This is a genomic window from Okeanomitos corallinicola TIOX110, from assembly GCF_038050375.1.
Taxonomy (GTDB): Bacteria; Cyanobacteriota; Cyanobacteriia; order Cyanobacteriales; family Nostocaceae; genus Okeanomitos; species Okeanomitos corallinicola.
This window is the reverse complement of sequence record NZ_CP150886.1, coordinates 1,845,315-1,902,985: the sequence shown is the minus strand read 5'-3', so window position 1 is coordinate 1,902,985 and position 57,671 is coordinate 1,845,315. Positions and strand designations below refer to the sequence as shown.

Sequence of the window (57,671 nt, the reverse complement as noted above, 5' to 3'; positions counted from 1 at the left end):
ACCAGGAATTATTAAGTTTCTCAGTAATCCTATTGTGGCAGGAATTATTGGGATTGCGGCGGCTAAATTTTTGGGTAGTCGGAAGTAATAATTTAGGGAAGATAAATTCCTCAAAGTCCCTCTTTTTAAGGGGGATTTAGGGGGATCTAATTATCTTTTAATTTGGTTAGGAAATTCAGGAACTAACACAGATTTTTCTAATTCACCTTGTTCATTAAAAAACTTTATTTGACCTTGTTCATTACATAACCATACTTCAATTGCTTGAGCTTCTAAATATAATTGTTTTTTAAATTCCATTTCCTCAAAAGTGTTACCCGTTGATTTAACTTCTATACAAATTTCTGGTGCAATAGAAGCGAATATTTCATCTTCAATTTGATCAAATCTTGTGTTTGAACACCAAACAACATCAGCTACTTTAACTCCATCTGATGTGTTAATTGCACATTCTGGCATGACTTCACCAGTTTTCAATAAAGATTCTAATAAACGTTGAATTCTGCCTTGATAAAATGAATGTTTAATTTTTACAGGACTCATTACAATTTGTCCCCATTTATTCAATTCAATCTTAAAGGGTAAATCTTGTAATTGTTTATTTTCACAAACTTCTTCCCATTTCATAATCAATTACCTAGAACGAGCATATCAATATCATTTTACCGAGTTTTTTAAAGGCACAAAAAAAGATAAATGATCAGTTAGCTATTCCTACAGAGCGATTCGCAATCACATTTTAAGTTCTAAACTCGAAAAAAGATTATTCCTATTTTCTCTCTGTCCAATAGTTTGGTTTGCGTTGAAGGTGCATTACAGCTAAGATTTGAATTTTATCACCATGAACTCTGTAAACTATGCCATAGGGAAATCCATCAATATGGCAACGTCTAGCATTTTGGATCATTGGTGTCCAAGCATCTGGAAAATTAACTATGCGGTTAAGTGTTTTTTCAACCGCATCAAGAAAAGTATTGCCAAGTTTAGAACTAATGTTATCGTAGTATAAAGTCGCTTCTTCAAGTTCTATTTGTGCATAAGGATCAAATTCAATCAACATCACCGATTCCTTAATCTTTGTAATACTTCATCGGCTGGTATTAACGTAACTTGACCTTCATCTATTGCCTGAATGCGATGTGCAATTTCTGTTTCCCAAGCGGCCTCAACTTCAGGATTAATTTCATCAAGACTTTTGAGAAGATGTTCAGCAAGCATCGCTCTGTATAGAGGAGGTAAGGTTAATACTGCTCCAAAAATTTCGTCGTAAGTAACGTCAGCCATACAGAAAACTCCTGACAGAGTGTGGTAATGGCATTTTAGCATAAATGCGCTTAACCCACATTACTGATTATTTAAGATTCAGATTCTTTTGTAGCTTCTTGTGTTGTTATTTCTGTAGTTAAACTATTCCAATCAAAATATTGATCATGAACTTCTTTAAGTTCGTTAATAGACGCTAAAAAATATTTTCTGATGTTTGATAAATGATTTTCCCCAGATAATAATTTTTGAATTTCAATTGTAGAATCAATAGTTATCCATCTATTATTGTCAAATTCACGTTTTATCCATTTATCTGGTTTATCATTAATTACTTTGTCCATCGAGTCAACACAATGTTTATATGTTGCATATTTAGCAGATACACCAATAGATACACCTAATTTAAGATATTTTATATTTGGATATTCTGTGGAATCTTCTGAAGTATAATCAAAATATCCTAAAAAATATCTAAATTTCCAATCTGTAAATTGTTTTGTGATTGTAAATAAACCATCATTCTTCCATTTTGAAAACATTGGTTTTTCTAGATTACCATAGCCAAAATTTTTCACAAATTCATCTTTAATTTCATCATTGAGAGTCATGTCTATAATATTTTTATTTTTATCAAAAATTCTATCAAATAGCATTGATAGTATATCAATCTCCGAGAATATCTTCCTTTGAAACATTTGATTATCCTCCATAAACTTTAATATCTCTTGTTTTAAACTATCTTCTTCATGATTATTTAAAAAATCATAAAATTCGTGCCATCTCAATTCATAAAAACTTACTTGTGGTGATTTTGATGCAAAAGTCTTAATTTCTTCTTTTGGATCATAGTCACGAGTGATATAAATTAAAATTCGATGTCTGAAATTTGGTAAATCACTCAAAATCTCAGCATATTTTTTTAAATTATTATTTCCATCTTTAGCCCCTATTTTAGACTCAATAAATATTACATCTGTATATATTTCATTTGATAACTTAACTTGTATATCAATTATACTATCTTCATTTTGATTTGGTAGTCTTGCATATTTTTTTTGAGGTGAAATTTCTATTTCAGAATAAGTTTCATCATTAATAATTGAGTGATATTTTAACCAGTTAATCAGAATAGTTTGATTATGTTGAAAAAAACAAACAACTATTTCAGTAAAAAAATTTTCAAGTGGTTTATTAACTGAATTTAGGTTGAGGTATAATAATTTAGTAAATAATGACATTATTCTTAAATCATACTGTTGTGTATAAATTATTATAGCAATGTATGTGATGTTAACTCTACAATAACTAAATCCCCGGCTTCTTTTTTAAACTTGTCAATAAATTATCAATTTATTACAGAAGTCGGGGATCTAATGTTGATCGTTTTGGTTGTGCAATTGGCGATCGCTACTACCTAACTTTCACTCTCACCACCTGATCAAGTGTAAATATATCTATAATATCAGCCAGGAAATACCTTAGACAAATCCAAAACTAAATTAGGGAAATGTGGCAACTTCACAGACTCATGAGGTAATAAAATCAACTTACGACGATAATCAAAATTACCTTGAGAATCTTGATAAGGCTCACTGTAACACTCTAAAATATTATTAATTAAATTAAAAATCCAATAATCAGAAATACCCGATTCTGCATATAAAGGTAATTTCACTTCTTGGTCATATTTCAAAGTAGAATCAGAAATTTCAACTAATAGTAAAATGTCAGACGGTGTGGGATGATCTATGAAATAGTCATCAGCACGATTACGGAGAATTGCTAAATCCGGTTCTGGTTGACTGTTTGGAGGTATAGATATAGGATCTTGATTTTGTAAGGTTGCATGATTACCTATTAATTGTGTTAACTCTCTGATTAGTCGCCTATTGAAAGTTGAATGTGATTTACCTTTTGCAGCCATTTCAATTATCTCACCTTTAATTAATTCAACTCGTTCATCTTCTCTAAAAAAGCCGAGTTCCGTTAGACGATGATATTCAGCGATGGTGAAACGTTTAGCAGTAACTATATTCATAAAAGTTAAAAGTTACAGAATTACAGAGCTATTTATATATTAACTGTTTCTCAAACTCGGAAAATTCATTTTCCATAGTTAATAAAATAAACCCCCGACTTCCCAAAGAAATCGAGGATTTAAGTATTATTTAATTAACACTATGCAATTACACAGCCGCTAATTCTTTATTGGGACGTTTGCTGTTACGAATATTGGTAATTGCTTCCGCATAATCAGGAGCATTAAACACAGCAGAACCAGCTACAATGGCATTAGCACCGGCTTCCAAAACTTGCCAGGTGTTATTAGCTTTCAGGCCGCCATCTACTTCAATCCAAGGATCTAAACCGCGTTCATCACACATTTGACGCAGTTTGCGAATTTTGGGAACTACACCAGGAATAAAGCTTTGACCACCGAAACCGGGGTTAACGCTCATAATCAGCACTAGATCACAAAGTTCTAGGGAATATTCAATTAATTCTAAAGGTGTACCGGGGTTGAGTACAACACCAGCTTTTTTACCGAGTTCTTTGATTTGTCCCAAAGTCCGGTGTAAGTGGGGTGAAGCGTTATGTTCAGCGTGTACAGAAATAATATCCGCACCAGCCTTAGCAAACCCTTCTACATATTTCTCTGGTTCTACGATCATTAAATGGACATCCAGAGGTTTGGTTGTCACTGGACGAATTGCCTCCACAACCAGAGGACCTATTGTAATATTAGGTACAAAACGTCCGTCCATTACATCAACGTGAATCCAATCTGCTCCCGCTTTATCTACAGCGCGAATATCGTCACCTAGACGACTAAAATCTGCTGATAAGATGGATGGAGCAATAACTATAGGCTTTTTAGATGGGTTTTGGGTCATGGCTAGTGGGTTTTTAAGCTTTTTCGTCTGTAAGGATTGTAACAAAATATGGACTTTTTGGAAATTGGAAATTGGTGATTGGTAACTAATTATTTTCTGTCACCTGTCACCTGTTACCTATCACCAGTCACCTGATAACTGACCATGAAAAAAATCTGGATTATCTGCGGTTTGAGTGTTTCCTGTTTAACTGTGCCTGTATTGGCATCTATGCAGTTTAGTAGTCCTTTAGGAAGTAATGGTATTGATGTGCTGAAATTACATCAACCACCTTACAATTTAACTGGTCGCAAAATTGCCATTGGTCAGGTAGAAATTGGTCGTCCTGGGATGTTTGGCTTAGATAAGACCGTCTCTAAAAACCGTGCTATTTCTCCCATGGCAGTGTTTTCAGGTACTATAAAGGCTACATCAAATAGTGGTGTTGATCCTCATGCTTACAATGTAGCAGCGGTGATGATTAGTCAAGATAAAGCTTGGACTGGAGTTGCACCAAATGCAAGACTATATTCTTCTGCTATTGGATCTACGAAAAATATGGGTCAACAAGAAGAATGTTTATCTGCACAACACATAGCATTACAAAATGGTGGTGATGTTCGCGCTATTAATTTTAGTTTTGGTGAACCTTTAAACCGTGATCCCAGGCCAGATGCAGTGTTAGATGGTCAAGCTTTACTAACTTTGTGTATTGACTGGTCAAGTCGGGTGCATAATGTTGTTTATGCGATCGCAGGTAATCAAGGTAAAGGTGGGATTCCCATTCCTACAGATAATTTTAACGGAATTAACGTTGCTTTTTCATCCCCAAGAGAGGGAATTTTTAATAAAGTTCATGTTTCTAATTTAGCAGGAAATAATCAAGGAGTAGGCGATCGCCTAGCAGGTAAAGAATTTAATCTTGGTGGACGCAGATCAGTTAGCATCATTGCTCCTGGTACTAACATTCCTGTACTCAATCCTGATGGTAAACTGAATAAAGTTACAGGTTCAAGTTTTGCCGCACCTCACCTGACAGCAACCATCGCATTATTACAAGAATTTGCAGATAGACAGTTAAAAATTAAACAGCAAAATTGGACTACGGCTGCCAGAAATCATCAAGTTATGAAAGCTGTATTATTAAATTCAGCCGAGAAAATTCAAGATAATGGTAATGGTTTATCGTTAGGAATGACCAAAAATTTAATAGACAAACAAAATCGTAATTGGTTCGCTTCCGACGCTTATAAATCTCCTCAAATTCCCCTAGATCCACAAATGGGAACTGGACATTTAAACGCCTATCGCGCCTATCAACAATTTATGTTTGGTCAATGGCAACCTAAAACAAAGATCCCTCCCATTGGTTGGGATTATAACCAAATAAATGTTAATTCTACTCTAGAATATAGTTTAGAAAAACCATTGCAACAAAACAGTTTTGTAGCCATTACTTTAACTTGGGATAGATTAGTAAAATTAAATGATAAAAACCAAAACCAACAATATGATATAGATGAATCTTTTCAAGATCAAGGATTAAATAATTTAGACCTTTATCTAATTAAAGAAGATGGGTTAAAAACAGAAACAGCTACCTGTGCTTCTGTGAGTAAAATTGATAATATAGAGCATATTTTCTGTCCCGTTCCCATTACTGGTAAATATAAAATTCGCGTCCAGTTTCAACAACAAGTAAATCAACCAACGCAACCATATTCCCTCGCTTGGTGGACTGTACCTGTAAATTAGATATTGTTACCACAGAAACCTGCTTTTTAGCCAAAATAAATACTGAAAATAAAAAATTAATTATCTAGAGATAAAACCCCGTTACCAAAACTGTAACCACCTGCTCTTTATGTACTACTATATGCGATAGTGAACATCTGATACATCATCAGCGTCTAACTTAACAGAAAGCTAGAACAACAAATGAGGTAGTAGATGAACCGATACAAATTTAACGCTCTACAAGAAAATTTTTTACAAAGAAGGTATGGAGTAAGTTTGGGTAGACGCTACGTTTTAGCCGCAGCTAGTATTATGATGTTGAATGTACTAGGATATTCTTCGGCTGAAAGTAATACCAATGCAATCAGTCAATCCCGCTTATCTAGTAGCGATTCTAGTCTCACCATAGATAAGGATAAATGGTGATATTGGGCAAAAGTTAAGAATCAAATGGTAGATTATTTTTGGTATTTTGTGACATTCTCGAATGCTTTATTCGTGCTGCTGAAATTTTGATTTTTTACAGGGATTCATCTACTTTTTAATATTTTTACTATTTTTAATCTTTAAAACAGTTTAATTTTTTTAATTTTTCCCTGTTAACAAGTATTACCAACTATTGCATACATACCATTTCTAGTTCAAGATTGTTTACATCATAAACTAGGAGATAAGGTTTCTCAACTTTATTTAGAACGCTGTCAGCAGTATCAGTAATATCTTTGAACACCTGACTCCTCACAAAAAACTTTTACAGCAAATTCTCAAGTAGTATTTACGCTAAAGTAAAAGCATCTAGCCAAACTTTTTCAAAATTATTATTATCGGGGGAATTATGGTTTTAACAGCTTCCACTATGTTAGCAATAGGCACTAAAGCACCAGATTTTCATCTACCAGAAGTAGTATCTGGAAAAAAAATATCACTCGCTACTTTTGCAACCAAAAAAGCATTACTGATAATGTTTATCTGTCGTCATTGTCCATTTGTTAAACATATCCAACAAGAATTATCAAAGTTAGGAAACGACTACTTTAATAGTGATTTAGCAATTATTGGAATTAGTGCAAATGACGCTCAAAACTACCCCAATGATGCACCAGAATCATTAAAAGAAATGGTGACTGAACTAGATTTTAAATTTCCTTTATGCTACGACGAAACCCAAGAAATAGCAAAAGCTTATACCGCAGCTTGTACACCTGATTTCTTCCTATTTGATAGTGATAGAAACCTAGTTTATCGAGGACAATTAGATGATAGTCGTCCTAGTAATAATGAACCTGTAACTGGGAAAGATTTGCGTGCAGCGATTGAAGCAGTTTTACATAATCAACCAGTTATAACTGAACAACAAGCAAGCGTTGGTTGTAATATTAAATGGCAACCAGGAAATGAGCCTAGTTATTTCGGTTAAGAAAATATCAGGCAAAAAATATAAAAAATATCATACTATCTGAGGTTGTTTCCTTCTGTTAAATCAAACAACCTCTTTCTTTTTCTTAGCACGTTTTTGTTGGTACATCAATTCATCTGCTATAGTAATTAAATGGTCTAAAGATACTGGTTGGTTATAATCATAATTCACAACTCCTATACTCATAGATACTTCAAAACTTTGATTACTTGAGCGATTATATTCATCAATAGAGTATTTGAATCGTTCGATAATAACCTCTAAACTTGGGTTATCGCCTTGTAATAACACTACAAACTCATCACCCCCTAATCTTCCCAAAGTATCAGATTGACGGAAAGTTTGTTTCATTAAATTCGCAGCTGTAACTATGGCTATATCACCCATTTCATGCCCTAATTTATCATTTATTTGTTTGAGTCCATCCAAATCAATAAACATTAAATAGGTAGAAATTTGAGTTCGTTTGGCTAATTTTAATTGTTGTTCGGCAATTACAAAAAAACCACGCCGATTGTATAAACCTGTTAACTCATCAGTTAAAGAAAGACGGCGCACTTCAGCTTCAGCAACTTTTCTTTCTTCAATTTCTCTTTCTAAAGCAATAGTCCTATTTTTGACTCGTTGTTCTAATTCAGCATAAACTTCAACATTTTCCATAGCCACAGATGTCACATCTGCTAATGCTTGCAAAACTTTGACTTCCTCTACAGTTGGTTGATGGTGAGTTGCCCAATAAGTACCAATTGCTCCTATTGGTTCTTGAGTGCGGATAGGAACCATCACCATACTTTTAACAAAAGTCGGTTTATAAGCAACATGAGGAACACGCTCATCAATACTCACATTTGCAATAATTGCAGGTTTTTGGTTAAGCATTGCCCAACCACCAATGCAAATATTCATCGGAAATCTTTGGCCTTTCCAAAGGGGAGCAATAGCATCCTCATCAGCATAGTAACAGTAACCATTATCGCGGAGTACAAAACTCGCACCATCTGATGCGGTTAATTCTCTGGCTGCTACTCGCACAATTTCCATAATTCTTTCTAAACTACGCGCTAGGGAAAGCTCTTGCACCACTATTAATAAGCGTTCCATAGCCTGTAAATATTGTCTATTTACATGATTTTCTGTCTCCACCCATGTTTGACAACACAATGAAACTGATAAGTTCTCGACCATACTACACCCCAATTATTTTTAGACGACAAGTCTAGAGATTATGTAGTAGCCTAATGTGAAATCAACTGTGTTTGTGGAAATAATTCAACAACGACATTTAACAGTTTGTTCAATTACTACTTTCATACCTGAGCATATTGTACAAGCACCACGTAAATTCTTCAACCTTTGTTCAAAAAATGTAACTTTGTGTCTTGTCATAATAATACTGATTTGTGTCACCTATTACCGAAAGGCTACTTTGTTTCCATCCAATTATCACCCGCACGTACATCAACAACTAAAGGTACACTTAAACTCACCGCATTTTCCATCTCTGACTTAATTTCTATTTGTAATTCTTCCCATTCTTGGGGAGGAACTTCAAACACTAATTCATCATGTACTTGTAACAACAACCGTGCTTGATATTTTTTTAAAACTTCATGTAATCGTACCATCGCTATTTTAATAATATCTGCACTTGAACCTTGAATTGGTGCATTAGCAGCAGAACGCAATAACCCCGCATCATAAGCACCCAAATTTTTTAACTTACTCAAATCAATATCTTCTAAACTACTACCTTTTAAATTCTGTAAGCTTCTAGTAGTAAACTCGAAATAACGTCTTCTTCCCAAAATTGTCTCTACATATCCCTGACAAATAGCTTGTTTTTTAACAGTTTCTAAATATGCAAACACTAGCGGATATCTTTGGTTAAACTTTTTAATAAATTCATTTGCAGTATTTTTATCTACACCTGTAGAGCGGGAAAATTTTAACGACCCCATCCCATAAATGACACCAAAATTAATTGTTTTCGCAAAACGTCTTTCTTCTGATGTTACTTCATCTTTTTCAAACACTAACTTTGCTGTGACTGTATGAATATCTTCATTATTTTGATAAGCTGAAATTAATACAGGTTCTTGACTCAAATGTGCTAAAATTCTTAACTCAATTTGTGAATAGTCCGCAGCAACCATTAACCAACCAGACTCAGGTAAAAATGCTTTTCTAATTTGACGACTAAAAGCTGTCCGAATGGGAATATTTTGTAAATTGGGATTAGAAGAAGATAACCGACCGGTTGCAGTTGCAGTTTGGTTAAAATTAGTATGTATTCTCTGAGTTTTGGGATGTACCAATGCAGGTAAAGCATCTACATAGGTAGATTTTAATTTTGATAATGTTCTATTTTCAATAATTAAATCAACAAAACCAGTCTCATCAACTTCTTGGAGTTTTTCTAAAGTTGCAGCATCGGTAGAATAACCTGTTTGAATTTTCCGGGAATGCTTGGTACTTAAACCCAGTTTTTCAAATAAAATATAACTAAGTTGTTTAGGAGAACCTAGATTAAACTTTTCACCAGCAATTTCAGTAGCTTGTATTTCTAATTTCGCTAATTCTGTTTCTAATTGCTGGGATAATTCTTGTAAATAAGCGGAGTTAATTCTTACTCCTGTATATTCAATTTCTGCTAAAACCGCTTCTAGAGGTTGTTCTACTTCTACTAATAATTTAGCTAATTCTGGTATTTGATTTAATTCTTCCTGTAATTTCAGAACTAATTGAAATGTCGCATAAACTTGATTGCCACAATAATAACCTACGGTATTGATATCAATATCAGAAATATTTTTCTGTGGTTCTTTTTTTCCAGCTTTGGGAACTATTTGATTATATTCTGTTAATTGTAAACCCAAATATCTTAAAGATAAATCGCTTAAATTATGGGTATTATCTGGATTTAGCAAATAACTTGCTAACATGGGATCAAATACTACACCAGCTAAGTTAATTCCTTGATTTTTAAAAATCAATCGGTCAAATTTAGCATTTTGAAATGTTTTCGGATAATCTGCACTTTCTAAAATTTGACGTAATGCTGATAACACAACATCTAGTTGTAAATTATTGCCGTTTTTATGGCCAACGGGAATATAAGCAGCTTCATTTTCTCCTGTTCCCCAACAACAACCAATTCCTACTAAATCTGCATCTCTGGGATCTAAATCTGTAGTTTCCGTATCCCAAGCAACGGGTTTTTCTGGGTTAGTATGTTTTTGGAGAATACTAACTAATTCTTGTAATTTATCTGCGGTGTTAATAATAGATATCTGAATTGATGAATCATTTTGTTTCTCAGCATTTGCTGTATCTTCAGCACTAAAAAACCATAACTCATCATCATCTTCTGATTCAATTTTATTGATTTCTGCTGGTTTTGTTTCTGAAACTTCTCCACCAAACTTTTCTTGTAATTTGTTGATTTGTTCTATGAATTTATTAAATTCTAATTTCTCTAAAATCGGAATTAAAAGATTATGATCAAACCCTGTTAATTGACAATCTTCTAAGTTAACTTCTAAGGGTACATCTACAACTATCTGTGCTAAGTATTGAGAATGTAGTGCATCATCTTTACCAGCAACTAACTTTTTCTGATTTGCACCTGTTATTTCATCTATATTTTTATATATTCCTTCTAAAGAATTATAGGTGTTTAATAATTTTACTGCTGTTTTTGCCCCAATTCCTTTAACTCCAGGAATATTATCTGATGTATCACCACATAGGGCTTTATAATCTACAATTTGTGTGGGTAAAACGCCTAATTTTTCTTGAACTTGTTCTGCGTGAAATTCAGTGATACTATTTGCAGAACGTTTTAAAGCTTCTGGACTAAAATTTAAAACTGTAATATTTTTTTCAGCATTAATGAGTTGGAATAAATCTCTATCCCCTGATAAAATCTTCACCCCATAACCAGCAGTAGAGGCTTTTTGGGCTAAAGTTCCTAAAACATCATCCGCTTCATAACCAGGTGATGTAAAAATAGGTAAATTTAAAGCTCTCAGTAAATCTTGTAAATTCTCTATATCAGGAATAAAATCTTCTGGTGTTTCTGCTCGACCCGCTTTATAGGTATCATCCGCTTCGTGACGAAAAGTAGGTAAACCCAAATCAAACGCTACGGCCATTGCTTGGGGTTGTTCTGTTTTCATTACTTCTAAGAGACATTTAAGAAAACCAAAACATACGCTGGTAGGAATACCGTCCTTTGTACGTAGTCCTCCGTTTTTACCCTTAGCAAAGGCAAAATAGGAACGGAAAGCCAGAGAGTGTCCATCTACGAGAATAAACGTAGGAGTTTCGTGGATTTGCGGATGAGAATTCAAATTACTAACGGAATCTAGAGACATAATCATATTATAGCTAGTGTTTTTTCTGGTGTAGATAATACTTAAACTAAGTATTTATTTGTTACATTTAGGTAAGTATCGGAAATTTACTATTATTACTTTATGTTTTTTGATGATTTTAGTAGTGAATAATAAAATTACAAAGCTGTATTTTAAACATCAATTGCTTGGATTCGTGCTTTTGATAAAACCAAATAGAGAAAGTCTAGAAAATCATGTAACTTTTGATATATAAAGATTTTAAGTTTTTTTTGTTATTTATCTACTAAAAAATATTTATAAAGTCAGAACTTATTGTATCAGGGATTTTACTTAAACAGAATATATATATTATATATTTGTTTTACGGCAACGATTATCTAAATTATTTAAAATTTAGACTAAATCAAGTATTTTCACGAAAGTATTAATTATGATTTTAGAGTTAAATGTGATCAGTAAAAGTAATTTTAGCCATATACACAATGAACTCTAAACTTTTTGGCGCTTTAGCAGCTGCCACTACCCTAGCCGGAATTGTTGTTACCGGTGGAACTGCAAATGCAGCTTCTATTAGCTATAGTGCTAATTCTGGAGATTTCGCTTCCACCGATTTCTATGATACAGTACTCAGCATTCAAAAATTTAATTCTGCTCTGGGTACACTTGAAAGTGTGACTTTAGATATCACTGGCAACATCAAAGGAGATGCCAGGTTTGAGAGCTTGGATGCAGCTGCAACTATAATCAGAACAGAGATTGGTGCAGATCTATTTTTAAATCAGGGCAGTACAAATTTACTTACACTGAATCTATCTCAGAGTGAGTTATTTAACGCGACAGCTTTTGATGGTCAAATTGATTTTGGTGGCACTTCTGGAGGCTCTTTTGACAATATTATGGATCAAAGGGCACAGACTCAGACTCTAACCGATAACTTAGGTGCTTTTATTGGTTCTGGTAATATTGACTTCTTGCTTTCAGCTACAGCTCGATCAAGTATTACAGGATCAGGTAATCTTGCGACTATTATTAATACACTTGCTAAAGGGGAATTGACAGTTACATATAACTATAGTGCGACTTCCGTACCTGAACCATCAGCTTTTCTGGGATTTGGTTTAATTGCTGGTTTTGGATTGTTGTCACAACGCAAAAAAAGCCGATTTCAAATCTCCAAGTAGTACATTTTTTGATAGGTGGTTTTTCCACCCAATTCTTGATCTTTATATTTGTTCTTTATCGTATTTATCAAAATGCGGTAAATTTTCATTTTTACCCAAAAATTTATTAACAATACTCCCCATTACTGACTACTGCCTGTTAACCTTTGACTGGAACTGAGATTGTGGGGAATTTATGCACAAAGCATCTGCTCTTGCAAATAATATCAAGCTATTAGTTTTAGATATAGATGGTACGATTGCTGGCCATGACAATCAAGTCAGTGAAACTGTCAAACAAGCTATTACCGCAGTCCGAGCTAAAGGTATTCACGTAGCCATAGCTACGGGTAGAATGTATTGTTCGGCTTTGCGTTTCCACGAGGAAATCAAGTCTAATTTACCATTAACAGCCTATCAAGGGGCTTGGATTCAAGATCCAAATACTGGTGAAATTCACCGTCATTTAACGGTTTCTCCACAAATAGCTGATCAGTTATTAGATTACTTTGAAAAACCACAATGGCGATCGCTCCTCTCTGTCCATTTCTACATCAATGATCAACTCTATGTCCGGGAAATTACTACAAATACAGCCAGTTATGCTGAACGTTGTGGTGTTGATCCCATTCCCGTAGGTGATTTAAGGCAAGTATTAACTGACAAGATACCAACTAAAGTTTTAGCACTATGTAACGATGTAGATTTAATTAAAAATATGATGGGTGATTTACGTTTACAATATACACCCGCAGAATTATATATGACTACTTCAGTCGCTACATTTTTAGAAGTAGCCAATCCTTTTGTTAATAAAGGCTATGCCGTCCGTTACATTGCTGAAGAAATATTAGGAATAGAAAGCAGTCAGGTAATGACTATTGGGGATAATTTTAATGATGTAGAAATGTTGGAGTATGCAGGTATTGGTGTAGCGATGGGAAGCGCACCAGAACCAGTACAGGCTATTTCTAATTGGGTAACTCCCAGTGTAGAGAATGATGGAGTTGCGATCGCCATAGAAAAATTCTTACTCTAATCTAACTTTAACATCTCCTAAACATCAGAAAGACACCGACGACTGGCCGTGTTTCGTCTCGGTGTCCTTGCTGGTTCGCCCCTCACACACCTGACAATATAGCCCAGGAGATCAATACCGTCAATAGTTAAATAGGGAATTGGGAATTGGTAATTGGTAAAAATCCTTTTCACCCCCTCACCCCCTCACCCACTCTGGGAGCATCCCACTCTCCCCCTTTCATAATTCCCAAGGTGCGACAATCCCTAACTTCCCTTCTAACACAGACTGTAAAACCCACTGAGTAGCCATCAGTAATCCTAATCTAGCCTGTGCTAACTCCAAAGAATTAATTTTCACTTCTCCCCAAATGCGACACTCGCACCAAAAACTTTCAAAAGCTGCACTCAATCTTAAAGCAGCTGTATTCCAGTTAACTACACTCTTAGAATCAGGAAATACTAGATTATCTACCGTTTTCACCAGCAACGCAAGTAAACGCAATTCCTCTGGCCGATAAAAACGCAATTTTTGATCACAGTCCAGCCAAGGTATAGATTGGGTTGGTGATAGTTCCAAAATATTGGCACCATCCTGTACAATTTTAATCAGCCCATCTCTACTAGCTAATTTCAGCAGCGAACAGCAGCGTGCATGGGTATACTGAACCTGAAAACATAAATCAATATTTTTTAACCCACAGTCTTGAGGATGAAGTTCTCCAACTCTGATATTAGTGAATTGATTTATTTGCTCACACTCCTTTAAATGCCTTTTTTCATCTATCAAAAAATTTAACCAAGCTGCTAAAGTAGGATCAGTTAGTTCTATATGAATCCAAGCCGGAGGAACAACTTTAACGTGAAAAAACTCGCTACAGCTTGCTGATAAATAAGCCGCAATGTCTCTAACAAACCTCGTAGATTGTGAACCATCACCTCCTGAAAGTTGCAAAGCTACACTGGAAATATATAAAATTTTTCTCACATCTGTATCTTGGTATAGAGGCACTCGACCATTTTTTATCAATAAAATTTCCTCATCCTTAGTATAAACACTTAGGAAATTCCTTAAATGGATATATACTAGATGTTTAATCGAGGTATACTTCTGAAACAGTAGCCAATGATGCACGTAGTTATTGAGGAAAGTTTCATGGTTATCAAGATTTTATCCTGTTCTATCCACCTTTAGGTAGAAGTTTAGTCTAAGTAAAGAAAAATGAGAGTAGGATAAAATTTCATGAATAATCAATGAATGATTAGTAAACTTTACTACCCTCATTGTACAGTAAGAAGTATAACGAAAGAGTAGAGAGTAATAATCACTTTCTACACTTTAGACGGCAAACGCTATTGTGCGTTAAGCCAACCCTGTTAACACAAAGACACTCCTTGCAGCATATTATTTAGTCTTTGTCTTCAGCCGAACGCTCTTTGTTACCTATGCAATCTCAATCCTCTTTTTCCGAAGCATCACGGCCTTTCCTCACTTGGCAACGAATTCTTGACTGGGCCCAAGAACACTACCGCTGCCGCACCTTCAGCAAAGATGAACGCATTCCAGCTAGACCCGGATTGCTATATTTAGTCCAACGAGGTGCAATCCGCATGGTAGGGACAGCCCAAGTCAGTGCCACTGCCAGCCAGTTGACATCTCGACGCATCAACAGAACCCCAGAAGAAGCATTTTTGGGTTTTGTCGGAGCAGGGCAACCATTTGAAATCGTGGCACAATCACCCTTTACACTCCAATCCTACGCTCACGTTGACCAAACTGCCGTCCTCTGGATGTACTGGCATGATTTGGATAACTGGCCTCACTTCCGTCGGGAAGTCATGGATGCCTTTAGATATCAACACCAGCGCAAACTATTGTGGCTGAGTGCTTTGGGACAACGCCGCACCATTGACAGACTACTCGGATTCCTCACCTTATTAATTGAGGAATATGGAGAACCGGCAATGAGTGAAACAGATCCCGATGTGATTCGTGGTTATTGTTTACCTTTCCCTCTCACCCATGCTCAAATAGGTAGTGCTATTGGTTCTACTCGCGTTACCGTTACCCGCTTAATGGGTAAATTGCGTCAACGTGGATTAATCCTCACTCAAGGGGATAACTTGATTTGCTTGCCAGCAGAGTCAATTAACAGAGTCAACTAAAAAGCACACTCACAAAGCCACTGTGAAATGTGCTAGTTACTTGGTTTATGGGAAGAAATGACTAGCAGGTGTCAGCGGATTTTAACAAACCCAGCTTGGGAAATTAGTTCCTGTCCCTGCTCTGTTAGCAACAAGTTAGCATAAGCAACACCAGCTTTTTCCTCAGTTTGACCATTCTGTTTGACCACCACAAACAGATTCCGGGTAATCGGGTATTTTCCTGATTGAAAAGCCTGAATGTTCAGTTGGTTGCGCTGATTAGGACATTGATTAGGGAGAATCAATGGTTCTTGATAAGGAGCAACATATTCATTGGCTGTCCTGCCTATGGGTAAAGGTTTAACAGAACATTGAGGAACAACCTCTGGAGCAGAAGCGTAATAGATACCACCAGGACTATCAGCCAGCTTTCTTAAGGCTTGGGTGGTCGTAGAGACATACTCTACTTGGGAATCGAAAGCTTGACCACCCAAAATGTCTTGGACAAAAAGCTCAACTGTGCCGCCATCACTAACACGGCGTGTAATTGCCTTAATGGGTAAATTTGGTCCCCCAATTTCACTCCAATTTTTGATCTTGCCTGTGTAGATGGATTTTAGCTGGTTTATTGTCAATCCCGGAACATTCAGATTTGGATTGACAGCCACAGCTAACCCATCAATAGCGATAGGAATTTGATTCAATTGAAACCCACGTTGTTGGGCGCGTTTTAATTCTGCATCCGTAACTGGTCGGGAAGACTGGGCAAAAGTTAATTTACCTTCAATTAAAGACTGTATCCCGGTACTAGAACCAGGAGTAACATTATTGGTGGGTTGTAAATACCGTAGTCTGTATTCTGGCTTGGCGGTTTGAATGACCGAATCAACTGCTAAACGAATGGGGGCCCAAGATGTACTACCACCATAATTAAATAATCCCGTCGGGACATTGGCTACAGTAGCAAAGTTTGTACTATTGGAGTTTGTACTATTAGAGTTTTTTGGTGTGTTCTGGGGTTGACTGGGTGGAGTGGAATTAGGACTATTAGTCTGATTTGGAGATTTAACCACATTGGTTATATCAACTTTTGATTCTTTGGTAAACCAGAAGTAACCCGCACCCAGTAGTAATATCGTTGTAAATAGAGATAGAACCAGAACTAAAGCTTCTTTTTTCTGCGACATAATTTAATTTTCCATATTTTTTGTTAGCTACAGCACTTTCCGCTATTATGTGGTACACCCTTGGCGGGCAAGATGCCCACCCCACAAAAGTTTTATCATTTATTTATGTCTGTATCTTATTGGTATGAAATCTGCTGTATTAAATCGGGAGTCAGCAGAAAGAAGAAACAGAATTGATTTTCCTCCTCATCACCCGATCACTCCATCACCCCAAGTGTTGGTAAATACAAACTCCTCTTGGGGTTGGCGTTGACGTTCTGCAAATTCCCGTTGCTGATATTGTTGCGGTAAGGTTTGGGGATCACCTGGATAACCGATAGCGATCGCTGTTACTGGTTCGTATCCTGCGGGAATTTTGTATATTTCTCGTGTTTTCTCAACATCAAAACCACCCATCTGATGCACAAATAATCCTAAAGATGTTGCTTGAGTTGTTAAATTACAAACTGCTGCACCGACATCATAAAAAGCATGACGGTTAGGGTTGCCATTTTTATCAAAGTTTAATTTTGCCACCGATATCATCAACACAGGGGCATTTTTCGCCCACACTTGATTGGCTTCAACTATACAACTTAGTAACTTGTTAAATTCCTCTGGATTTTCTTGAGTGGCAATTATAAAATGCCAAGGTTGCTCATTGAAACAAGATGCTGTCCAACGGACGGCTTCTAATAAACTAGATATTGTTTCTGGTGTGATGGGTTTGTTGGAAAATGCCAAAGGACTCCAACGATCTTGTAATAATTTATGGATGGGATATTGGTTTTTAGCTGGTTTTTCCATGATATTTTGGTTTTTGATTTGCAAGTTTTACAAGTTTTAATTATTTTTGTTTATTGGTTCAAAATCATATCCAGTGCGTGAGCGATCGCCAGGAACAATTTTCACTAGTTGCAAAGGTGCGTTTCTATCTCCTGATGGTAAAAAGCGAATTTCACCAGCAGCACCTGCGGTAGAAAATTCCGGTGATAAAAAGGCTTTTTGAATACCATCACGGGTAGGATCATTCTCTAAGCCAGCGATTAAAGCTTTTGTAGCATCATAAGCCATTGCAGTCCGCCAACTGACATCACCACCCCATAACTGTCGAGATTCTTGGGGAAAATCAGACTGAGAACTACTATTAATATGCCAGGGAATAGCTACTACCATTCCTACAGCTTGTTCTCTGCCAACTTCTAAAGTTTTGAGGGTATAGACATCATCTCCTCCTAATACTTGCAAACGTTTTTGATTAACTTGTACTACTTGCAAGGCTGTATCTAAAGTACCTGTATTTGTAGCTAACATTAATACTTCTGCCCCTTCTTCAGTGGCCTGTTTGATACTTTGAGCAGCACTAAAATCTGCTTTAGATAAATCAAATTCCCTGGATATTTTACCTCCTTCTAATAAAACTGAGGAAACAAACTCTGATTTTAATGACTGACTATAACCACTTTGGGAATTAAAGAAAACTGCTACTTTTTGCTTTTTTAAATTCTTGATCATGTGATTTGCTAAAGTTCTCGCAGCGATGAAATCACTAGGAACTGTACGAAAAATGTAGGGGCTAAAATTGGTAATTTTTACAGATGTACTTATAGGGGAAATGGCGACAAGTTTTCCAGAATTATATATAGTACCGGCGGTTAATGTGGCATCGCTAGAAGTACAACAAACCACACCCAACACTTCGGGATTTTTGACTAGGTTAGCAGCTATTTGTTTAGCTATTTCTGGGTTATCTTCGTCTTTGGCTATGCCTACTTTTAAAGGAACTCCTTTGATTTTGCTATTTTGGTTAATTTCATTTTGGGCTTGAGCTACACCTCTTAAAATTTCTAATGCTGTGTTGGGGTTATTTCCAAAAGGAACAGACACTACAATTGTGTAATTTCTGCTTGCTCCTATCTTGGCATTATTGAGATATATTAGTGCTTCTGGATCATTAGGGTTGAGTTTTAAGGATGCTTGAAAATTTTCTATTGCCTGTTGATAATTTTTATTCTCCATTGCTTTAGACCCATCTATTTTGGTGATAGATGAATTACCAGAACTAAATATTCTTGTCCCAAAACTCAGCCTCTCAATCACCGATGGATTGTTATTGAATTGCTGATTTTCTGATAATTTAGTATTGTTATTTTTGAGAAAATTAGGCGTAAATAACCAAAAACCTAAACCTAATATTCCTCCTGTGACTAATAAGGAGAAAATTAATACTCTAATTTCTTTCTGTAACATAAGTGTCTATTGCAATCCAAAATTATCTAAAATTTAAATTTTGTATATTTTAAGGTTAAAGAATTGAGTATATGAGTTTATAAATTAATCTAAATAAACTTGTTACTATAATAGCAATTAAGGCAGCACCAACAGCTAAAACTACTACTTGTTGGATAACTAAATTACTTCTAAACAAGGGAATAAACAATATAATTGCTAGACTAATGCTAGGAATAATTAATAAATCGAATTTTTCTAACCAGCGTCTAGTTTGGGCAAAAATTAACCCACTTAAAATTACCACAGAAATAGCTAAAGTAATAATGGGATTTTTAACAATACTAAAAAAAGCGATGGCAATTAAGGCCCCTTCAAAACCACTAAAAGCTGCCCCAGCTAACAATTCCCAGGTGGCAAAAGCTGGTTGTACAGGAATTGGTGGTGGTGGTGTTGCTACAGGTGGTTGTATTTGTTGAGGTTGGGGAATAGGTTGAGGAGGTTGAATTGGTGGAGGTATTTGTGTCGGTGAAGGTTGGAGTACAGGTGGAATAGTCGAAGCAGGTGTAGATAGTGCTGCTAAAACTTCAGTGGCCGACTGAAAGCGTTGACTAGCAGCAGGAAGCAGCATTTTATCTAAAACATCAGCTAGTTTATTGTTGATAGTAACTTTGGTACGCCAATTCCATTCATTAGTATAAGAATCAATAAGATTATTTGTTTCTTCTCCAGTTAACAATGTAATCACAGTTATAGCCAAAGCATATAAATCTGTAGAAGGAAATACTTGACTGCCTGACATTTGTTCCGGTGGTGCAAATCCCATAGAATAAATACCTGTAGAGCCAGCATTACCACCAGGAGAATTAGTAATTAACTTAACTGCGCCAAAATCCAGTAAAAAAAGTCGTCCATCTCGACGACGCATAATATTAGAAGGTTTAATGTCTCGATGAATAATCCCTTTATCGTGGATAAACTGGATAACTGGCAGAATTTCTGTAAGTATTTGTGTAACACCTATTTCTGAAAAATTCCCCTCTTGGAGTAATTCTTCTTCTAGAGTTTGACCATCAATATATTCTTGAACTAGATAAAAAAACTCATCCTGTTGTCCAGGTTGTGAACTTTGGACAGTGATAGGGAAAAAGGCAAATAAATCAGGTATTTGTTTATGTTCATTACCTATTTCTTCCAAAACACCAGCTTCTTGTGTAAACAGAACCCTAGCTTTTTCCAGAGCTTCTGCATTCAAATTAGCAACAGGTTGGAACTGTTTAACTACACATTGGCGCATTTTTGGTGTATCCCGATCAACAGCTAAAAAAGCAGTACCAAAACCACCCTTACCCAAAAGTTTAGTAGGCAAATATCGGTCACGCAAAATTAGCGGCATACCACAATTGGTACAGTATTTTTGATTAACTGTCTTGAGAGTTGTAGTATCGTCCAAATCACTGAAATAGTTTTGTGGACGTTGACAGTAGGGACGAGTGCAGTAAACTTCCATAGTAGTTATTGGTCATTAGTCATTAGTCATTAGTCGTTAGCTATACTCACAACGGCTTAATCATTTGATTCTAGGTGTAGAGGTTTAGCAGTGCTAAACTCCTACAAATTTGGGTTTTTTGTCATTTCGGAAAAGTCCATGTCCCAACCATGTCTTAGTATATTTAATTTTGACTATTGACTACTGACTACTGACAGAATGTTTAGTCTGGGTTAGATGATTTAGGTGTAACTGGATCTAAATCTAAGTTAGTTACCATTAGATTTTTATGTGATAATTTTAACGTTTCTTCATTCCATCCTGGGGTAGCAAACTGGGATAAAATCTCCTCACTAAAAGCTTCTGCTGCTTTGGAACGATAGCGATTAGGATTAACAATCAACCATAGAGTTCTTCTGACAACGACACCTTCAATTGGTGTACAGTGTAACACGCCCATTTGTAATTCCTTAGCGATCGCAGAAGTAGATACAAAAGCCGCACCTAAACCAGATTGCACAGCATTTTTAATTGCTTCGATGGAATTGAGTTCCATTTCAAATTTAAAGCGTCTGGTATCAATTTCACAGCGAGCCAAGACCTGATCAATTACCTTTCGGATGGTAGATTGAGAATCAAGGCCAATGAACTGTAATTTATATAGGTCTTCTTTTTGGATGGTTTCTAATTTGGCAAAAGGATGAGACGTTGGTAAGATTAGTGCCAACTCATCTTCAGCATAAGGAATAATCTGCAAAGATTCCGCCAATTCTGTGGGTATTTCCCCACCAATAATGGCTAGATCAACCTGTCCATTAGCCACACTCCAGGCAGTACGGCGGGTAGAATGGACGTGTAATTGGACAGCTACATCGGGGTATTTTTGTCGAAACAGGCCGATCATGCGGGGTAAAAGATAAGTACCCGTAGTTTGAGAAGCCCCAACAATTAAAGTACCACCTTGGAGATTTTGTAAATCTTCAATAGCGCGACAAGTTTCTTGACACAGACTAATAATTTTTTCACCGTAGCTCAGGAGTAGATGCCCTGCTTCGGTTAATTGAGCGCGTCTTCCTCCCCTATCAAACAGGGGGACATCCAACTGACGTTCCAGATTTTGCACCTGTAAACTAACTGCTGGTTGAGAGACGTAAAGACTATCAGCGGCGCGTTTGAAGCTACCTTCAGCGGCGATCGCTTTGAGAATGCGTAATTGATCTAAAGTGAAAGGAAGGTCAGACATAAGGCTCAACCCACAAACTTGGAAAAGAGTGGCTTTAGTAATAAATCAGGATATGTAGCTTTGTTGCTAGGCATGATTTATGGCATTGTTAACATTTAGAGACTTGTTCTGAAAAATACATTAACAGAAAGTCTTGACAAAAATTTGCTTAGGTATAATCTGTTAAAGGTCAAGATGCTTACCAATATTAACGTAAGTTGTTAATCAATGGGGCATCGGGCATTGGGTATTGGGTATTGGCAAAAATTAATTCAAAAGTCAAAAATTAATTCCTCTTGCCTCTTGCCCCTGAAAATTTCTTTCGTGTTTAATTGAGTTGCGTATATGATGTCGAATTCTGGGTTTACTACCAGCCATTTTGTCATACTGGGTTTGCAGTTAGTTTTTGCGATCGCTCACAGCGGGGGTGCTGCTTTGCGTCCTTGGGCAGAAAAATACATTGGACCGAGACTGTATCGCATTTTGTTTGCATTAATTAGCCTACCCTTAGCAGTGATATTAATTACTTACTTTTTTAATCACCGTTATGATGGCTGGCAACTTTGGCAAGTGCAAGGTGTACCTGGAGTTCAGCCAGTAGTTTGGGTGCTATCAGCAATTTCCTTTTTATTTTTATATCCTGCTACCTTCAATCTACTAGAAATTGCGGCTATTCAAAAGCCCCAAGTTCATCTTTACGAAACCGGAATTATCCGTATCACCCGGCATCCACAAATGATAGGGCAAATTATTTGGTGTGTTGCCCATACTTTGTGGTTGGGGACTAGCTTTACTCTTGTTACCTCTATGGGGCTAGTTTTGCATCATTTATTTGGAGTTTGGCATGGTGATCGCAGGTTACAAAACCGCTATGGAGAAGCCTTTACCGCAGTCAAACAAAGAACTTCTATCTTACCTTTTCAAGCAGTTCTGGATGGTCGTCAATCTCTCCAATGGCAAGAATTTCTCCGTCCTGCTTACTTAGGAGTTGCCATTTTTGTAGGTTTACTGTGGTGGTCACATCCTCTTTTAATCATCGCAACTAGTAAGTTATCATGGTAGATTGCAGTGATCCCCAATATCAACAGAAAATACTAATTTAATTAAAGTTAACGCTGATCAAATACCACCAAATCAATGTAGGATAAATTTAAATAGCTATCAGTGAGGGTTTCCTCAGTTGGACTGATATAGAGTATTGGTATTTGCTGGTCAAGCTACTTTCCTGGGGAGGAAAAGGCAATCAATCAGGATTTGAGCATCGAGAAAAGCCACCGTGAACAATGTCGCGCTGGCTTTTTTGTCAGCAATACCTCAAGAACCTGACTTGCCAATCCCTGCTACTGATAGTTACTTTAATATAAAAACCCTATAACTCAAGAGGCGTCATGGTGTTGTCGGTTAGTGAGCGGACATTTACTGAAGAAGTTTTAGAATCTCCAATTCCCGTTTTAGTTAATTTCGAGGCTCCCTGGTGTGGCTTGTGTCGCATCATCCATCCCCTGTTGTTACAATTTCAAACTGAATGTAACAACGAAATTAAACTTGTAGCTGTTAATGCCGACCAAAATTTCAAGCTATCTAATACTTATCGGCTCAAATCGCTACCAACTTTACTGTTGATTGATAAAGGCATAATCAGGAAACGTCTTGAGGGTTTTCGCAGTCGAGATGATTTACGCCTAGCTTTAGAAGAAATTAAACTCAGTTACATGACTAACAATAAAACCTACAACATCACAAAAACAGCAGATTTAGAATGTCGCTCTGCGTAGTTGGAAACAGTAAATAGACTCATAACTGATCACTAACCCTGTCTCCAAATATAAAACTATCCTTAACAAATTCAAGACCCCACCCTGCTATATAGAGTGGGGTATTTTATTCAGGTTTGAGCCTTAAAAACAGTGGTTTATGTCTATGATTAAGCTATATCCAATTACCAATAGAGTGAAATTTTGTCATATTACTCAGTTGGCTGTTGTCAAATTTCAATTTGGCTGGGGAAAAGGTGAAATTGTTAATGGTAAGGCTTTTTCCTTTCCCTCTGCTCCTTTTATTTTCTCCATGAACTGACAAGTATTGGGGTTATCTTACAATTGTTAGCAGTTCCCACCAGGATCTCTCAACAGATTACGCATGGCAAGTGCGGAATTTACGCCTGTGGACAAGAAACCGCCAGCGGACTTGGTAGAAGCAGGAAGCAAACCTTAAAATCCTCTATTTATTAAAATATGAGCGATTTTGATCAGGTTTGTGTTGCACAGTCAGATCAGGAAACAATTTCCTGCGGGACTGTCCTCAATTTGTCAAGAATTCTAAAAGTAGGCGTAAGTGATGGAAGTAATCTATCAGTATGCCTGGATTATTCCAGTATTACCTCTTTTGGGAGCAATGCTGGTTGGTCTAGGACTAATTTCTATAAATCAGGTGACAAACCGCCTGCGACAGTTAAACGCTGTGGTAATTATCTCCCTGATGGGGGCAGCTATGGGTCTGTCCTTGGCCTTGCTGTGGAGTCAATATCAAGGACATGAGCCTTATCTCCGCACCTTGGAATGGGCAGCAGCAGGTAATTTTCACCTGACTATGGGCTATACAATTGATCACCTCACAGCCCTAATGCTGGTGATTGTGACAACGGTAGCCTTCCTGGTCATGATTTACACTGATGGCTACATGGCCCATGACCCCGGTTATGTGCGGTTTTACGCCTATCTCAGTTTATTCGGCTCTTCCATGTTGGGGTTGATTGTCAGTCCTAACTTGGTACAAATTTATATCTTCTGGGAATTGGTAGGGATGTGTTCCTATCTCCTAGTCGGTTTTTGGTACGATCGCAAAGCAGCAGCAGATGCTTGTCAAAAGGCTTTTGTCACTAACCGTGTCGGTGACTTTGGTTTACTACTGGGTATTCTGGGGCTATTTTGGGCAACAGGCAGCTTTGATTTCATGGTGATGGGCGAGCGCTTAGGACAACTGGTAGAAACTGGTTCTGTGAGCAATTTCCTAGCCATTGTCTTAGCAATTCTAGTTTTCCTCGGTCCCGTTGCCAAATCTGCCCAATTTCCCCTCCATGTCTGGCTACCAGATGCAATGGAAGGCCCTACACCTATTTCTGCCCTCATCCATGCGGCAACAATGGTGGCGGCTGGTGTATTCCTGATTGCGCGGATGTATCCAGTGTTTGAACACGTTCCCGCAGCGATGAACGTGATTGCCTTTACTGGCGCATTTACAGCATTTTTGGGGGCGACTATCGCTATGACCCAAAATGACATCAAAAAAGGTTTGGCTTACTCCACCATTTCCCAACTCGGTTACATGGTCATGGCCATGGGAGTAGGTGCTTACAGTGCAGGTTTATTCCACCTGATGACCCACGCTTATTTTAAAGCGATGCTGTTTTTGGGTTCAGGTTCGGTCATTCATGGGATGGAAGGCGTAGTTGGCCATGATGCCGTATTGGCGCAGGATATGCGGTTAATGGGTGGACTACGGAAATATATGCCCGCAACTGGTTTTACCTTTTTAATTGGTTGTTTGGCAATTTCCGGTATTCCTCCCTTTGCTGGTTTCTGGTCAAAGGATGAAATTCTCGGTGCGGCTTTTGCAGCTAACCCTTTACTGTGGTTTATTGGTTGGTTGACTGCGGGAATTACCGCTTTTTATATGTTTAGAATGTATTTCTCAACATTTGAAGGCAAATTCCGGGGTAATGAAGAGAAAATCAAAACCCAGCTAAAAAATGAGGCAGCAGCTAAGTTAGGTTTGGAATTACAACCTAATTTTGGCCCAGGAGCGATGAAAAAAGGTGAGTTGGATAGTCACGACTCCCACGGACACCACAGCACTTCTCCTCATGAGTCTCCTTGGACGATGACTTTACCGTTGTTGGTGTTGGCTATTCCTTCAATGTTAATTGGTTTGATAGGTACTCCCTACGCTAATTATTTTGAGCAGTTTATCTTTTCTCCTAATGAAAACTTAGCTGAAGTGATGGAAAAAGCTGCGGAATTTGACCCCCATGAGTTTTATGTGATGGCGGGTAGTTCTATTGCTATTTCTGTGGTGGGTATTACTTTGGCTGTGCTGATGTATTTGGCTCGGAAAATTGACCCCGCTGCGATCGCATCTAAAATCAAACCACTGTATGAGTTATCGTTGAATAAGTGGTATTTTGACGATATTTATCATCGTGTGTTTGTGCTTGGTTTGCGTCGTGTGGCTAGACAAGTGATGGAAGTTGATTTCCGCGTTGTTGATGGTGCGGTTAATTTGACTGGTTTCTTTACTTTGGTTAGTGGTGAAGGTTTGAAATACCTGGAAAGTGGTCGGGTTCAATTCTATGCCTTAATTGTTTTTGGGGCTGTTTTGGGCTTGGTGATTGTTTTTGGTGTTACCTGATTTTAATGGGGGTGGGTTTTTCTGCCCCCTGTTTTGTTTTTTTCTCACGCAAAGGCGCAAAGGCGCAAAGTTATTGAACCACGTTCGCAGAGCGTCCCGTAGGGATAGGGACGAAGGACGCGAAGGAAAGCAGCGAAATAAAAAGCGAATTCTAGTGTGAATAATTTATTTTTTGATGGTTATTTGATTTTTGAAAACTATAGTTTTGAATTGCTCGTGAATGTAGTTTATTTATGCTACTTATTGAAGTGCGTAATGTGGGTGATAAAATTAATTCAGACATAAAATTAAGAATACTACTAGGAAATTATTTACAAATGGTTTTTTTCCATCAAGACGAACAATTACAACATCTGGGTAATGAAATTTTAGAGGCAACTTGGTCAAAATTTGATAGTTTAGCCCATAATCAAATTGCTTTAACTTGGGTTGTTTATGACCCTCCTGTGCCGGTAAATACTGGCGGTGCTTTGACTCCTGATGCTTTTTGGAATCATGCAGTCAGGGGTTTTGATTATCGTGGTGGAGAACGCATATATCCCGCCAGCGTGGTGAAATTATTTTATTTGGTAGCGGTACATGAATGGTTAGAAAAAGGCATGACTAATACTTCTAAGGAATTAGAAAGAGCCTTGAGTGATATGATTATTGATTCTAGTAATAATGCTACCAGTTTAATTGTTGATATTCTCAGTGGTACTACTTCGGGGCCTGAGTTACCTACTGGGCCTTTTGAAACTTGGAAATATCAAAGAAATATTATTAACCGCTATTATCAATCTTTAGGTTGGGAAGAAATGGCAAATATTAATGTTTGTCAAAAAACCTGGGGTGATGGCCCTTATGGAAGAGAAAGGGCTTTTTATGGGGAAATGTTTGCAAATCGGAATATGCTAACAACTAATGCTATTGCCCGATTATTACATAGTATAGTCGGTGGGGTGGCGGTTTCTAGCAGTAGATCCCAACAAATGATGTCTTTACTCAAACGCAGTCTTAACCCAGCAGAATTACCCCAAGATGTGGAAGAAGACCAGGTTACAGGCTTCTTAGGCGGTGGTTTACCTGAAAATAGTCAAATTTGGTCAAAAGCAGGTTGGACAAGTTCTGTCCGCCATGATGCAGCTTATATTGAATTACCTGAACAACGTCCTTATCTTTTAGTGGTATTTACAGAAGGGAAAGCACAAGCTAAAAGTCGGGATATTTTACCTTTTATTTCTCAACAAGTAGCCAGGGTGGTTAGCAATTTATAGTATCAGGCACAAGGCGAAATTAAAAACCTCATCATTGCTGACTTTGAGATAGCCACTTCTGACAAATTCAAATATCATCACACAACCGCCTCTCCTCCTCACTCAAACCCGTATTATTCTGCAAATAATCCTGCAACCACACACAACCATCCTTTAAAGCCCTGTCCAAATACCGCACAGGCCACAACCGCGCTGTATTGTCATCAGATGCCGTAGCAATGGTTTTTCCATCGGGGCTGAAACTCACACTAATGACATAACCCTGATGACCCTGAAATTGGTTGATTTCTTTAATATTGTCAACAATAGTATTCAGGGCGTAAATAGGGCTAAAAGCTGGGTATTTTTCCAGGGGACGACCATCTTTAACGATATTTTTTAGTTCTTTGCCACTGTGCATAGCAGCCATTAGTGCCTCTAACTGGGCAAACTCAAATTGCCTTAAAGCATTCATACCAGCACGTTCTAATTCTGTTCCCTTTTGTGCTTCTTTGAGTAACTTTTCAGCTTGTTCTCTAGCTTGATTTAATATTTGATTGGCTTCTTTTTGTTACTTTAGCTGCTTTTGAGTTTCTACCAATTTTGTAAATAATTCATTTCCTTGTTGTTGACGAATAAACTCAACCAAATAATCATGCACTAATTGATATCTATCCGCAGGTGATTCTGGTAAGAGTAACACCAAACCAGACGCAACAAAGATATTTAACAATAAATTCATTTTTTCACTTTTATCTACTAACTGTGTTGCTATCTCAGCGCGAGTTTTTAAAGGTCTTGTGCCATTTTCATCTGTAAGTAAATATAAAAGTAATCTTGCTATTTGTTCATTTTCCCCACCACAGTCTTTAATCACATCTTTTAGAAATTTTTCAACTATTTGTTTTGTTTATATTATTTTAACATAACCAGTCTGAGAGAGCCATAAAATATAATAATACTTCCGCAGGTAAGCAGATTTTGATTTTACCTAACGCTACGGAAGTGTAATTTATTGGTATAGTTTTGAAATATGTTTGAAATATGCTCCTAATTTTTCACCTCTCCTAACCAACTTTGTAAATCAGCAATACTGCTAAAATCTAGCAAAGCCTCGCTCAAATTTTCCAGTACAGGTAATGATAAAGCAGAAATTTGAGCGCGTATTTCTGGAGATAATTCTCCAAATCGCTTAGTTAATAGTCGGTTAACTAAATTAACTGTTGCTTGTTCTAACCCTTCTTCCCTTCCTTCTTCCCTTCCTTCTTCCCTTCCTTCTTCCCTTCCTTTTTCCCTTGCTTCTTCTCTAATATCCCGATACAGTCGTGTTTCTTCAAATGTAATTCCTAACATAGCTTCAGCCTCAATGCGGGTTAAGTTCTCAAATTTATAAGCGATGATCGTTGTGATCATTTCTATTATGACTTGACTTGATGGCGTTGGTATTTCTTGTTTAATTCTTGTTAACAAATACCGTGCTTCCTCTGGTGCTTGACTTTTTTCTAAGGTTGTCAGAACCATCAATGCTACCCAGATAGGTAATTGACGAATATCTCCCAATTCATCTAAATAGATACGATGGAATTGTTCACCATTTAATAAAGTACGATGGGGGTAAATATCGCTTTGTTCTGTATTCCGGGATGGGTAAATTATAACAATTTGCCAATCACTAAACCTCTGACGGTTGCGATAAAAATATAGTGCAGATTCGGCAAATACTCTTTCATAAAGAAATTCATCTTTTTGAAACTGCACCTCCGAAAAATAAACAACACCCCTATTTTCATTTTCTGGTGGTAAAAATACTCCATCAATTTCAAATTTTGGTTCTTTGACTGCTACGGAATCAAAACGATAATCTTCTGCATTAGCTGGAGGGTTTTGCAGAAGTTGAAATAATAGAGAGGGAGATTGTTGAAAGAGTTTATAAAAAATTGAATCTCGACGCATAAAGTATTTTATTAATTTATGATTTTTCTATTCTGGAATTTTTAAAAATTGAATCCTACTATGATCATTATCATATCAAATCAAAGTAAAATAATCTAAATCTTATGTAAATATTTATTTTAACCAATCACCAATCAAATTCCATGACTTTTACCCACTACCCAATGACGACGGAAAAATTTTGATAATGCAGATTCTTCTAATGATAAATAAATAGGCCGACCGTGGGGACAGGTGCGGGGGTTACGGGTATTTTGCCAATCATTTAATAATTGCTGCATTTCTGGTAAATTCATGGGTGTACCATTACGAACTGCACTGCGACAAGCTACTGCAACTTGGGCTGTTTGTAAGTCTCCTCCCCAACTTAATTCTAATAATGCTTCGGCTATATCTTCTCGGATTTTTAACATGGTGGGAATACTGCGTACAGCCCAAAGTTTTTCTCCAAAAGGTTCAATATCTAAGTTAATTCTTTCTAGTTGTTCCACCTGTGCAGATGATAATTGATAAAGAATAATCGGACTTTCTACAGGGACAATTTCCCAATTATCACATAATTTTTCATATAATACTCTTTCATGGGCTATGTGTTGTTCTACTAACCACATTCCTCCAGAATGTTCAGCAACTATGTACATATTGCTAACTTGAGCAACTGCTTTTAAATAATTTTGAGTTGTTTTATTTTCTGACTGAGAATTAAAGTTATAACTACCTTTTGATTCGGCAACTTTGAGTAAATTACTCACTCTTGATGTATGAACTGATTCTTTAATATTCGCTTCAGAAATACGGATACTTTGGTTAATTGCTGATGTTACTTTTTCTTGCCAATATTCAATCTCATTCAGGTAAATTTCTGTTTTGGAAGGGTTACGATTCCAGTTGATTTGGTCGGGGGAAACTGTCAGATGTAAAAAACAAACTGGATAGCGATCGCGTGGTAAGGTTTTATGAAAGGCTGAAAATATCGTCTGTTCTAATTCTGGACATTTAATCATTCTGCCGTTAATTGCTATTTTTACCCAATCAGGACGATGACGGTGACATCTATCGGGTAAACCAATGACTAAGGTAATTTTAGATTCGGTTTTAGGTATTTCTAAATCAACTTCTTTTAAATCACCGGGTTTAATTTGGGGTAAAATTTGGGGAATTAATTTACCTACACTCGCAGCAGGACAAATCGTAAACCATTGTTTATCATTTTGCGACACCTGAAAAGTAACATGAGGATGACACAAAGCAATTTGTTGTATTATCCCTTGGACAGCTTTCATTTGCTGTGTAGCATTGGGTAAACCTTGACGACGTGCGGAATAATTAGCAAATAAATTATCAACTGTAACTACAGTACCAGGTGCGATCGCTGCAACTTTTTTTTCTAATATTTCTCCACTATCATTATAAACAATTTGCCATCCTTCATATCCCCCCATAGGACGACTGAGAATTTCTAAATCTGCTAAGGTTGTTAAACTATGTAATGCTTCACCACGAAACCCTAAACTGGTAATTTTCCACAAATCATCAGGAGAGTAAATTTTACTGGTACTGTGTGCGGTTGCTGCTTGTTGCAAATCATCTAAGTTCATTCCCCAACCGTTATCAGCTACACGGACTCGCCAATTTTGCGGCCACAGAGAAATTACTATACGGGTTGCACCAGCATCTAAAGAATTCTCTACTAATTCCCTCACAACCGAAGCAAAACTATCAATTACTTCCCCAGCGGTAATTAAATAAACAACTTCTGTCGGTAAAGCTTGAATAGTAGATGCCATCATTAAAAATTAAGAATTAAAAATTAAGAATTGCCTGAATGTACAGACAATTAGCTTACAATATTATGGCTTTTAAATTCTAATTCTGAGCATAATTTCATTCTTCAGAAACGAGGATTCATGAGTAATAATATCTGGTGTCAGTTGAAAAAGCCTACCGCTGATAGCTCATAGCTGAATCGTGCTAAAATAAGTTTCATTAATATCTATAAAGAATTTTAGATTAATAGTCAAGAAAACCGAATTATAAAAGTATTTTTGATAGATTTCTGGTAAGGTTCTAAGCAAAAAAAAAGCTGATGAGTAATTTAGTTGCTGATGTTAATGATTTAAAGTTGTGTCTCGAATGGGGTCAACCCGCTTTCACAATTGTTGATGTACGCGATCGCTTCACTTACAATCATGGTCATATCACAGGAGCAATTTCTATCCCTGTAGATGATTTGTACGCACGCGCTACATCCAGTTTACATCAAGAGCGTCAAATCTGCGTTTACGGGGAAACTGATATTCAAGCGACCACAGCAGTGAAAATATTACAAGCTGCTGGGTTTAAAAATGTCTCAGAAATTCCTGGTGGTTTAGCTGCTTGGAAAAAAATTGGTGGTGCTACAGAAGGAGTGTAATACAGAAGGTGACAGGTAACAGGTGATAGGTGACAGTGCTAGAAGTCTTTCAGTATCTAAGTTTTAGCTTATGTCTCAATCGCCTTGTTCGTTGCTATAATCAAAGGCCACTGACTTCTTTAAGAAGTCAGTGATCTAAATTAAACTACATTAAACCAAAACTTTAGCTGGTTCAGGTTTCAATAACCCAGTTAATAAAGAAGCTGGATGTTGACTATGTGGCCAAGCAAAAGCATGACGGAAAGCTGCATCCTGACAAGCTTTTAACTGTTGGAAATTAATAATGTCGTAAGTCAATAAATTTTCATACTCAAAGGGTAAACGGACATTATGTAAACCCGCATTATCTGTACAGATAGCAATATCAACCCCTGCATCAAAACAGCGATCAAAAACTACTTTTAATTGCCTGATATCCTGTAAAGTTCCTGTTTTTAAATAAGTCGTCGGACAAACTTCTAAACATTGTCCTCTCCTAGCTAACTCCGGTAATAATTCCGGGTACAATAAAGGAATTTGGATACCATGACCAATTCGCATTAAATAAGGTAAAAGTTCTGGATAACAACCATCCTGAGTTTCGTAAAGATGTCCAGTGGTATTTAAACCTAAAGAACGGGCATAATCATATAAACTAATCCATTCTGACATTCTTTCAGCATAATTGCGATCGCCTCCAGCCACATCCACTGCACAAACATATTCTCTATTTGCTGCTGCTAAATCTACAATTGCCTTATTCACCTCAAAAGGTAAACGAGAGTGCATACAGAGAATTTGACTATTAACAATGGGATATTCTAAAGAACAACTAGCTTTACCCACAACTTCCACAATTTCCGCCATCTTATCAATTCTTTCGTTTTGATTTAGATGTTCAGGAGTGCGTAAATAGGGAGTATAACGTAGTTCTAAATAAGCTAAATTTTCAAAGATATACGCACCACGCAATAAGCGATAAATAAAATACGGTAATGTCTCCACTGTTTGCACACTTTCCACTAAAGTATGCAATTCCAAATACTCATCTAAAGTGTTACGAGGACGGGTGTAAAAGTCTTCAAATTCCGAATATTCACTAAACCGAGAAATTAAATCCGTAGCATGGCGCTCAAAATACCGCCACAACACACGGGGGACGACAGAACCCCCCAGGTGTCTATGTAACTCAGCGTATAAGGCCATAATGGTAATTTTTAGATAAAAATTTCATTAATTGTAACAAAAATTATAAAAAAATAAATATATATTCTCAGAAATATTTTTTGGTGTCGTCCATTATTTTTAAATAAGATTGTAAAAAGATATAAGATTACTAATTAATTAGAACTTATTATACTAATAATACGTAAAAATGCGTAAGTCAGATCATTATAGAAAAAACCATTAGACATCTCCGAAAATGAATGTAGAGTCGAGAATCCCTACCTATGGAAAGTCTCTACAAGGGTTTTAGAAAACACATAAACACATATTTAATTTCTGAAGATGTCTATTGATAATGTTTTAATAATGCTTACTTTGTGTTCCCTTAAACAAATTAGGCAAACCTACTAAATAGGATGACCACTAAAAATTGTAGGGGAATTTGAAATTATGGCACTTACCGCTGGAAATATCGCCTTTGTTGGGTTTAACGCCGATGGTAATGACAACATTGCTTTTGTGGCATTAGTTGATATTAACCCTAACGAAGTAATTATTTTTGAAGATAACGAGTGGAACGGTACTGCTTGGAATGATACAAATGAAGGCGCTTTTAGCTGGACATCTGACAGTTTAATCTCCGCAGGAACTATCATCCGCATTGATAATATTGGTTCTGGAGAGATTACTTCCAGCACAGGAACAATTACCCAACCCGTAGCAGAACGAGGCAATAATAGGGGACTGAGTGCCAGTGGTGAAGTGCTTTATGCTTATCAGGGAGATGGAAATTCACCCACATTTATTACAGCAATCGCCGCAGGTGGTTTTAGTGAAAGCAATGGAACACTCACTAATACAGGTTTAACCGCTGGAGTAAATGCCTTAGATTTATCATCTTTAGTAGCTAATGGCGCGGATATTGCTGCTTTTAACAGTGATAGAACAGGTGCTGCTGATTTTGCTGACTATTTACCAATTATCAATAATCCTAGCAATTGGATTGCTCAAGATGGTTCTGGTGATCAAAGTATTGATACAGTAGCCCCAGATGTACCTTTTAGTAACACAGCCTTTACCTTAGCTACTGCTGCATCCATCAAAATTCATACCATTCAAGGAGCAGGTCACACATCGCCTTTACTGGGGCAAATTGTCACAGATGTACCAGGTATTGTTACTGCTGTTGACTCCAATGGGTTTTATTTCCAAGACCCCAACCCTGATGATAATATTGCTACTTCTGAAGCCATTTTTGTCTTTACCGGTAGCGCTCCTCCAGTCAGCGTTGGTGATGCTATTACTGTGACAGGTACAGTCAGTGAATTTACTCCCGGTGGAACAAGTACAGGCAATCTTTCCACTACCCAAATTAGTGGCAATCCCACAATCACCATCCTCTCCAGTGGTAATGCTTTACCCAGTGCGGTTATTCTTGGTGCAGGTGGTCGAGTGCTTCCATTCCAGGTCATTGACGACGATGGACTCACATCCTTTGACCCCACCACTGACGGGATTGATTTCTGGGAATCTGTGGAAGGAATGAGAGTTACAGCTACAGATTTAATTGCTGTGAGTCCTACCAACAGGTTTGGAGAAATTTATACCGTTGCTGATAATGGTGCGGGTGCAACTGGTTTAAGTGAACGTGGCACAATTAACATTGCACCGGACGACTTTAACCCCGAACGCATCCAAATTGACGCAGATAATGGTGTGTTTGATTTTGCCTTCCCCAATGTGAATGTTGGTGATAGGTTGGGTGATGTCACTGGTGTGGTTACATATAACTTTGGTAACTTTGAGATCATTCCCACAGAAGACTTTGTTGGTAATATTCAGTCTGCTAATTTGCAACCTGAAGTTACTACTTTGACTCAGGATAGTGATACTTTAGCCATTGCCACTTACAATGTTCTTAACCTTGATCCTAACGATGGTGATGGTGATTTTGATCTTACTGATAGTCGCTTTAATGCGATCGCAAATCAAATCGTTAATAATCTCCAAAGTCCTGATATCATTGGTTTACAGGAGATTCAAGACAATAGTGGCAGTACCAATGATGGAATTTTCAGTGCCAGTCTAACTCTACAAACCCTGATAGATGCGATCACCGCCGCAGGTGGCCCCACTTACCAATTCATTGACAATACTTTCATTAGCAATAACAACAGTGGTGGACAGCCCGGTGCAAATATCCGTAACGCTTTCCTATACAATGACAGTCGTGTGGATTTGGTAGCAGATTCTGTTCAAACAGTACCCTCTTCTAGTTTTGCTGCTTTCACTGACACTCGCTTACCGCTAATAGCCAACTTCGCTTTTAATGGTGAAGAGATCACAGTAGTTAACAATCACTTCTCATCTAAAGGTGGTAGTAGTCCATTATTTGGTGTAAATCAACCTTCTGTCGGTGGTGAATCTGCTGGTAATGGCCAGGAAGATATTACAATTAATGGATCTTTAGATCAGCGTCGCGCTCAAGCTGAAGCGATAAATGATTTTGTAGACGGGATTTTGGCAACTAATCCTAATTCTAATATCGTTGTCGTCGGTGATTTAAATGAGTTTGAATTTATTTCACCTTTGAGTATTTTGGCAGGTGATGATAATCCTGTTTTAACTAACCTCACCAATACTTTGCCAGAAAATGAACGCTATACTTTCATCTTTGATGGTAATTCCCAATCCCTTGACCACATTTTGGTGAGCAATAATTTGAGTGCAAATGCCCAAGTTGACATTGTTCATGTTAATAGTGAGTTTGTAGACAATGAGGAACGAGCAAGTGACCACGACCCAATTTTAGTAACCCTGACAATCGCTGAAAATACTGATAACCCTAATAACCCTGGATTTCCTTCCGTTGGTACACCCGGTAATGATGACATCTTCCCCATTGCCGGCAGCAGCTTTGATGGTGTACAAGATATTCTGTTTACTGGAGCAGGTAGTGACTCTGTAGACCTATTGCTGGGAGCTTTAGCTAATGCAGGGGATAACCGCATTAATCTAGGTAGTGACGATGATACTATCTATATCAATCGCAGAGATAGAGTTTTCGGTAGCAGTGGTAATGACGAATTTGATGCTACTGATGCTCAAGGTGGAAACCGGATGTCTGGTGGTGCAGGTGATGATGTTTTCTATCTGGGAAGCAATGACCGAGTTTTAGGTGGTGATGGTAATGATAGTTTCTTTGTGCAAGCAGGTGGTGGTAACTTAATTTCTGGTGGTGATGGTAATGATCAATTCTGGATTGTGAATGTTGAACCACCACAAGCTGCTAATACCATTGTTGATTTCCAAGTTGGGATTGATGTGATTGGTATTAATGGTGCTGTCAGTTTGGGTATTACTACATCTACTTTGCAATTAAGTCAGGTGGGTGCTGATACTCAGATTAGTTTTGATAATCAAACTCTGGCTGTTTTGATTGGTATTCAAGCTGTGAGTTTGGATGTAACTGATTCTCAGCAGTTTGTGTTGGTGTAATGAATTATTTTTTTTCACGCACAGACGCACAGACGCAGAGAGAGGAATTAGGAGTGTAGTTTAATTACTAGATAATCTCCCATTACGTTTGGTTAGTGGGAGATTGTCTATTTTAATTTGAATAGGACTTACGTAAAAAATCTCTCAAACCCGGATTTCTCTGCGTCCTCTACAGTATCCTCAATATATTTTCTCAGTCTCCTTGTTTTCCCTCAAGCAAAAGGTAGAGATGCGATAGGGTAAATATTAAACTTGGTTTTTAACAAAGTCCACATTCCCACACTCTCCATACTTACTTTTCATTTAAGAATATCATCTGGATATTGTTATTATGAAATCACACAAATATTAGAAATTGAGTTTTTACCAGAAAAATAACCAGAAGTGCTGTCTCAAAAATAATTATTTTTCACCGATAGTAAGATGTTAGTTTGGAAGATATGATCGCTCATTTTTCCACAGGCAAAACATCATGAAAATGCTCATAATCAATATAACGATGTCCATCAGAAGTGTAATGAATAATATCAACAAACTCATGATGCCAGCGAATATCTTTAATCCCGTAAACATGACGAGCATGAACTAACTGAACTACAGTTTCATCAATCCCAGTCAAAGATACAATCAATGAAGAATGAGTCTTAATTAATGAATCTAATGTCATGCCATACAAAGGACTATTATTATCAATTGCGTGCATAACTGACCAAGACAAAGAAAAATTAGGTGTCTGATTACTGATTAATTGTAAATTGTGAATCCGACGGATAAATTGACCTTCTGCTGTGACTTCATCGCGCATTAAATAAACTTTAATATTTGCTTCTAAAATCATATTCCGACGCTGATTAGCAGTGCGAAACATTAACGTATTAACTCCATCATGTTGGGTAATTACAGCTAATTTACTAAATATCACACGCGCAGTTGGTTGTGAAAAACGAGCAAAGGCTAATCCTGTAATTACGGCAATTGTCATTAAACCAATGATTGCTTCAATGGTAACTATGATATTGGCATAAATCGTTGTTGGATACATAGCACCATAACCAATAGATGCTAAAGTTTGGACACTAAAGAAAAAGGCATCTGCAAAAGAACCAGGTTGAGCATTTGCTATACAATCTCCACCTAATAAATAAGCTAATGCAAATAACAAATTAATAGCTATATAAAAAATAAAAATCAGCAGTAAGAAACCAGTCCAGGGAATTGTTAATAATAAATGGTAAGGGTCTTGCCAATGTGAATGCCATGCACCCATACCCAGAATTTCAACTTTGCCATCGTTTATTTTCAGGTATCTTCTGGGAATAATCTGCTTTTTTTTGTTTTTAAAAAATCTCTTGAATTTCAATTTCATGTTTAGTAACGCACCAACAGTTCATAAATTATGACTCATTCCATTTAGCAGAACAAGCAACACGAAAACCATGATTTTGGTCTTTACTAACTGGAGGATAATTAATACGATAAGCGGAACGACAATAAACTGGACGATATGACCAAGAACCACCACGCAATACTCTACGAGGGTGATTGTCGTTTTCATTTAACCATGCACTACCGTCATTTGGCGCCCCAATATAATTATCATACCAGCCATCTTGACACCATTCCCAAACATTACCATGGATGTCATATAAACCAAAAGCATTAGCGGGAAAAGTACCTACATCTGTTGTTTCTTTGCGATAAATTCCTTTGCTGCCATTACCATAAATATATTCACCATTATAATTAGCTAACTCAGTGCTAATAGTATTACCAAAATAAAAAGGTGTAATTGTACCTGCACGACAAGCATATTCCCATTCTGCTTCACTTGGTAAACGATATAATCTGCCTGTTTTTTGTGAAAGTCTGGCGCAAAATTCCTGAGTTTCATACCATGAAATTTGTTCTACTGGTCTATTCAAACCTTTAAAATTAGATGGGTCTGGATCTAAATCAATTTGAATTTTTGGTAAGCTGGAAACTGCTTTCCATTGTGCTTGGGTGATGGGATATTTACCAAGTAAAAAAGGTTCAATCAAAACAAGATGTTGGGGAAATCCCCTATCCATACTTTCGATTTCTTCTTGTGATGAACCCATTAAAAATTTACCGCTGGAAATAGCAATTAATTCTAAGATTACCCCATTTTCTAATTCTTCTATAAATAATTTTGCTGTTTTTTGACTGCGTTGAATTTCACGATTTTTAATTAAGCCGAAAAGTAGGTTTTTTGACTCTAATTGGGCTGTTTCAAAGACAAAAGGTTGGGTTTTGATAGCTGAAGACCGTGATTTTTGAGGTTGAGAATTAGCCCTTGATCTGTTAATACCAATATTTGGATTTGAAGATTTTGGTAATTTGGGTGGTATAATTTGCTGTCTATTTCCTTGTTTTAATTCTTGATGAGGATGCTGATTTTGTTGATATGATTGTATAACTAATTCTCTAATTTCCTGGGCTTCTTGTACAGATAAACCTAAATCTAATCTTTTATTCTCTAATCTTTTTAGTATGATTGGAGAGAATTTACCATTGTATTTTTGACCTAAACTACTAGCTTCTTGATAATATAAATCTCTGGGGTTAGTGACTACTGGATTTGATAAAATTGCCGTGGGGAGAGAAGGGGTAATTTTTTTTAATTCTGCTAAAGCTGCTTGGGCATTTTGATATCGTAAACTATGGTGACGACGTACCATTTTAGTTAAAAATGCAGCTAAATGATTACTTACTTGAACAGAGTGTTGCCATGACAATTCCGCTGTTTGAGGATCTTCTTCAATATCCTGCGATTGCAAACCTGTTAAAGCTTGAATAGCAGTGATTCCTAAAGCATAAATATCACTGGAGAAGACCGTTTTACCTCTGGCTTGTTCTGATGGCATATAACCAAAAGTACCAGCCATAATTGAAGTTTTTACGCTACCATTACTTTTATAAATGTCTGTTTCTTTAACTATACCAAAATCTATTAAACAAACCTTACCATCTTCTTGTCTACGAATTAAATTTGGAGGTTTGATATCCCGGTGAATCACATTCTGTTCATGTACAAATACTAGAACTTCTAAAACATCTTGCAATAATTTAATTACATAACCTTCACTTAGTTGCTTACCAGGTAAAATTTCTCGATCTAAGCACTGTCCTTGAATAAATTCTTGGACAATATAAAATTTCTCATTCTCTTCAAAGTAAGCTAATAAATGAGGAATTTGGGAATGTGTACCTAAAGCTTCTAAAATTCTTGCTTCCTTCTGAAAAAAATTCATGCGGAAAGTATTATTATGTTGGGATAAAAGTTCTTTAACGACACATATAGGTTTACTGGGTTTTTGCATATCTCTAGCTTTATAGGTAATCCCAAAACCACCATTTCCCAATATTTCAAGAATTTCGTAACGTCCACCTATCCGCATAGTTCACTTTTACCTACAACCCTATAGCGGTAAATAAATACCCAAACTAATCTAGTATAAACCCTAGTAAATAGAATGTGGGGCGAAAATCATGATACTATTTTTCGGATGTGGAAATTACCAGGGAGTGCTATGGCTTACCGAAGGTATGTAGCTAACATTCTCAGATGGTTTCAGTTTCTTAGCCCATTCCCAAACTACAATAAAGAGATAGATCCGAAATATTTTTTGACTACTTTGCTCTATGTCAGTTTTAGCAGCGATCGCCGTCTTGGCAATTTTGATTTTGGTACATGAGTTAGGACATTTTATAGCCGCACGTTCCCAAGGTATTTACGCTAACCGCTTTTCCCTGGGTTTTGGTCCTACTCTCCTAAAGTACCAAGGATCACAAACGGAATATACTATCCGCGCTTTCCCCTTGGGTGGCTTTGTTGGCTTTCCTGATGATGATCCAGATAGCGAAATTCCCCCCAATGATCCGAATTTGCTGCGGAATCGTCCTATTTTAGACCGGGCAATTGTCATTAGCGCCGGAGTGATAGCAAATTTAATCTTTGCCTATTTAGTTCTAGCTTTACAAATCGGTATCGTTGGTGTACCACAAGAATTTCAATTTCAACCAGGGGTAATTGTTAAACCAATTAATGAACAATCTGTAGCTTACCAAGCCGGAATTCGCTCAGGTGATATTATCCTCAGTGTCAACGGTAAAGAATTATTAGCAGATAAAAGTTCCCCCTTATTATTGACTAAAGAAATTCAAAGTCATCCCAATGAACAAATTCAACTGCAAATCCAACATGAAAACCAAACCAAACCTTTAACATTAACCCCTACAGAAAGCCCAGATGGTAAAGGTTTAGTAGGAATTGAATTAGTACCCAATGGTAAAGCAATTTATCGTCATCCTCAAAATCCTATCGAGATTTTTACCGTTGCTGCTGACAGATTTCAGCAATTATTAATTGGTACAGTTAAAGGATTTGGACAGTTAGTAACTAACTTCCAAGAAACTGCCAGTCAGGTTTCAGGCCCAGTTAACATTGTCAAAATTGGTGCTAAATTGGCCGCAGATAATAGCGCAAATCTTTTATCTTTTGCCGCCATCATTAGCATTAACCTAGCCGTCATTAATATCTTACCCCTACCTGCATTAGATGGTGGACAACTGGCTTTTCTGTTAATAGAAGGTTTATTTGGTAAACCTTTACCAGCCAAAATCCAAGAAGGTGTCATGCAAACAGGTTTAGTCCTACTTTTAGGTTTAGGTATTTTCTTAATTGTCAAAGAAACCACTCAGTTAGATGTTGTTCAACAATTAATCCAAGGATTATAACTGAAGATGAGATTGTGGATTTTTATGATGATTAAAAAATCAAAATCCACAATCCTAAAAAACTTACTATTATCTGATAAAATTACATAATTAATTATTTATTAAACTGAACATTGCTGGTGTGACTCGTAAAACATTATCAAAATCATCAAAAAAGCAACGTGCTTTAGAAATTCTCTCCCTTCTTCATCATCTGTATCCAGATGCAACCTGCTCTTTAGATTATCAAACTCCTGTACAATTATTAGTAGCCACAATTCTCTCCGCTCAATGTACAGATGAACGAGTTAACAAAGTAACACCACATCTATTTGGTCGCTTTCCTGATGCAGAAAGTTTAGCAAATGCGAATATATTAGAATTAGAAGAATTAGTCCGTTCGACAGGTTTTTATCGTAACAAAGCCAAAAATATCAAAGCTGCTTGTGGCATGATTGTTAATGATTTTAACTCAATTGTTCCCAATAAAATGGCAGAATTGTTAAAACTTCCCGGAGTAGCTAGAAAAACTGCAAATGTCGTTCTAGCGCACGCTTATGGTATCAATGCAGGAGTGACAGTAGACACCCACGTTAAACGTTTAAGTCAGCGTTTAGGGTTAACCAAAAATACCGAACCTGTAAAAATCGAACAAGATTTAATGAAATTACTACCCCAACCTGAATGGGAAAATTGGTCTATTCGGTTAATTTATCATGGTCGTGCAGTTTGTAAAGCTCGTTCTCCTGGTTGTGATATGTGTAAAATAGCTGATTTATGTAAACAAAATTTGTCTATTTAAGGAGTCAGGAGTCAAATTCTGAAAATATAAAATAAAATTTACAACCATTCAATCATTTTGGCATTTTCTGGTAATTTTGCATTTCTTTGTCCTTGACTTCTCTCCCTACCAGTAAATAAACCTAAAGGAGTATTAAATATATTTACTAAACTAGATTTACCAACCAGATTTTTAATAGTTTCTCTGGGAAATTCTTTTAATAACCAACGCAGCATAATATAACCATATTCTTTATTTTTCATTTCTCTGGTTAATTCTACACCATGCAGTTCATGTAAATAACGATTAGAACGTCCATAACGTCGCCATTGACTCGCTAATTCTTTTATTGTTAATCGGTGACGATGTTGGACAATTGCATCAGGTGAAAATTCTAATTTACCAAGATTTGCTTTGAGAATGCGCCAACAAATATCCGCATCTCCCCCTGTACTGAGATGGGGACGAAATAAACCGGAACTATGAAAAATATTACGTCGAATTGCTAAATTTGCTGTTTGTCCGTAGGGACAAAATTTATTGGCTAAAGTATGTTTTTGCGATAGAGTTTCTTGTTTGTCTGCAAATTGTTCTAATAAACTTTTACCGGGTAAGGCGGTAATTTCTCCAGCGACAATTACCACTTCTGCATTAATAAAAGGTTGAATTAATTGATATAACCATTGAGGTTGAGGACGACAATCAGCATCTGTAAAGGCGATAATTTCACCACTAGCAGCTTTAATCCCTGCATTTCTTGCTGCGTAGGAACTTTGAATATTATTTTCACTGAGAGGAAGAATATTTATGGGGGAATTTGTGGCTGTTTTTTGGAGAATAAAAAGAGTGCGATCGCTACTATTATTATCTACTAATAAATACTCTACTTGATCTTGAGGGTAAGTTTGCAACAACAAGCAATTTAATAACTCTGGTAAATCTGCTTCACCATTATAAATGGGAATCACTACCGATACTTTTGGGAAAAAATCTTGGGTAGTGGTTGCTGCTAGTGAATGATCACTCATAAATATTAGATCATATCTTGTCAAATATTTATCATATAGCAAAAAACAAAAACAAGAAGCAAAAGGCAAGAGTAAAAATTTCCTAGAACTCCTGTACGGGCGAACGTCTGTTCGCCCCTCCTGAATCTTCTGATTATTTAAAACTTCAAATCTTCAGCCCGCACACTCAAAGGTGCTGAAGTTTTGGCAGTTTGGGAAGTTTGAGCAGGTGTTGCAGGTTTAGCAAAGTTTTTATTTGATAAAGCCAGAATAGCGCGAGCGTATTGTGGATCACTCAAAGTCCCGATTAAATTGGGATTATCCGCTAACTGACGCTGTTGGGCTGTAGTCAAATCTAACTCAATATCAGGGACAATACCCTTTTTGTTGATATCTGTACCTTTGGGAGTATAGTAATGAGCAATGGTGACAGCTAACCCAGAACCATCAACGAGTTCATGAACTGACTGCACTAAGGCTTTACCAAAGGTTTTACTACCCACTACCACCGCGCGGTTATTATCCTTGAGTGCGCCGGTGAGAATTTCACTCGCACTGGCAGAATTACCATCTACAAGTACGGCTAAGGGTTGATTTGTCAAGGCGGTGCGATTAGCTTTCGTTTCTTCGCTACTGCCCACACGGTCTACGGTTTTGACAATGCCACCACTATCTAGCCACATCCGTGCTATTTCAATACTGGCTTGTAACAAGCCTCCTGGGTTGCCACGCAAATCTAACACATAGGAATCAACTTTTTGCCTGTTTAATTCCCTAATTGCTCGCTGCATTTGTTCCGCTGCATGGGAGCTAAATTCTCTCAACTGAATGTAACCAATTCTCCGCCCACCATCTTGCTTGAGGGTATAATTAACTGTGGGAATTTCAATGGTTGCTCTGGTCAGTTTAACATCAAAAGTATTTTTTCCAGGTCTTTGTAGTCGTAAATTGAGGCTAGTTCCCACTTGACCACGAATTAAACTTGATGCCTCATCCACTTTCATATTCTGAGTGGATTTACCATTGATTGCTAAAATCTGATCACCTTTTTTAATTCCGGCTTTGATTGCTGGTGAGTTTTCTATAGGTTCAACAACTGTTAATTTCTTGGTTTTTTCGTCTATTTCCATCCGAATACCAATCCCTGATACTTCCCCAGATGTTTGACTGGTTAAGGCTTGGAATTGTTTGGGATCAAGAAATCTTGTGTAGGGGTCTTCTAATCTTTGTAAAGCTTTACGGATTTCTACGTAAGCTTGTTCATTGGAAGTATATTCTTTACTTAACAAGCTTTGCCTGATTGCTTGCCAATCTTGTTGATTAAATTTGCCATCAACATATTCCCGATTTACCAATTGCCATACTTGGTCAACTAAGGCTTTAGGACTATCTTGTAGAGCAGCATGAACGCACCTTGTCCACGCTTGGCCAAATACGGATATAGTAGCAGTTGTAGCGATCGCTCCACCAATCAAGGCTGCCTGGAGCGGTGAGTGACGTTTCGCAGAATGATTCATGTATATCAGCTGGAATAATTGTATATTGACTATATTGACAGTTTAGCAATCAGAGTTTCCTGAAAATTTCTTAAAAACTTGCAGTTTTTACCTCCTAATTTTAACTATTCTTTGTCCATCACTTTTTTACACGTAAATGATGTGGAAATTACTATCTTTTCATTAATAGTTGTTGTTTGTGTGTAGTATTTTTATAGCAAAAACCACCACGGAAAATTAGTGACTTTCGTCATGATTTACGTTTTATGCTCCAAATCCTTTTTTTAAGATAGCATTTTGTTGAATTGGCCGTAGAACTTTTCAATAGTAGACAAGAAAATTTTAATTTTCTACGTTATGAAGCACAAATTTACAACTAAATCAGCATTCTTTTGGCATAGCAGATTGAGAAAGTTTAGGCGTTTGCTCAAAAATATTGGTTTGGGGTGTGGTTTGCTTCTATCTATTTGGCTGATTGTGACTACTATAACCTTGGTTTCTGCGTCTTCACAGCCTGTAGACGCTGTTTTAGTCCTTGGGGGTAGCATTCGCAGAGAAATTTATGTCGCTCAACAAGCTAAAAATTATTCCCAAATACCAATTCTGATTTCTCAGGGTTCTGCAAATCCCTGTATTTGGTTGATTTTTCAGCGGGAATCAGCAGATTTACAAAAGGTCTGGCTGGAAAATTGCGCTCGTTCTACTTTTGAAAATTTTTATTACAGTATCCCTATTTTTAAACACTGGGGAGTTTACAAGGTAAAATTAATCACTTCTGGTTCTCATGTCTTGAGAGCGAAAATAATGGCACAAATTCTTTTAGGATCTCATGGTATCTGGGTAGAAACAGATATTGTCCAGGAACAAGGCATTCCCGGTAATCGGGAATTTTTGATGAAATCTATATTAGATGTTACTCGTAGTTTATTCTGGGCTGTTTTTAGTCAGTTTATTTATCCCCAATGTCACAATGTCACAAGATTAGCTGATGTAGATATACAAGCATGGGAACAAAGAGGTTTTCGTTGTGAACATCAAGGGGGAATTAAAAATTATTAAATCATGATTATAAATTACCTCCCCAGCTATTATTTTTGGTGGCATCTGTTTTAGGTATTTCTGTATCGTTTGTATTTACAGGTGTTGTGGGAGAATCAGCAACTTGACAACAAGAATTTACAGAATAATTAGCAAATTCTTTTAATTCTACTGACTCTAATAATTCATTCCATTCTGATTTTAACAGATGATTTTCCTGCCAATTGGCCAAAATTTCTAATGTTTCATGCCAAATTCCATAGTCTGAATATAATTGAGCTTGTAATTTTGGATTTTCTGGAAAATTTTCTAATCTTTCCAGTTGTTGTGCTGTTAGGGATTTTATTTCTAACCATCCTTCCACGAATTTATCAGCGTCTCTTTGTGCAGGTTCACATCTAACTATAAATCGCCAACCATAGATTTTATTTGCTTGTAATTTTAGTGTTTCTGGCAGTTTTACTTTCACTATACCTGGATTCTGAGGTAGTGAAAATTGAGTTGTGTAAATATCTTTTTCAGGATTTAATTCAAAAATCTGAAAGTCTACTGGTTTATTAACAATCTGACTATACACATAAATTGCAGGGTGAGGATTTAGGCTGGTAATGATGTTATTATTTGGTGCGATCGCCTTTAATTTGACTAGCTGGGATTGATTTTCTCCTAAATCACAACCACCTCTTGCACCTGATCCTTCAGTTCTTTTCGGCGCTCCTCTATCAGCTACTTGTGGAAATTTAACACTAACTTTATAGCCAGGGTTTAATTGCGCTTGACTCTGGGTTGATAAACTGGAAATAATGAAGATAGCTGTTAAAAATCTAACTGCTAAAATTTTGATGGTAAATGCTGTTTTTTTTGTCATGATAACTTCTGCTCTAACTAAATTGTGAGAACTAGAAAATTTATTAATAATAATGTACTGAATCTGACTAAATTTGCTTATTTCAGCTTACTCGGTAATGATACTGTTTTTTGGCGGTACTATATAGATAATTCCAGAGGTTATGGTCAAAATTACGGAAATCCAAAAGGATATTATTGAGGGAAGTTGCCAAGCTGGTGGTAAAGGTGCTATGAGTAAGGCGATCGCAATTATCTGACTGACTGTTTTCAGTTTCCCCCAAATATTTGCACCACTAATGGTAGTTTGATTAACACGCCATCCGGCGATCGCTAATTCCCGTGCTAAAATTATAAACACTCCCCAAGCTGGTATTTTTCCCAATTCAACTAATACTAATAACGGTGCAAGTACCAATAGTTTATCTACTAATGGATCAAGGAATTTCCCTAAATCAGTAATTTGATTTAATTTCCTAGCTAAATAACCATCTAACCAATCAGTTAATGCTGCTATTAAAAATATAGTTAAACATATCCATTGGGCTTGGATTGTGGGAATATATAAACCATACAATAAAAATGGTATTCCTAAAAGTCGAGAAAATGTAATCGTATTTGGTAAATTCATAAACTTTAAATTGGCGAAGTTTCTATAATTTCAGTCCATCAAATAATTGTCCCAAAGTCAAATGTAAATCACTAACTAAATCTGGAACAGGTAAGATAGTGGTTAATTTATTCCTTAACTCGTACGTAAGTCCTAAGAATACAAGAAATCTTGAACTTAGAAATAACAAAAAATAGATATTCCCACATCCGCGTTTATCTGCGTCCATCTGCGTTCAACCAAAAATCATTGTCAAAATAGACGTTTAGCGTCCTAGCATGGGATGATCTGTATTTTGATATTATCCACAGCAAACCATGACTAATACAGATTTTCGCATTGAACGGGACTCAATGGGCGATCGCCAAATCCCCAATAACGTATATTACGGTATTCAAACCCAACGCGCGATCGAAAACTTCCCCATCAGTGGTTTAAAACCCCTACCTACCTACATCAACGCAGGTTTATACATCAAAAAAGCTACCGCTATCGTTAACGGTGAACTCAATTGTATTCCCGCAGACATTAGTAAAGCTATCATTCAAGCAACTGATGAAATTTTAGCAGGTAAACTCCGTGATCAGTTCGTAGTTGATGTTTACCAAGCCGGTGCAGGAACATCCCACCACATGAACATTAACGAAGTCCTCACTAACCGCGCTTTAGAACTTCTTGGAGATGAAAAGGGCAACTACAAGCGGGTTAGTCCCAACGATCATGTCAACTACGGACAGTCTACCAACGATGTCATCCCTACCGCTATCCGCATCGGTGGTTTATTAGCACTTTCCCAAACCCTACAACCTGCTTTAGACAATGCAATTTCTACCCTAGAAGCCAAAGCAGTGGAATTTCAAGATATTGTTAAATCTGGAAGAACTCACTTACAAGATGCCGTACCTGTGCGTTTAGGTGAAAACTTCCAGGCTTGGGCGCAAATCCTCACAGAACACCAAAATAGATTATACATTGCCGCCGGGGATTTAATGGTACTCGGTTTAGGTGGTAGCGCCGCCGGTACAGGAATGAACACCCATCCCCAATATCGTCAACGGGTGATAGAAGTGCTTTCCCAACTTTTAGAAATACCCTTAGAACCAGCACCCCATTTAATGGCCGCCATGCAAAGTATGGGTGCGTTTGTGAATGTTTCCGGGGCAGTAAGAAATTTAGCACAGGATCTAGTTAAAATCTCTCATGACCTGCGGTTAATGGATTCAGGCCCCAAAACCGGATTTAAGGAAATTCAACTACCTCCAGTCCAACCAGGTTCTTCGATTATGCCGGGAAAATATAACCCAGTCATGGCAGAGATGACATCAATGGTATGTTTTCAGGTGATGGGATATGATAATGCGATCGTCTTAGCGGCACAAGCAGGACAGTTAGAATTAAATGTGATGATGCCTCTCATCGCTTACAATTTAATTCACAGCATTGAAATTTTAGGTAATACAATTTCTGCCTTAACTAACAGTTGTATTCAAGGAATTACTGCCAACAAAGAAAGATGTTTAGATTATGCAGAAGGTAGTTTAGCATTAGTTACCGCCTTAAATACTCACATTGGTTATCTTAACGCTGCTGCTGTAGCTAAGGAATCTTTAGAAACTGGAAAGTCTCTCCGGCAAATTGTTTTAGAAAAGGGTTTAATGACTGAGGAGGAATTAGCTAATGTTTTAGATTTGGAACAAATGAGTTCTATTGTTCCTCTCTAATTTTGTGGGGGTTTAGCATTGCTAAACCCTGGAAATAATTAACTATTTTGAATTAAATAAGAAACGAACCACAGAGGCACAGAGAACACAGAGATGATATAATGATAATGCTCGTCTGAGGTGGGAGTTATGAAAACTATTCATGATTTAAAACAACTCTATGAAGTAGATGATTCTCAATGGTTGGAAGAAACTATTAAATTATTGAAAAATCAGCAGTTTAGAAATTTGGATTTAGAGAATTTAATTGAGGAGTTGGAAGATTTTGGTAGAAGAGATAAAAGTGCTGTAGCGAGTCTTTTAGAACAGGTTATCCGGCATTTATTACTACTTAAATATTGGACTATTGAACAAGAAAGTAATGCAGTTCACTGGCAAGGAGAGATTTATACTTTCAGAACACAATTAAATCGCAGACTTAATACAAACCTACGTAATTATTTAGAATCTGAATTAGATTCAATTTATAAAGATGCGTTAGGATTTGTGAAAATTAAAACTCAAAATTCCGTTGTTTTTCCTTCAGTATCTCCTTACTTTCTTCAGCAATTACTCGATATTCAATGGTGGCCAATCTAAATCCCCAAATTATTTAAAAATTCGGGGATCTCAAATCTTTATATCTCCTCTGGATTCACCCCCATTTCTCTTAATTTCTCTGCTAATCTTGCTGCTTTTGCTTCTGCCAACTGTCTCTTTTCTTCCAACTCCACATATTTAAGAAATTTCTCCCCATCTGGACGATATATTTGTAATTCTCCATCTACTATTTCAAATCTGATTCCTAAAAGTGGGCTAATAAAACCTGTTATTTCTTCAATTTGTTTTAATTCTGATTCAGAACGAATATAACCAAAAAATTCTCCTGTATCTGGATCATAAATATAATATTCTCCTACTCCATAGGTTTCGTAGAACTTAAATTTTTTCAGCATTTCTGGAAATCTATTTCCCGGAGAGAGAATTTCAAACACTACTTGAGGAACAATATTATTTTCTTTCCATTGTTGATAAGAACCTCTATCACCTTTAGGTCTACCAAACACTACCATGATATCTGGTGCTTGACGAATTTTGTTATTTCCTTCTACCGGATACCAAAGCAAATCACCTGCAACAAATATCTCTGAGTTATCTTTAAATAAAGCGTCTATTCCTCCTTGAATTGTCACAATCCAACGAAATTGTTTAGTATTATCTGCCATTAGTTCGCCATCGCTATCTGGATAAATAATCTCTGTTTTTTCTGGTGATGAAATTGATGTTGTCATTGTTTTTCACCTCTTGTTGAAGACAATGGGAAGATTTTTATGGACTTGTTTACCTTGATTTTATCTAAATATCGTTTATATTGTTAGATAATAAGACAATTATTTATTAATTATGCAGACACAACAACCATCCGTTAGTTTAATTCAGGCTAAATCTTACGAACAACAGGCTTTAAGAGAATCCTTAACAACGCTGTTAGAGCCTTTAGGTGGCATAGCAGCTTTTGTAAAACCCGGAAACCGTGTTCTTCTTAAACCTAATTTACTCACCAGTTCTCGTCCTACTAAAGAGTGTACTACCCGTCCTGAATTAGTCCGTGCTGTGGCAGAAATGGTGATAGAAGTTGGTGGTAAACCATTTTTAGGAGATAGTCCCGCTTTTGGTAGTGCAAAAGGTGTCGCTATAGCTAATGGTTTATTACCTATTTTAGAGGAGTTGAATATTCCTATTGTCGAATTTCATGGAAAACGTTATCAAACCGTAAATGATAATTTTAATCATCTGTTACTATCAAAAGAAACGATGGAAGCAGATGTAATTATCAATCTGCCTAAAGTTAAATCTCATATGCAATTAACTGTAACTTTAGGGGTAAAAAATCTGTTTGGTTGTGTGCCTGGAAAAATGAAGGCCTGGTGGCATATGGAAGCAGGTAAAGATGCTAATCGTTTTGGGGAAATGTTAGTAGAAACGGCTAGGGCAATTAACCCAAATCTAACCATTTTAGATGGTATTATTGGTCACGAAGGTAATGGTCCAAGTGGCGGTGAACCTCGTGATTTAGGAGTTTTAGCAGCATCAGATAATGTATTTGCTTTAGATCGGACAATGTTGGCAGTTCTCAAAATTAATCCTTTACAAGTTCCCACCATTACCGCTTCTCAAAGGTTGGGAATTTGTCCAGAACTAAGTGAAATTGAATTTCCCCATTTATCCCCTGATTTATTACAAATTGATGATTGGCGTTTACCAGATAAGTTAATACCTATTGATTTTGCTATGCCTCGTGTAATTAGATCCACATTCAAGCATCTTTATATTCGCTTCATCAAAGAACCTATCACTGCTTACAGCAAAGGTTAAAAGCTGAGAGATATCCTCAAAACCCCCAAATTTAAGGAACTCCAAAAAAATAAAGGATCAAATTCCTACATCTAGTCCAGACCATCAGGTTATTCTCCCCCCACTAACTCAATGATTAATTAGTTGTTTACCAATACCTTGTCCATTTTTTGGGTTTCATGCTGATTGCTCTGCGTTCACCCAGTGTCCCGCAGGGATAAGTTAACGTTCCCCAACCCAACCTAAGAATCAATAGTTTTTCCAATTTGGACAAGGTATTGTTATTTGGAAGTTCCTCATCTGTGGGGTAAGTCCTGTTACAATGCCACGATTTTTTAGGAGTAGTTTTCCGGAATCCTTGTATGCTTTACTGTATATACATTTGAGTAATTATCAACACAAAGTGTATAAAATGTGAGTCTAGCAAATTTTCTGGTTGATCAAACCTAATTAAAAAAAGCTCAATTAACCTCACAGCACCCTTGTTAATGTGTTATGATTAGGAGGTATCAAAACTTTCCGACGAAGTTATTAAACTCAAAATTAAAAGCACAAGGTGATTATGTGATTATGATCACAAAACTAGGCAACTCTGATTGAGGTCAACAGCCTTTGAGAAGGATATTATTTACCTAAGAAAAGATTCAGGTTTTTGATATTTTATCTGTAGCAAACCAGTCATGTATAAAAACACAATGTGCCAGTTTCCAAACCGGATAACAATTTTAGCAACACAAGATTTTAATTGAGAAAAATAGCTAGAATAGGATCAATACTCTCTTTGAGAGCGTGGAACTACAAGTGATAGGAACAAAAAAAATTTTTGTATGAATTCAAATAGCCAGTCTGCCAAACCTCCCGACACATACTCCCAACGATTGGCAGATATACTGGGAACAACAATCGCACTAGCAACCCTTATTGTACCCTTATTTATCATTTCTCACTTTTCTTCCCCTGATGTACAGCATCATCAGGAGTTCCTTACCTATTACTTAGCCAGAGGTAGAAAATAAGTGTTAATACCTCAAAACTTTAAATATGCCATAGCAATCATATATTAGTCATCATTAACCATTGTGGCCTAGCCACACACCAAGATCTCCGGTTTTAATTATTAATCGGGGATCTGTGCTTTTTAAAGAAAGACTTTGGGAACAGATGCACAATTGCCTTAAAATCTTACACGGGGAACTAAACTCGGTTCTGCCTAAATTCATTAAAATGTTATCTTAGCCAAGGAGTGTAGCTATGGATTTATCTCTTATTCCTGCCCAACCTAAACCGGGTGTGATTAATGTATTGATTGAAATTCCAGGCGGAAGTAAAAATAAATACGAATTTGATAAGGAATTAAACGCTTTTGCCCTAGACCGGGTACTTTATTCCTCTGTAAAATACCCCTATGATTATGGGTTTATACCCAATACCTTAGCTGATGATGGCGATCCCCTGGATGGGATGGTTCTAATGGATGAACCAACCTTCCCTGGCTGTATCATTCCTGCTAGACCTATTGGTTTCTTGGAAATGATAGATGGTGGCGATCGCGATGAAAAAATTCTTTGTGTTCCCGACAAAGATCCACGTTATGCCAATGTAAAATCCTTAGAAGATATAGCCAGTCACCGTTTAGATGAAATCGCTGAATTTTTCCGTTCTTACAAAAACTTGGAAAAGAAAGTGACAAAAATTCTCGGTTGGCAAAATGTAGATCAGGTTTTACCATTGGTAGAAAAGTTTGTTGCTGCTGCTCAGAAATAATCATGGGTAATGGGGACTGATGACTGGGGACTGGGGACTGGGTAAGAAAATTGTAGGTTTGAGGTTGCAGATGAGAGTTTATTTCAGTAAGAACCATCCAAAATCCAAAATCTAAAATTGAATTACCAGTTACCACTTACCAGTTACGGATGTTACCATCTATAATAAATATCCATAGAATAAATAGACTTCAACTACCCTTGGTTGTTGCAGAACAACCTCAAACGAAATAACGAAATGCAACGCACTCTCCTTTTGGCTAAAATTCACAACTGTACCCTCACAGGGGCAAACATTAACTATGTGGGTAGTATCAGCATTGATCAAGTTCTTCTAGATCAAGCTGGTATCTTACCTTACGAGCAAGTACAAGTAGTGAATAATGCTAATGGCCAGCGTTTTATTACTTATGCAATCCCAGCCCCAGCCAACTCAGGGATGATTGAATTAAATGGGGCGGCAGCACGTCTAGGCATTATTGGCGATCGCCTGATTATAATGACTTATGGGCAGTTTACACTAGAGGAATTAAACAAATTCTCTCCCACAGTCGTCATTGTGGATGAAAAAAACCGGATGCAGGAAGTACGAAACTACGATGATTTGCTCAGTAAGCTCTAATTTCAAGGAAAATGTCAAATTTTGAGCGTTCTGATTCCCAAAGCTACGTTAATAATCCATTAAATTCCTCTTTCCATCACCTGAGAGGGGATTTCTGGGTTAAGTTCTGGGGTGTACGTGGTTTAACACCTACCCCAAACAGCCATACTTGCCGTTATGGTAGTAATACTGCTTGTGTAGAAATATATGTAGCAGGGCAACGCTTTATCTTTGATGGAGGTACGGGCTTACGTGTATTGGGTAAAACATGGCAAGAACAAGAAAAACCGATAGAAGCCCATTTATTTTTTACTAACTCCCAATCAAATCGCATCCAAGGATTTCCATTTTTTGCCCCAGCATTTGTCACCGACAATTGTTTTCATGTGTACGGTACAGCCGCATCGAATGGGGCATCTATTAAACAATCTTTGTGCAATCAAATGTTGCAACCCCACTTTCCTTATCCTCTCCAGGTAATGCAGTCAGAGTTACTTTTTCATAACCTGACACCGGGCAATACATTAGAAATAGGTGAAGTGAAAATTACAACAGCAGTAATTAATAAAAATCAAAGATCAATTGGCTACCGGATGACTTGGGGTGATTATAGCGTTGCCTACATCACAGATTTACACAAAAGTCTGGATATGCAAGATCAGAATCAGATTTTACCACTTATCCAAGATGTTGATTTATTAATCGCCAATGCAACTTATACTCCACCAACTGGTAAAAATCATGAATATGCTGAATTATTATGGAAAACTCCAGTAAGTTTAGCGCAGATGGCTAATGTGAAAAGATTGGTAATATCTCAACATCACCCCGATGATGATGACGACTTTCTTGACAATATTCAAAATGAAGTTAAGTCAAATTTTCCTAATGTTTTAATAGCTTGTGAAGGAATGGTATTACACATAGGAAATGAAGAATAGGTTATTGCTGACAGTGATAAAAAGTAGTAAATAAGTAACGGCGATCAGGTTGTGCGATCGCTAAAAATTTTAAATAGTAGCCTAAGTGAAATTTTAGGCTGTAATTATCTAAGTAAATTTATTTACCTAGTTCAGTAGATTTGAAGACAAATTTTAAAATTACTCAATTCGTAGGAATCTTTGTTCTAAGCTGATTTCACAAGTACAGAACCACTTTCAATTTTAGCTAAATAGGTTTTTAGAGGTTTTTGTGCTGGACCCCCGTTAACTTTTCCTTCAGTAGTAAATATCGCATCATGACAAGGACAAACAAACCTATCTTTATCTGTTTTCCATTCCACAGTACAACCTTTGTGAGTACAGGTAGGGTTAACCGCAGTTAAGTTTTCTGCTTCTTTAGATGTACCAACTACCAACACAGCACCGATAGGGGAATTTTCTACTAACAATTGTCCTGTTTTATCTAGTTCTGCTACAGTACCAACTTTCTGCCAGTCTTCAGCAGTAGTTTTTGTAGCAGCAGTTTCTGAGGGGGAAGATGCAGTTGTACTAGAGTCGTTAGTGCAAGCTGCTATTGCTACAGGTAAGGAACTTGCTAATAACCCTAAACCGACCCAGTTGAAAAATTCACGTCTTTTCATAGATGCTGTTATTTTTGGTTTGATTTTTAACTATCACTTATTATTACTGATAAATTTCATATTGTCTTGAATTTAATCAAGATATAGAATCAATACACTTTATAAATAAGGACTTACAGCCTTAACTTGTCACCAATGCACTCCCCTAATCTGCTCACACCAGACAACCACCCTAAAATCCAGAAACCCCACATCCATCATCTATCATAGACATACCGCCGCAAAAACTAACTAAGGGATAGGGAAGGTGTTATGAACATAAAAAAAACCATTTTTTCCAAAAAAGCTTTAAAAATCGCCATTTTATTATCTCCCTTGCTGATATCCACAGGTTTTATTAGTGGAAAACTGGAACTATCCGCTCATGCTCAGGTATTATCAAATCAAGAAAGAGAAGAATTAAACCGACTACGACAGGAAAATATAACTCAAAAGCAAGTACATTCAGACTTTGAGCGTGCTTTTTCTCGCACGAATACCCTACTTAATATCTGGTTAACTATTTTAAGTTTATTTCCAGTGGTTTTGATTACAACATTATGGTTATTGAGGAAAGCTATAATTCGGGAAGTTGTTGAGCGTGCAATGCAGCAAGTACAAGGAATAGAAAAGCTGCAAACTAAATTAACTACTGTTAACCAAGAAGCAGAAAATTTGATTACAACATCTCAAAATCTCACCCAGGAATTAACTCAGGAAGTGAACAGACTTCAACAAACAATTCAAGGTGAAGAAGAAAATTTATCTATCCTTTTATCTGATTTACCCAAATCAAAACAAGAATTTTTAACAGCTTTAGAACGAGAAGTTGAATCTGCTCAAGAAAACATCAGCAATTTAGAATTTAAATTAAATACTCAATTAGAACAAGTCACATTATCTGCTCAACAACAGAAAATTACCATTGAAAATATCAAAAAATTAGAACTTGAGTTATTTTCATTGTTTAATAAATTAAGGTCAGAAGTTGAAAATCAGAAAGAATCTGCTGTGAATGACATTGAAGCATCCCGTTCTCAATTGTTATCTCGACTGCATGGTTGGGAGGTAGAAACGCTACAGCAACAAGAACAAACTTTTGAAAGTATATCACAGTCACGCTCAGAATTTACTGATCAGTTATTTCAATTTCAGTCAGACGCTCAACATCAAAAAGATATATTTATTTCTAACTTAGAACAATTAAATAATTTATTTCAATCACAACTTGCTGATTTACAAGCTAATGCTCAAAGTCAAAAAAATAGTTTATTCGATGCTTTGGGTAAATTACAGTTAGAATTTTCTCATCAACTCCAAGAATTACAAAATACTTCGGAATTATTTCAACAACAAATTATTGATAATTTAGAAACATCCAGTCATGAATTTACTGGTCAATTTTCAGATATTCAAACTAATGTACAAAAAAATATTCAACAACAGCAAGTTCTCATTACAGAGAATTTACACAAGTTAGCATTAGAGTCTATTAATCAAATCAAAGAATTACAAAATACTGCGGAATTACGTCAACAACAAATTATTGATAATTTAGAAAGCTCTAGTCATGAATTTACTGGTCAGTTTTCAGATATTCAAACTAATGTACAAAAGCGAAAATTAAGTGTTTTAGAAAACTTAGAAAGTTTAAAATCCGAATTTATCAAACAACTGACAGAATTACAAAACAATGCGGAATTACGTCAACAACAAATTATTGATAGTTTAAAAAACTCTAGTGATGAATTTACTGGTCAGTTTTCAGATATTCAAACTGATGTACAAAAGAGAAAATTAAGTGTTTTAGAAAACTTAGAAAAATTAGAAAACCTAGAATCAGAATTTGTAGAACAATTTGCAGAATTAAAACTAGATGCTCAAAAACGCAAAGATGCTATTTTACAAGAATTAGCAGAAAACCCTCCTCAAGTTATCCCAGAACAGGAAAAAGTAACAGAAAAAGTAGCACAACCACCAGAACCTGATGTTTCTACAGATGACTATCTTAAAGAAGCAGAAATACTATTTTCAGAAAAACGCTACGAGGATGCGTTAGCTATGTATGCACAAGTTGTTGATATTCAACCTGATAATGCAGAAGTTTGGCTGAAACGTGGTTTAATTTTGAATAAGTTAAAACGCTTTAAAGACGCAATTATGTCTTATAATAGAGCTATTAAAATTAACCCAGAATACCATCAAGCATGGTGTGATATTGGTGTTGCTTGTGGTAATTTAGGCAAACATAGAGAAGCATTTAATTGTTTTGATAAAGCTACGCAAATTAAACCAGATGATGGAGTAGCTTGGTTAAATCGTGGTTTGTCTTTAATAGAAATTGAACGTTACGAAGATGCAATTATTTCCTTTGATAAAGCTTTAGAAGTTCAACCTAACTCCCCCAAAGCATGGGATAAACGTGGTTATACTTTAGTGAGATTA

At 36.7% G+C, this 57,671-nt stretch carries 51 protein-coding genes (2 of these 51 cut by a window edge); 24 read left to right on the top strand and 27 right to left on the bottom strand.

All coding sequences use genetic code 11. From position 1 onward, the window contains the following. Positions 1 to 88 carry the end of a hypothetical protein gene (locus tag WJM97_RS08270; protein WP_353932566.1) on the top strand. It extends 434 nt beyond the left edge of the window, so the window shows 88 of its 522 coding nt (coding positions 435–522); its start codon lies beyond the left edge, outside the window; it ends in the stop codon at positions 86 to 88. A 62-nt stretch (positions 89 to 150) separates the two neighbouring features. Here the strand turns inward: WJM97_RS08270 and WJM97_RS08265 are convergent, their stop codons facing one another. The 6 genes from WJM97_RS08265 to rpe all read right to left on the bottom strand — a co-directional run bounded on the left by WJM97_RS08265 (position 151) and on the right by rpe (position 4,160). Then, complete coding sequence (locus WJM97_RS08265) at positions 151 to 627, bottom strand: Uma2 family endonuclease (RefSeq protein WP_353932565.1); 477 nt, start codon at positions 625 to 627, stop codon at positions 151 to 153. A gap of 142 nt (positions 628 to 769) precedes the next feature. Further along, positions 770 to 1,060 carry a type II toxin-antitoxin system RelE/ParE family toxin gene (locus tag WJM97_RS08260; RefSeq protein ID WP_353932564.1) on the bottom strand — a complete coding sequence of 97 codons (291 nt, stop codon included), beginning with the start codon at positions 1,058 to 1,060 and terminating at the stop codon, positions 770 to 772. Continuing rightward, positions 1,060 to 1,284 carry an addiction module protein gene (locus WJM97_RS08255; RefSeq protein WP_353932563.1) on the bottom strand — a complete coding sequence of 75 codons (225 nt, stop codon included), beginning with the start codon at positions 1,282 to 1,284 and terminating at the stop codon, positions 1,060 to 1,062. The genes WJM97_RS08260 and WJM97_RS08255 overlap by 1 nt, the downstream gene beginning before the upstream one ends. Positions 1,285 to 1,355: 71 nt before the next feature. Continuing rightward, the gene (locus tag WJM97_RS08250; RefSeq protein ID WP_353932562.1) at positions 1,356 to 2,504 is read right to left on the bottom strand and encodes a PD-(D/E)XK nuclease family protein; all 1,149 of its coding nucleotides are present in this window, start codon (positions 2,502 to 2,504) and stop codon (positions 1,356 to 1,358) included. Between the two features lie 224 nt (positions 2,505 to 2,728). Next, positions 2,729 to 3,304, bottom strand: coding sequence for a Uma2 family endonuclease (locus WJM97_RS08245; protein WP_353932561.1), 576 nt, complete (start codon positions 3,302 to 3,304; stop codon positions 2,729 to 2,731). Positions 3,305 to 3,452: 148 nt separating this feature from the next. Beyond that, the gene (gene rpe, locus WJM97_RS08240) at positions 3,453 to 4,160 is read right to left on the bottom strand and encodes a ribulose-phosphate 3-epimerase (protein ID WP_353932560.1); all 708 of its coding nucleotides are present in this window, start codon (positions 4,158 to 4,160) and stop codon (positions 3,453 to 3,455) included. Positions 4,161 to 4,304: 144 nt separating this feature from the next. Between rpe and WJM97_RS08235 the strand changes: the two genes are divergently transcribed. The 3 genes from WJM97_RS08235 (at position 4,305) to WJM97_RS08225 (ending at position 7,293) form a co-directional block, all read left to right on the top strand. Next, on the top strand, positions 4,305 to 5,894 hold the full coding sequence (locus WJM97_RS08235) for a S8 family serine peptidase (RefSeq protein WP_353932559.1): 1,590 nt from the start codon (positions 4,305 to 4,307) through the stop codon (positions 5,892 to 5,894). A 195-nt stretch (positions 5,895 to 6,089) separates the two neighbouring features. Next, positions 6,090 to 6,302 (top strand): proteinase inhibitor I4 serpin, encoded by a 213-nt coding sequence (locus WJM97_RS08230; RefSeq protein ID WP_353932558.1) that lies wholly within the window; start codon positions 6,090 to 6,092, stop codon positions 6,300 to 6,302. A 409-nt stretch (positions 6,303 to 6,711) separates the two neighbouring features. Further along, the gene (locus tag WJM97_RS08225; RefSeq protein ID WP_353932557.1) at positions 6,712 to 7,293 is read left to right on the top strand and encodes a thioredoxin family protein; all 582 of its coding nucleotides are present in this window, start codon (positions 6,712 to 6,714) and stop codon (positions 7,291 to 7,293) included. A 63-nt stretch (positions 7,294 to 7,356) separates the two neighbouring features. Here the strand turns inward: WJM97_RS08225 and WJM97_RS08220 are convergent, their stop codons facing one another. Together WJM97_RS08220 and polA are read right to left on the bottom strand one after the other, a co-directional pair. Continuing rightward, positions 7,357 to 8,478, bottom strand: a complete 1,122-nt coding sequence (locus WJM97_RS08220) for a sensor domain-containing diguanylate cyclase (RefSeq protein WP_353932556.1) — start codon at positions 8,476 to 8,478, stop codon at positions 7,357 to 7,359. Positions 8,479 to 8,714: 236 nt separating this feature from the next. Continuing rightward, positions 8,715 to 11,669 (bottom strand): DNA polymerase I, encoded by a 2,955-nt coding sequence (gene polA / locus WJM97_RS08215; RefSeq protein WP_353932555.1) that lies wholly within the window; start codon positions 11,667 to 11,669, stop codon positions 8,715 to 8,717. A 464-nt stretch (positions 11,670 to 12,133) separates the two neighbouring features. Between polA and WJM97_RS08210 the strand changes: the two genes are divergently transcribed. Both WJM97_RS08210 and WJM97_RS08205 read left to right on the top strand, forming a co-directional pair. Next, complete coding sequence (locus tag WJM97_RS08210; protein ID WP_353932554.1) at positions 12,134 to 12,832, top strand: PEP-CTERM sorting domain-containing protein; 699 nt, start codon at positions 12,134 to 12,136, stop codon at positions 12,830 to 12,832. 175 nt (positions 12,833 to 13,007) lie between these two features. After that, positions 13,008 to 13,850, top strand: a complete 843-nt coding sequence (locus tag WJM97_RS08205; protein ID WP_353932553.1) for a Cof-type HAD-IIB family hydrolase — start codon at positions 13,008 to 13,010, stop codon at positions 13,848 to 13,850. A gap of 219 nt (positions 13,851 to 14,069) precedes the next feature. Here WJM97_RS08205 and WJM97_RS08200 read toward each other — a convergent pair whose 3' ends face one another. Further along, a complete protein-coding gene (locus WJM97_RS08200) occupies positions 14,070 to 14,840 on the bottom strand; it encodes a DALR anticodon-binding domain-containing protein (protein WP_353932552.1) in 771 nt (256 codons plus the stop codon). Positions 14,841 to 15,274: 434 nt separating this feature from the next. On the opposite strand from WJM97_RS08200, the gene WJM97_RS08195 reads away from it, so the two are divergent. Next, the gene (locus tag WJM97_RS08195; RefSeq protein WP_353932551.1) at positions 15,275 to 15,994 is read left to right on the top strand and encodes a Crp/Fnr family transcriptional regulator; all 720 of its coding nucleotides are present in this window, start codon (positions 15,275 to 15,277) and stop codon (positions 15,992 to 15,994) included. 71 nt (positions 15,995 to 16,065) lie between these two features. Here WJM97_RS08195 and WJM97_RS08190 read toward each other — a convergent pair whose 3' ends face one another. From WJM97_RS08190 to WJM97_RS08170, 5 genes are all read right to left on the bottom strand, one after another. Beyond that, on the bottom strand, positions 16,066 to 17,160 hold the full coding sequence (locus tag WJM97_RS08190; RefSeq protein WP_353932550.1) for a PstS family phosphate ABC transporter substrate-binding protein: 1,095 nt from the start codon (positions 17,158 to 17,160) through the stop codon (positions 16,066 to 16,068). 189 nt (positions 17,161 to 17,349) lie between these two features. Continuing rightward, positions 17,350 to 17,946 (bottom strand): nitroreductase family protein, encoded by a 597-nt coding sequence (locus tag WJM97_RS08185; protein ID WP_353932549.1) that lies wholly within the window; start codon positions 17,944 to 17,946, stop codon positions 17,350 to 17,352. A gap of 36 nt (positions 17,947 to 17,982) precedes the next feature. Next, positions 17,983 to 19,389, bottom strand: a complete 1,407-nt coding sequence (locus tag WJM97_RS08180; RefSeq protein WP_353932548.1) for an ABC transporter substrate-binding protein — start codon at positions 19,387 to 19,389, stop codon at positions 17,983 to 17,985. Between the two features lie 55 nt (positions 19,390 to 19,444). Next, complete coding sequence (locus WJM97_RS08175; protein WP_353932547.1) at positions 19,445 to 20,878, bottom strand: serine/threonine-protein kinase; 1,434 nt, start codon at positions 20,876 to 20,878, stop codon at positions 19,445 to 19,447. A 202-nt stretch (positions 20,879 to 21,080) separates the two neighbouring features. Beyond that, entirely contained in the window at positions 21,081 to 22,100 is a 1,020-nt protein-coding gene (locus tag WJM97_RS08170) for a LysR family transcriptional regulator (protein ID WP_353932546.1), read from the bottom strand. A gap of 324 nt (positions 22,101 to 22,424) precedes the next feature. Here WJM97_RS08170 and WJM97_RS08165 point away from each other — a divergent pair, with 324 nt between their 5' ends. From WJM97_RS08165 to WJM97_RS08150, 4 genes are all read left to right on the top strand, one after another. After that, positions 22,425 to 23,141, top strand: a complete 717-nt coding sequence (locus tag WJM97_RS08165; RefSeq protein WP_353932545.1) for an NnrU family protein — start codon at positions 22,425 to 22,427, stop codon at positions 23,139 to 23,141. A 326-nt stretch (positions 23,142 to 23,467) separates the two neighbouring features. After that, positions 23,468 to 23,854, top strand: coding sequence for a thioredoxin domain-containing protein (locus WJM97_RS08160; protein WP_353932544.1), 387 nt, complete (start codon positions 23,468 to 23,470; stop codon positions 23,852 to 23,854). A gap of 562 nt (positions 23,855 to 24,416) precedes the next feature. Next, positions 24,417 to 26,486 carry an NAD(P)H-quinone oxidoreductase subunit 5 gene (locus WJM97_RS08155; RefSeq protein ID WP_353932543.1) on the top strand — a complete coding sequence of 690 codons (2,070 nt, stop codon included), beginning with the start codon at positions 24,417 to 24,419 and terminating at the stop codon, positions 26,484 to 26,486. A 317-nt stretch (positions 26,487 to 26,803) separates the two neighbouring features. After that, positions 26,804 to 27,742 carry a serine hydrolase gene (locus WJM97_RS08150; RefSeq protein ID WP_353933129.1) on the top strand — a complete coding sequence of 313 codons (939 nt, stop codon included), beginning with the start codon at positions 26,804 to 26,806 and terminating at the stop codon, positions 27,740 to 27,742. A gap of 67 nt (positions 27,743 to 27,809) precedes the next feature. Here WJM97_RS08150 and WJM97_RS08145 read toward each other — a convergent pair whose 3' ends face one another. The 4 genes from WJM97_RS08145 to mutL all read right to left on the bottom strand — a co-directional run bounded on the left by WJM97_RS08145 (position 27,810) and on the right by mutL (position 31,461). Continuing rightward, complete coding sequence (locus tag WJM97_RS08145; protein ID WP_353932542.1) at positions 27,810 to 28,196, bottom strand: WD40 repeat domain-containing protein; 387 nt, start codon at positions 28,194 to 28,196, stop codon at positions 27,810 to 27,812. 96 nt (positions 28,197 to 28,292) lie between these two features. Further along, positions 28,293 to 28,598 (bottom strand): hypothetical protein, encoded by a 306-nt coding sequence (locus tag WJM97_RS08140; RefSeq protein ID WP_353932541.1) that lies wholly within the window; start codon positions 28,596 to 28,598, stop codon positions 28,293 to 28,295. A 173-nt stretch (positions 28,599 to 28,771) separates the two neighbouring features. Further along, complete coding sequence (locus WJM97_RS08135) at positions 28,772 to 29,674, bottom strand: Rpn family recombination-promoting nuclease/putative transposase (protein WP_353932540.1); 903 nt, start codon at positions 29,672 to 29,674, stop codon at positions 28,772 to 28,774. Between the two features lie 134 nt (positions 29,675 to 29,808). Continuing rightward, positions 29,809 to 31,461: a DNA mismatch repair endonuclease MutL gene (gene mutL / locus WJM97_RS08130; RefSeq protein WP_353932539.1), complete on the bottom strand. Its 1,653-nt coding sequence runs from the start codon at positions 31,459 to 31,461 to the stop codon at positions 29,809 to 29,811. A gap of 296 nt (positions 31,462 to 31,757) precedes the next feature. Here mutL and WJM97_RS08125 point away from each other — a divergent pair, with 296 nt between their 5' ends. Further along, positions 31,758 to 32,087: a rhodanese-like domain-containing protein gene (locus tag WJM97_RS08125; protein ID WP_353933128.1), complete on the top strand. Its 330-nt coding sequence runs from the start codon at positions 31,758 to 31,760 to the stop codon at positions 32,085 to 32,087. A 150-nt stretch (positions 32,088 to 32,237) separates the two neighbouring features. Here WJM97_RS08125 and WJM97_RS08120 read toward each other — a convergent pair whose 3' ends face one another. Continuing rightward, on the bottom strand, positions 32,238 to 33,272 hold the full coding sequence (locus tag WJM97_RS08120; RefSeq protein ID WP_353932538.1) for an adenosine deaminase: 1,035 nt from the start codon (positions 33,270 to 33,272) through the stop codon (positions 32,238 to 32,240). 411 nt (positions 33,273 to 33,683) lie between these two features. Here WJM97_RS08120 and WJM97_RS08115 point away from each other — a divergent pair, with 411 nt between their 5' ends. After that, positions 33,684 to 36,731: an endonuclease/exonuclease/phosphatase family protein gene (locus tag WJM97_RS08115; protein WP_353932537.1), complete on the top strand. Its 3,048-nt coding sequence runs from the start codon at positions 33,684 to 33,686 to the stop codon at positions 36,729 to 36,731. Positions 36,732 to 37,179: 448 nt separating this feature from the next. Here WJM97_RS08115 and WJM97_RS08110 read toward each other — a convergent pair whose 3' ends face one another. After that, a complete protein-coding gene (locus WJM97_RS08110) occupies positions 37,180 to 38,097 on the bottom strand; it encodes an ion channel (protein ID WP_353932536.1) in 918 nt (305 codons plus the stop codon). 28 nt (positions 38,098 to 38,125) lie between these two features. Next, positions 38,126 to 40,150, bottom strand: coding sequence for a bifunctional serine/threonine-protein kinase/formylglycine-generating enzyme family protein (locus WJM97_RS08105; RefSeq protein ID WP_353932535.1), 2,025 nt, complete (start codon positions 40,148 to 40,150; stop codon positions 38,126 to 38,128). 244 nt (positions 40,151 to 40,394) lie between these two features. Here WJM97_RS08105 and rseP point away from each other — a divergent pair, with 244 nt between their 5' ends. Together rseP and nth are read left to right on the top strand one after the other, a co-directional pair. After that, entirely contained in the window at positions 40,395 to 41,489 is a 1,095-nt protein-coding gene (gene rseP / locus WJM97_RS08100) for an RIP metalloprotease RseP (RefSeq protein WP_353932534.1), read from the top strand. Between the two features lie 121 nt (positions 41,490 to 41,610). Then, positions 41,611 to 42,270: an endonuclease III gene (gene nth, locus WJM97_RS08095; RefSeq protein ID WP_353932533.1), complete on the top strand. Its 660-nt coding sequence runs from the start codon at positions 41,611 to 41,613 to the stop codon at positions 42,268 to 42,270. A 38-nt stretch (positions 42,271 to 42,308) separates the two neighbouring features. Here nth and WJM97_RS08090 read toward each other — a convergent pair whose 3' ends face one another. After that, positions 42,309 to 43,277, bottom strand: coding sequence for a glycosyltransferase (locus tag WJM97_RS08090; RefSeq protein WP_353932532.1), 969 nt, complete (start codon positions 43,275 to 43,277; stop codon positions 42,309 to 42,311). 137 nt (positions 43,278 to 43,414) lie between these two features. Further along, on the bottom strand, positions 43,415 to 44,773 hold the full coding sequence (gene ctpB, locus WJM97_RS08085; RefSeq protein ID WP_353932531.1) for a carboxyl-terminal processing protease CtpB: 1,359 nt from the start codon (positions 44,771 to 44,773) through the stop codon (positions 43,415 to 43,417). Positions 44,774 to 45,109: 336 nt separating this feature from the next. Between ctpB and WJM97_RS08080 the strand changes: the two genes are divergently transcribed. Next, a complete protein-coding gene (locus tag WJM97_RS08080) occupies positions 45,110 to 45,811 on the top strand; it encodes a YdcF family protein (protein WP_353932530.1) in 702 nt (233 codons plus the stop codon). 7 nt (positions 45,812 to 45,818) lie between these two features. Here the strand turns inward: WJM97_RS08080 and WJM97_RS08075 are convergent, their stop codons facing one another. Next, complete coding sequence (locus WJM97_RS08075; RefSeq protein ID WP_353932529.1) at positions 45,819 to 46,658, bottom strand: DUF928 domain-containing protein; 840 nt, start codon at positions 46,656 to 46,658, stop codon at positions 45,819 to 45,821. A gap of 87 nt (positions 46,659 to 46,745) precedes the next feature. Further along, entirely contained in the window at positions 46,746 to 47,267 is a 522-nt protein-coding gene (gene pgsA / locus WJM97_RS08070; RefSeq protein ID WP_353932528.1) for a CDP-diacylglycerol--glycerol-3-phosphate 3-phosphatidyltransferase, read from the bottom strand. Between the two features lie 296 nt (positions 47,268 to 47,563). On the opposite strand from pgsA, the gene WJM97_RS08065 reads away from it, so the two are divergent. Then, entirely contained in the window at positions 47,564 to 48,967 is a 1,404-nt protein-coding gene (locus WJM97_RS08065; RefSeq protein WP_353932527.1) for an aspartate ammonia-lyase, read from the top strand. Between the two features lie 129 nt (positions 48,968 to 49,096). Next, positions 49,097 to 49,546, top strand: coding sequence for a DUF29 domain-containing protein (locus WJM97_RS08060; RefSeq protein WP_353932526.1), 450 nt, complete (start codon positions 49,097 to 49,099; stop codon positions 49,544 to 49,546). A gap of 38 nt (positions 49,547 to 49,584) precedes the next feature. Here the strand turns inward: WJM97_RS08060 and WJM97_RS08055 are convergent, their stop codons facing one another. After that, positions 49,585 to 50,238 carry a Uma2 family endonuclease gene (locus WJM97_RS08055; protein ID WP_353932525.1) on the bottom strand — a complete coding sequence of 218 codons (654 nt, stop codon included), beginning with the start codon at positions 50,236 to 50,238 and terminating at the stop codon, positions 49,585 to 49,587. A gap of 112 nt (positions 50,239 to 50,350) precedes the next feature. Between WJM97_RS08055 and WJM97_RS08050 the strand changes: the two genes are divergently transcribed. The 5 genes from WJM97_RS08050 to WJM97_RS08030 all read left to right on the top strand — a co-directional run bounded on the left by WJM97_RS08050 (position 50,351) and on the right by WJM97_RS08030 (position 54,606). Then, entirely contained in the window at positions 50,351 to 51,322 is a 972-nt protein-coding gene (locus WJM97_RS08050) for a DUF362 domain-containing protein (protein ID WP_353932524.1), read from the top strand. 806 nt (positions 51,323 to 52,128) lie between these two features. Continuing rightward, positions 52,129 to 52,317 (top strand): hypothetical protein, encoded by a 189-nt coding sequence (locus WJM97_RS08045; protein WP_353932523.1) that lies wholly within the window; start codon positions 52,129 to 52,131, stop codon positions 52,315 to 52,317. A gap of 235 nt (positions 52,318 to 52,552) precedes the next feature. Next, a complete protein-coding gene (locus WJM97_RS08040; RefSeq protein ID WP_353932522.1) occupies positions 52,553 to 53,065 on the top strand; it encodes an inorganic diphosphatase in 513 nt (170 codons plus the stop codon). A gap of 237 nt (positions 53,066 to 53,302) precedes the next feature. Beyond that, a complete protein-coding gene (gene panD / locus WJM97_RS08035) occupies positions 53,303 to 53,686 on the top strand; it encodes an aspartate 1-decarboxylase (RefSeq protein ID WP_353932521.1) in 384 nt (127 codons plus the stop codon). Positions 53,687 to 53,697: 11 nt separating this feature from the next. Next, positions 53,698 to 54,606: an MBL fold metallo-hydrolase gene (locus WJM97_RS08030; RefSeq protein ID WP_353932520.1), complete on the top strand. Its 909-nt coding sequence runs from the start codon at positions 53,698 to 53,700 to the stop codon at positions 54,604 to 54,606. Between the two features lie 185 nt (positions 54,607 to 54,791). Here WJM97_RS08030 and WJM97_RS08025 read toward each other — a convergent pair whose 3' ends face one another. Continuing rightward, positions 54,792 to 55,247, bottom strand: coding sequence for a ubiquinol-cytochrome c reductase iron-sulfur subunit (locus tag WJM97_RS08025; RefSeq protein ID WP_353932519.1), 456 nt, complete (start codon positions 55,245 to 55,247; stop codon positions 54,792 to 54,794). A 252-nt stretch (positions 55,248 to 55,499) separates the two neighbouring features. Between WJM97_RS08025 and WJM97_RS08020 the strand changes: the two genes are divergently transcribed. Further along, positions 55,500 to 57,671, top strand: the 5' portion of a protein-coding gene (locus tag WJM97_RS08020; RefSeq protein WP_353932518.1) for a tetratricopeptide repeat protein. The gene runs 240 nt beyond the window's last position; 2,172 of the gene's 2,412 nt are visible here — the first part of the coding sequence; the start codon lies at positions 55,500 to 55,502; its stop codon lies beyond the right edge, outside the window.

Bases quoted from the DNA above. Each gene is read 5' to 3' on its own strand.
- WJM97_RS08065 (WP_353932527.1), top strand. From the start codon at position 47,564: ATGACTAATACAGATTTTCGCATTGAACGGGACTCAATGGGCGATCGC.
- WJM97_RS08160 (WP_353932544.1), top strand. From the start codon at position 23,468: ATGGTGTTGTCGGTTAGTGAGCGGACATTTACTGAAGAAGTTTTAGAA.
- WJM97_RS08205 (WP_353932553.1), top strand. From the start codon at position 13,008: ATGCACAAAGCATCTGCTCTTGCAAATAATATCAAGCTATTAGTTTTA.
- WJM97_RS08170 (WP_353932546.1), bottom strand. From the start codon at position 22,100: ATGTCTGACCTTCCTTTCACTTTAGATCAATTACGCATTCTCAAAGCG.
- WJM97_RS08185 (WP_353932549.1), bottom strand. From the start codon at position 17,946: ATGGAAAAACCAGCTAAAAACCAATATCCCATCCATAAATTATTACAA.
- WJM97_RS08225 (WP_353932557.1), top strand. From the start codon at position 6,712: ATGGTTTTAACAGCTTCCACTATGTTAGCAATAGGCACTAAAGCACCA.
- WJM97_RS08025 (WP_353932519.1), bottom strand. From the start codon at position 55,247: ATGAAAAGACGTGAATTTTTCAACTGGGTCGGTTTAGGGTTATTAGCA.
- WJM97_RS08110 (WP_353932536.1), bottom strand. From the start codon at position 38,097: ATGAAATTGAAATTCAAGAGATTTTTTAAAAACAAAAAAAAGCAGATT.
- WJM97_RS08030 (WP_353932520.1), top strand. From the start codon at position 53,698: ATGTCAAATTTTGAGCGTTCTGATTCCCAAAGCTACGTTAATAATCCA.
- WJM97_RS08260 (WP_353932564.1), bottom strand. From the start codon at position 1,060: ATGTTGATTGAATTTGATCCTTATGCACAAATAGAACTTGAAGAAGCG.
- WJM97_RS08040 (WP_353932522.1), top strand. From the start codon at position 52,553: ATGGATTTATCTCTTATTCCTGCCCAACCTAAACCGGGTGTGATTAAT.
- WJM97_RS08230 (WP_353932558.1), top strand. From the start codon at position 6,090: ATGAACCGATACAAATTTAACGCTCTACAAGAAAATTTTTTACAAAGA.
- WJM97_RS08245 (WP_353932561.1), bottom strand. From the start codon at position 3,304: ATGAATATAGTTACTGCTAAACGTTTCACCATCGCTGAATATCATCGT.
- WJM97_RS08235 (WP_353932559.1), top strand. From the start codon at position 4,305: ATGAAAAAAATCTGGATTATCTGCGGTTTGAGTGTTTCCTGTTTAACT.
- WJM97_RS08075 (WP_353932529.1), bottom strand. From the start codon at position 46,658: ATGACAAAAAAAACAGCATTTACCATCAAAATTTTAGCAGTTAGATTT.
- WJM97_RS08055 (WP_353932525.1), bottom strand. From the start codon at position 50,238: ATGACAACATCAATTTCATCACCAGAAAAAACAGAGATTATTTATCCA.
- WJM97_RS08255 (WP_353932563.1), bottom strand. From the start codon at position 1,284: ATGGCTGACGTTACTTACGACGAAATTTTTGGAGCAGTATTAACCTTA.
- ctpB (WP_353932531.1), bottom strand. From the start codon at position 44,773: ATGAATCATTCTGCGAAACGTCACTCACCGCTCCAGGCAGCCTTGATT.
- WJM97_RS08090 (WP_353932532.1), bottom strand. From the start codon at position 43,277: ATGAGTGATCATTCACTAGCAGCAACCACTACCCAAGATTTTTTCCCA.
- WJM97_RS08195 (WP_353932551.1), top strand. From the start codon at position 15,275: ATGCAATCTCAATCCTCTTTTTCCGAAGCATCACGGCCTTTCCTCACT.
- polA (WP_353932555.1), bottom strand. From the start codon at position 11,669: ATGTCTCTAGATTCCGTTAGTAATTTGAATTCTCATCCGCAAATCCAC.
- WJM97_RS08060 (WP_353932526.1), top strand. From the start codon at position 49,097: ATGAAAACTATTCATGATTTAAAACAACTCTATGAAGTAGATGATTCT.
- WJM97_RS08115 (WP_353932537.1), top strand. From the start codon at position 33,684: ATGGCACTTACCGCTGGAAATATCGCCTTTGTTGGGTTTAACGCCGAT.
- WJM97_RS08150 (WP_353933129.1), top strand. From the start codon at position 26,804: ATGGTTTTTTTCCATCAAGACGAACAATTACAACATCTGGGTAATGAA.
- WJM97_RS08080 (WP_353932530.1), top strand. From the start codon at position 45,110: ATGAAGCACAAATTTACAACTAAATCAGCATTCTTTTGGCATAGCAGA.
- WJM97_RS08210 (WP_353932554.1), top strand. From the start codon at position 12,134: ATGAACTCTAAACTTTTTGGCGCTTTAGCAGCTGCCACTACCCTAGCC.
- WJM97_RS08120 (WP_353932538.1), bottom strand. From the start codon at position 33,272: ATGGCCTTATACGCTGAGTTACATAGACACCTGGGGGGTTCTGTCGTC.
- WJM97_RS08105 (WP_353932535.1), bottom strand. From the start codon at position 40,150: ATGCGGATAGGTGGACGTTACGAAATTCTTGAAATATTGGGAAATGGT.
- mutL (WP_353932539.1), bottom strand. From the start codon at position 31,461: ATGGCATCTACTATTCAAGCTTTACCGACAGAAGTTGTTTATTTAATT.
- WJM97_RS08175 (WP_353932547.1), bottom strand. From the start codon at position 20,878: ATGGAAGTTTACTGCACTCGTCCCTACTGTCAACGTCCACAAAACTAT.
- WJM97_RS08165 (WP_353932545.1), top strand. From the start codon at position 22,425: ATGATGTCGAATTCTGGGTTTACTACCAGCCATTTTGTCATACTGGGT.
- rpe (WP_353932560.1), bottom strand. From the start codon at position 4,160: ATGACCCAAAACCCATCTAAAAAGCCTATAGTTATTGCTCCATCCATC.
- WJM97_RS08045 (WP_353932523.1), top strand. From the start codon at position 52,129: ATGAATTCAAATAGCCAGTCTGCCAAACCTCCCGACACATACTCCCAA.
- WJM97_RS08155 (WP_353932543.1), top strand. From the start codon at position 24,417: ATGGAAGTAATCTATCAGTATGCCTGGATTATTCCAGTATTACCTCTT.
- WJM97_RS08265 (WP_353932565.1), bottom strand. From the start codon at position 627: ATGAAATGGGAAGAAGTTTGTGAAAATAAACAATTACAAGATTTACCC.
- WJM97_RS08180 (WP_353932548.1), bottom strand. From the start codon at position 19,389: ATGTTACAGAAAGAAATTAGAGTATTAATTTTCTCCTTATTAGTCACA.
- WJM97_RS08220 (WP_353932556.1), bottom strand. From the start codon at position 8,478: ATGGTCGAGAACTTATCAGTTTCATTGTGTTGTCAAACATGGGTGGAG.
- WJM97_RS08050 (WP_353932524.1), top strand. From the start codon at position 50,351: ATGCAGACACAACAACCATCCGTTAGTTTAATTCAGGCTAAATCTTAC.
- WJM97_RS08190 (WP_353932550.1), bottom strand. From the start codon at position 17,160: ATGTCGCAGAAAAAAGAAGCTTTAGTTCTGGTTCTATCTCTATTTACA.
- WJM97_RS08250 (WP_353932562.1), bottom strand. From the start codon at position 2,504: ATGTCATTATTTACTAAATTATTATACCTCAACCTAAATTCAGTTAAT.
- panD (WP_353932521.1), top strand. From the start codon at position 53,303: ATGCAACGCACTCTCCTTTTGGCTAAAATTCACAACTGTACCCTCACA.
- WJM97_RS08145 (WP_353932542.1), bottom strand. From the start codon at position 28,196: ATGAATGCTTTAAGGCAATTTGAGTTTGCCCAGTTAGAGGCACTAATG.
- WJM97_RS08135 (WP_353932540.1), bottom strand. From the start codon at position 29,674: ATGCGTCGAGATTCAATTTTTTATAAACTCTTTCAACAATCTCCCTCT.
- pgsA (WP_353932528.1), bottom strand. From the start codon at position 47,267: ATGAATTTACCAAATACGATTACATTTTCTCGACTTTTAGGAATACCA.
- rseP (WP_353932534.1), top strand. From the start codon at position 40,395: ATGTCAGTTTTAGCAGCGATCGCCGTCTTGGCAATTTTGATTTTGGTA.